Annotated in this window: 52 protein-coding genes, 2 tRNA genes, 1 CRISPR repeat array and 1 other annotated feature (1 of these 56 running past the window's edge); of the genes, 14 read left to right on the top strand and 40 right to left on the bottom strand. The window is 40.5% G+C overall.

Annotated elements, in window-relative coordinates; genetic code table 11:
* A protein-coding gene (metF, locus tag BAU16_RS02925; protein WP_137605723.1) for a methylenetetrahydrofolate reductase [NAD(P)H] crosses the window boundary here: on the top strand, positions 1-626 show its 3' portion. The gene continues 247 nt to the left of window position 1, outside the view; 626 of the gene's 873 nt are visible here — the last part of the coding sequence; the start codon falls outside the window, past its left edge; it ends in the stop codon at positions 624-626.
* 59 nt (positions 627-685) lie between these two features.
* Positions 686-2,306: direct repeats of the CRISPR family, unit length 36 nt; unit sequence GTTTTGGAAGCATTCAAAACAGCATAGCTCTAAAAC.
* 126 nt (positions 2,307-2,432) lie between these two features.
* Here metF and csn2 read toward each other — a convergent pair.
* From csn2 to BAU16_RS02845, 16 genes are all read right to left on the bottom strand, one after another.
* Positions 2,433-3,095, bottom strand: a complete 663-nt coding sequence (gene csn2 / locus BAU16_RS02920) for a type II-A CRISPR-associated protein Csn2 (RefSeq protein WP_137605724.1) — start codon at positions 3,093-3,095, stop codon at positions 2,433-2,435.
* Positions 3,085-3,426 carry a CRISPR-associated endonuclease Cas2 gene (gene cas2 / locus BAU16_RS02915; RefSeq protein WP_048604710.1) on the bottom strand — a complete coding sequence of 114 codons (342 nt, stop codon included), beginning with the start codon at positions 3,424-3,426 and terminating at the stop codon, positions 3,085-3,087. Before cas2 ends, csn2 begins: the two co-directional genes overlap by 11 nt.
* On the bottom strand, positions 3,423-4,289 hold the full coding sequence (gene cas1, locus BAU16_RS02910; RefSeq protein WP_137605725.1) for a type II CRISPR-associated endonuclease Cas1: 867 nt from the start codon (positions 4,287-4,289) through the stop codon (positions 3,423-3,425). The genes cas2 and cas1 overlap by 4 nt, the downstream gene beginning before the upstream one ends.
* Complete coding sequence (gene cas9, locus BAU16_RS02905; RefSeq protein WP_161526398.1) at positions 4,290-8,297, bottom strand: type II CRISPR RNA-guided endonuclease Cas9; 4,008 nt, start codon at positions 8,295-8,297, stop codon at positions 4,290-4,292.
* 436 nt (positions 8,298-8,733) lie between these two features.
* The gene (locus tag BAU16_RS02900) at positions 8,734-8,997 is read right to left on the bottom strand and encodes a type B 50S ribosomal protein L31 (RefSeq protein WP_048604705.1); all 264 of its coding nucleotides are present in this window, start codon (positions 8,995-8,997) and stop codon (positions 8,734-8,736) included.
* A 98-nt stretch (positions 8,998-9,095) separates the two neighbouring features.
* Complete coding sequence (gene rho, locus BAU16_RS02895; protein WP_048604704.1) at positions 9,096-10,391, bottom strand: transcription termination factor Rho; 1,296 nt, start codon at positions 10,389-10,391, stop codon at positions 9,096-9,098.
* On the bottom strand, positions 10,388-11,644 hold the full coding sequence (locus BAU16_RS02890) for a UDP-N-acetylglucosamine 1-carboxyvinyltransferase (RefSeq protein ID WP_161526397.1): 1,257 nt from the start codon (positions 11,642-11,644) through the stop codon (positions 10,388-10,390). Before BAU16_RS02890 ends, rho begins: the two co-directional genes overlap by 4 nt.
* Before the next feature lie 168 nt (positions 11,645-11,812).
* Positions 11,813-12,682, bottom strand: coding sequence for a class II fructose-bisphosphate aldolase (locus BAU16_RS02885; protein WP_048604702.1), 870 nt, complete (start codon positions 12,680-12,682; stop codon positions 11,813-11,815).
* A gap of 321 nt (positions 12,683-13,003) precedes the next feature.
* A complete protein-coding gene (locus tag BAU16_RS02880; protein WP_137605732.1) occupies positions 13,004-14,611 on the bottom strand; it encodes a CTP synthase in 1,608 nt (535 codons plus the stop codon).
* A 246-nt stretch (positions 14,612-14,857) separates the two neighbouring features.
* The gene (glnA, locus tag BAU16_RS02875; protein ID WP_048604700.1) at positions 14,858-16,198 is read right to left on the bottom strand and encodes a type I glutamate--ammonia ligase; all 1,341 of its coding nucleotides are present in this window, start codon (positions 16,196-16,198) and stop codon (positions 14,858-14,860) included.
* A gap of 37 nt (positions 16,199-16,235) precedes the next feature.
* A complete protein-coding gene (locus BAU16_RS02870) occupies positions 16,236-16,610 on the bottom strand; it encodes a MerR family transcriptional regulator (RefSeq protein WP_048604699.1) in 375 nt (124 codons plus the stop codon).
* A 167-nt stretch (positions 16,611-16,777) separates the two neighbouring features.
* Entirely contained in the window at positions 16,778-18,037 is a 1,260-nt protein-coding gene (locus BAU16_RS02865; protein ID WP_161526396.1) for a methionine gamma-lyase family protein, read from the bottom strand.
* A complete protein-coding gene (gene hflX, locus BAU16_RS02860; protein ID WP_161526395.1) occupies positions 18,021-19,265 on the bottom strand; it encodes a GTPase HflX in 1,245 nt (414 codons plus the stop codon). The genes BAU16_RS02865 and hflX overlap by 17 nt, the downstream gene beginning before the upstream one ends.
* Positions 19,262-20,179, bottom strand: a complete 918-nt coding sequence (gene miaA, locus BAU16_RS02855) for a tRNA (adenosine(37)-N6)-dimethylallyltransferase MiaA (protein WP_161526394.1) — start codon at positions 20,177-20,179, stop codon at positions 19,262-19,264. Before miaA ends, hflX begins: the two co-directional genes overlap by 4 nt.
* Entirely contained in the window at positions 20,176-20,922 is a 747-nt protein-coding gene (locus BAU16_RS02850; RefSeq protein ID WP_137605789.1) for a glycerophosphodiester phosphodiesterase, read from the bottom strand. Before BAU16_RS02850 ends, miaA begins: the two co-directional genes overlap by 4 nt.
* Before the next feature lie 146 nt (positions 20,923-21,068).
* The gene (locus tag BAU16_RS02845; protein ID WP_171000831.1) at positions 21,069-21,578 is read right to left on the bottom strand and encodes a hypothetical protein; all 510 of its coding nucleotides are present in this window, start codon (positions 21,576-21,578) and stop codon (positions 21,069-21,071) included.
* A 649-nt stretch (positions 21,579-22,227) separates the two neighbouring features.
* On the opposite strand from BAU16_RS02845, the gene clpP reads away from it, so the two are divergent.
* Entirely contained in the window at positions 22,228-22,821 is a 594-nt protein-coding gene (gene clpP / locus BAU16_RS02840) for an ATP-dependent Clp endopeptidase proteolytic subunit ClpP (RefSeq protein WP_048604694.1), read from the top strand.
* A gap of 117 nt (positions 22,822-22,938) precedes the next feature.
* Here clpP and BAU16_RS02835 read toward each other — a convergent pair whose 3' ends face one another.
* The 3 genes from BAU16_RS02835 to BAU16_RS02825 all read right to left on the bottom strand — a co-directional run bounded on the left by BAU16_RS02835 (position 22,939) and on the right by BAU16_RS02825 (position 27,553).
* Entirely contained in the window at positions 22,939-23,889 is a 951-nt protein-coding gene (locus BAU16_RS02835; RefSeq protein ID WP_137605788.1) for an NADP-dependent oxidoreductase, read from the bottom strand.
* A 167-nt stretch (positions 23,890-24,056) separates the two neighbouring features.
* Positions 24,057-25,823: an ABC transporter ATP-binding protein gene (locus BAU16_RS02830; RefSeq protein ID WP_161526393.1), complete on the bottom strand. Its 1,767-nt coding sequence runs from the start codon at positions 25,821-25,823 to the stop codon at positions 24,057-24,059.
* Entirely contained in the window at positions 25,820-27,553 is a 1,734-nt protein-coding gene (locus BAU16_RS02825) for an ABC transporter ATP-binding protein (protein WP_048604691.1), read from the bottom strand. The genes BAU16_RS02830 and BAU16_RS02825 overlap by 4 nt, the downstream gene beginning before the upstream one ends.
* A 355-nt stretch (positions 27,554-27,908) precedes the next feature.
* Between BAU16_RS02825 and BAU16_RS02820 the strand changes: the two genes are divergently transcribed.
* From BAU16_RS02820 to BAU16_RS02805, 4 genes are all read left to right on the top strand, one after another.
* Positions 27,909-28,121, top strand: a complete 213-nt coding sequence (locus BAU16_RS02820) for a DNA-directed RNA polymerase subunit epsilon (protein ID WP_048604690.1) — start codon at positions 27,909-27,911, stop codon at positions 28,119-28,121.
* 1 nt (position 28,122) lies between these two features.
* Positions 28,123-29,802 (top strand): ribonuclease J1, encoded by a 1,680-nt coding sequence (gene rnjA / locus BAU16_RS02815; RefSeq protein WP_048604689.1) that lies wholly within the window; start codon positions 28,123-28,125, stop codon positions 29,800-29,802.
* Positions 29,803-29,868: 66 nt separating this feature from the next.
* Positions 29,869-30,093, top strand: a complete 225-nt coding sequence (locus BAU16_RS02810; protein WP_161526392.1) for a hypothetical protein — start codon at positions 29,869-29,871, stop codon at positions 30,091-30,093.
* 163 nt (positions 30,094-30,256) lie between these two features.
* Positions 30,257-30,715 (top strand): TetR/AcrR family transcriptional regulator, encoded by a 459-nt coding sequence (locus BAU16_RS02805; RefSeq protein WP_161526391.1) that lies wholly within the window; start codon positions 30,257-30,259, stop codon positions 30,713-30,715.
* 61 nt (positions 30,716-30,776) lie between these two features.
* Here BAU16_RS02805 and BAU16_RS02800 read toward each other — a convergent pair whose 3' ends face one another.
* The 12 genes from BAU16_RS02800 to ezrA form a co-directional block, all read right to left on the bottom strand.
* The gene (locus BAU16_RS02800; RefSeq protein WP_137605784.1) at positions 30,777-30,977 is read right to left on the bottom strand and encodes a cold-shock protein; all 201 of its coding nucleotides are present in this window, start codon (positions 30,975-30,977) and stop codon (positions 30,777-30,779) included.
* Positions 30,978-31,120: 143 nt separating this feature from the next.
* Entirely contained in the window at positions 31,121-31,807 is a 687-nt protein-coding gene (gene radC / locus BAU16_RS02795) for a RadC family protein (protein ID WP_048604685.1), read from the bottom strand.
* Between the two features lie 61 nt (positions 31,808-31,868).
* Positions 31,869-32,540 carry an HAD family hydrolase gene (locus tag BAU16_RS02790; protein WP_161526390.1) on the bottom strand — a complete coding sequence of 224 codons (672 nt, stop codon included), beginning with the start codon at positions 32,538-32,540 and terminating at the stop codon, positions 31,869-31,871.
* Positions 32,533-33,852, bottom strand: coding sequence for a bifunctional folylpolyglutamate synthase/dihydrofolate synthase (locus BAU16_RS02785; protein WP_137605783.1), 1,320 nt, complete (start codon positions 33,850-33,852; stop codon positions 32,533-32,535). Before BAU16_RS02785 ends, BAU16_RS02790 begins: the two co-directional genes overlap by 8 nt.
* Before the next feature lie 108 nt (positions 33,853-33,960).
* Positions 33,961-34,110: a hypothetical protein gene (locus BAU16_RS02780; protein ID WP_156171213.1), complete on the bottom strand. Its 150-nt coding sequence runs from the start codon at positions 34,108-34,110 to the stop codon at positions 33,961-33,963.
* Positions 34,100-34,681 carry a DUF1700 domain-containing protein gene (locus BAU16_RS02775; protein WP_161526389.1) on the bottom strand — a complete coding sequence of 194 codons (582 nt, stop codon included), beginning with the start codon at positions 34,679-34,681 and terminating at the stop codon, positions 34,100-34,102. Before BAU16_RS02775 ends, BAU16_RS02780 begins: the two co-directional genes overlap by 11 nt.
* Before the next feature lie 105 nt (positions 34,682-34,786).
* Positions 34,787-37,432, bottom strand: coding sequence for a valine--tRNA ligase (locus tag BAU16_RS02770; RefSeq protein WP_161526388.1), 2,646 nt, complete (start codon positions 37,430-37,432; stop codon positions 34,787-34,789).
* Between the two features lie 87 nt (positions 37,433-37,519).
* Positions 37,520-37,732, bottom strand: a binding site (T-box leader).
* Positions 37,733-37,763: 31 nt separating this feature from the next.
* Positions 37,764-38,261, bottom strand: coding sequence for a thiol peroxidase (gene tpx, locus BAU16_RS02765; RefSeq protein ID WP_261795779.1), 498 nt, complete (start codon positions 38,259-38,261; stop codon positions 37,764-37,766).
* 104 nt (positions 38,262-38,365) lie between these two features.
* Positions 38,366-39,022 carry a redox-sensing transcriptional repressor Rex gene (locus BAU16_RS02760; protein ID WP_048604680.1) on the bottom strand — a complete coding sequence of 219 codons (657 nt, stop codon included), beginning with the start codon at positions 39,020-39,022 and terminating at the stop codon, positions 38,366-38,368.
* A 150-nt stretch (positions 39,023-39,172) separates the two neighbouring features.
* On the bottom strand, positions 39,173-40,372 hold the full coding sequence (gene thiI / locus BAU16_RS02755; protein WP_161526387.1) for a tRNA uracil 4-sulfurtransferase ThiI: 1,200 nt from the start codon (positions 40,370-40,372) through the stop codon (positions 39,173-39,175).
* 102 nt (positions 40,373-40,474) lie between these two features.
* Complete coding sequence (locus BAU16_RS02750) at positions 40,475-41,617, bottom strand: cysteine desulfurase family protein (protein WP_161526386.1); 1,143 nt, start codon at positions 41,615-41,617, stop codon at positions 40,475-40,477.
* A 143-nt stretch (positions 41,618-41,760) separates the two neighbouring features.
* Positions 41,761-43,482 carry a septation ring formation regulator EzrA gene (gene ezrA, locus BAU16_RS02745; RefSeq protein WP_048604677.1) on the bottom strand — a complete coding sequence of 574 codons (1,722 nt, stop codon included), beginning with the start codon at positions 43,480-43,482 and terminating at the stop codon, positions 41,761-41,763.
* A gap of 334 nt (positions 43,483-43,816) precedes the next feature.
* On the opposite strand from ezrA, the gene BAU16_RS02740 reads away from it, so the two are divergent.
* Complete coding sequence (locus BAU16_RS02740) at positions 43,817-45,166, top strand: aspartate kinase (RefSeq protein WP_048604676.1); 1,350 nt, start codon at positions 43,817-43,819, stop codon at positions 45,164-45,166.
* Between the two features lie 22 nt (positions 45,167-45,188).
* On the opposite strand, the gene BAU16_RS02735 is transcribed toward BAU16_RS02740, so the two are convergent.
* The 3 genes from BAU16_RS02735 to BAU16_RS02725 are packed head-to-tail and all read right to left on the bottom strand — an operon-like array spanning position 45,189 to position 47,391.
* Positions 45,189-45,701 carry an HAD family hydrolase gene (locus BAU16_RS02735; protein ID WP_231586081.1) on the bottom strand — a complete coding sequence of 171 codons (513 nt, stop codon included), beginning with the start codon at positions 45,699-45,701 and terminating at the stop codon, positions 45,189-45,191.
* Between the two features lie 11 nt (positions 45,702-45,712).
* On the bottom strand, positions 45,713-46,552 hold the full coding sequence (locus tag BAU16_RS02730; RefSeq protein ID WP_137605776.1) for a Cof-type HAD-IIB family hydrolase: 840 nt from the start codon (positions 46,550-46,552) through the stop codon (positions 45,713-45,715).
* Positions 46,553-46,560: 8 nt separating this feature from the next.
* The gene (locus BAU16_RS02725; protein WP_161526385.1) at positions 46,561-47,391 is read right to left on the bottom strand and encodes a DUF72 domain-containing protein; all 831 of its coding nucleotides are present in this window, start codon (positions 47,389-47,391) and stop codon (positions 46,561-46,563) included.
* A gap of 90 nt (positions 47,392-47,481) precedes the next feature.
* Here BAU16_RS02725 and BAU16_RS02720 point away from each other — a divergent pair, with 90 nt between their 5' ends.
* Positions 47,482-48,450: an asparaginase gene (locus BAU16_RS02720; protein WP_161526384.1), complete on the top strand. Its 969-nt coding sequence runs from the start codon at positions 47,482-47,484 to the stop codon at positions 48,448-48,450.
* A gap of 59 nt (positions 48,451-48,509) precedes the next feature.
* Here BAU16_RS02720 and BAU16_RS02715 read toward each other — a convergent pair whose 3' ends face one another.
* The 3 genes from BAU16_RS02715 to BAU16_RS02705 form a co-directional block, all read right to left on the bottom strand.
* Entirely contained in the window at positions 48,510-49,247 is a 738-nt protein-coding gene (locus tag BAU16_RS02715; RefSeq protein ID WP_048605320.1) for an acyl-ACP thioesterase domain-containing protein, read from the bottom strand.
* 121 nt (positions 49,248-49,368) lie between these two features.
* Entirely contained in the window at positions 49,369-50,697 is a 1,329-nt protein-coding gene (locus BAU16_RS02710) for an aminopeptidase C (protein WP_161526383.1), read from the bottom strand.
* Between the two features lie 108 nt (positions 50,698-50,805).
* A complete protein-coding gene (locus tag BAU16_RS02705; RefSeq protein WP_137605773.1) occupies positions 50,806-51,822 on the bottom strand; it encodes an acyltransferase family protein in 1,017 nt (338 codons plus the stop codon).
* Positions 51,823-51,992: 170 nt separating this feature from the next.
* On the opposite strand from BAU16_RS02705, the gene BAU16_RS02700 reads away from it, so the two are divergent.
* The gene (locus BAU16_RS02700) at positions 51,993-52,376 is read left to right on the top strand and encodes a GntR family transcriptional regulator (protein ID WP_161526382.1); all 384 of its coding nucleotides are present in this window, start codon (positions 51,993-51,995) and stop codon (positions 52,374-52,376) included.
* 1 nt (position 52,377) lies between these two features.
* A complete protein-coding gene (locus BAU16_RS02695) occupies positions 52,378-53,736 on the top strand; it encodes a PH domain-containing protein (protein WP_161526381.1) in 1,359 nt (452 codons plus the stop codon).
* Between the two features lie 110 nt (positions 53,737-53,846).
* Here BAU16_RS02695 and BAU16_RS02690 read toward each other — a convergent pair.
* Positions 53,847-53,920 (bottom strand) — tRNA-Asn (locus BAU16_RS02690).
* Between the two features lie 161 nt (positions 53,921-54,081).
* Here BAU16_RS02690 and BAU16_RS02685 point away from each other — a divergent pair.
* Together BAU16_RS02685 and BAU16_RS02680 are read left to right on the top strand one after the other, a co-directional pair.
* Positions 54,082-54,154, top strand: a tRNA-Thr gene (locus BAU16_RS02685).
* Between the two features lie 62 nt (positions 54,155-54,216).
* Complete coding sequence (locus BAU16_RS02680; protein WP_307723033.1) at positions 54,217-54,666, top strand: GNAT family N-acetyltransferase; 450 nt, start codon at positions 54,217-54,219, stop codon at positions 54,664-54,666.
* On the opposite strand, the gene BAU16_RS02675 is transcribed toward BAU16_RS02680, so the two are convergent.
* Positions 54,648-55,289: an HAD hydrolase-like protein gene (locus tag BAU16_RS02675; RefSeq protein ID WP_161526380.1), complete on the bottom strand. Its 642-nt coding sequence runs from the start codon at positions 55,287-55,289 to the stop codon at positions 54,648-54,650. The genes BAU16_RS02680 and BAU16_RS02675 overlap by 19 nt on opposite strands.
* A gap of 153 nt (positions 55,290-55,442) precedes the next feature.
* On the opposite strand from BAU16_RS02675, the gene BAU16_RS02670 reads away from it, so the two are divergent.
* Positions 55,443-56,417, top strand: coding sequence for a ring-cleaving dioxygenase (locus BAU16_RS02670; protein ID WP_161526379.1), 975 nt, complete (start codon positions 55,443-55,445; stop codon positions 56,415-56,417).
* An 86-nt stretch (positions 56,418-56,503) separates the two neighbouring features.
* Positions 56,504-57,121: a flavin reductase family protein gene (locus BAU16_RS02665; RefSeq protein WP_048604666.1), complete on the top strand. Its 618-nt coding sequence runs from the start codon at positions 56,504-56,506 to the stop codon at positions 57,119-57,121.
* A gap of 52 nt (positions 57,122-57,173) precedes the next feature.
* Here the strand turns inward: BAU16_RS02665 and BAU16_RS02660 are convergent, their stop codons facing one another.
* The gene (locus BAU16_RS02660; RefSeq protein WP_161526378.1) at positions 57,174-57,524 is read right to left on the bottom strand and encodes an iron-sulfur cluster biosynthesis family protein; all 351 of its coding nucleotides are present in this window, start codon (positions 57,522-57,524) and stop codon (positions 57,174-57,176) included.
* Between the last annotated feature and the right edge of the window lie 147 nt (positions 57,525-57,671).

Below are 57,671 nucleotides of genomic sequence, written 5' to 3'. Positions count from 1 at the left end.
CCAAGGAGCAGGTGGATGTGATTTTAGAAAAGTTGCAACTCTTAGGCGTTCGGCGACTGTTGGCTCTGCGAGGAGATATCTTTCCTGACATGCCACCAAAAACTGATTTTCATTTTGCCAGCGATTTAATCGCATATATAAAAAAACAAGCCCCGCAATTTGAAATCAGCGGTGCTTGTTATCCGGAAATCCATCCAGATTCTGCTAGTCGAGTGGCAGATGTTAAAAATCTAAAAAAGAAAACGGAAGCCGGATGCAACCAACTGATTACTCAGCTTTTTTTTGACAACGAACTTTTTTATCGCTTCCAAGAACATTGTGATTTAGCAGATATCGATGTGCCGATTATCGCCGGAGTCATGCCTATTATCAACCGCAACCAAGCCTTGCGTCTGATCAAAACCAGCGAAGCCAAATTGCCTCGAAAATTTTTGGCCATATTAGAAAAATATGAACACAATCCCCTTGCATTACGAGATGCTGGCATCGCATATGCCATCGATCAAATTATTGATTTAGTCACTCAAAATGCCGCAGGAATCCACCTGTATACGATGAACAATGCGGATACCGCCCGCTCAATTTATCAAGCAACTCGGTCGTTGTTTCAGGGAGTTGGGGTGTAAAATGCAAACCGACCATCTGCTCTTACCTGAAAAAGGATAAGGGGAAATGGTCGGTTTTTGGGTTGGGAGCATTCAAAACAGCATAGCTCTAAAACGATTATTCTCTTTATCTTGAAGATTTTAAAGTTTTGGAAGCATTCAAAACAGCATAGCTCTAAAACTTATAAATTTTCTTTCACCACCAATCCAAAGTTTTGGAAGCATTCAAAACAGCATAGCTCTAAAACAACTGTTAAGCAATCCTTAACGGTTGATAAGTTTTGGAAGCATTCAAAACAGCATAGCTCTAAAACTCTGTAATCGGAGATGCAGTGCAACCGTTTGTTTTGGAAGCATTCAAAACAGCATAGCTCTAAAACACTAAGCCGACATACAGCCAACCAATCCAAGTTTTGGAAGCATTCAAAACAGCATAGCTCTAAAACAATAAATCGACTATTCGAATCCCCACAATTGTTTTGGAAGCATTCAAAACAGCATAGCTCTAAAACTCAAGCATATATCCAACGCTTGACTTGTTAGTTTTGGAAGCATTCAAAACAGCATAGCTCTAAAACTTTGGCGTCTGGTCAGTTATCATAGTGTTCGTTTTGGAAGCATTCAAAACAGCATAGCTCTAAAACTCGAAAACGCTCCTTTCTGAAGTTGCTATTGTTTTGGAAGCATTCAAAACAGCATAGCTCTAAAACACAACGCAAATATTTAAAGCCACTTCATTTGTTTTGGAAGCATTCAAAACAGCATAGCTCTAAAACAGGCTAAAGCAGAGTTTGAATCATTTGCTAGTTTTGGAAGCATTCAAAACAGCATAGCTCTAAAACTATCCAGCAAATTTTATTGATTCCCCACTTTGTTTTGGAAGCATTCAAAACAGCATAGCTCTAAAACCTGAAATGGCACTGGGTACTCACAACATCGGTTTTGGAAGCATTCAAAACAGCATAGCTCTAAAACTTAGATGTGCCTGTTTTTGCAAAGAGGTCAGTTTTGGAAGCATTCAAAACAGCATAGCTCTAAAACACGTTAAAGAGCATGAACGTAGCAAACGATGTTTTGGAAGCATTCAAAACAGCATAGCTCTAAAACAAGATAGCCATCTTTAAATTTTCAGCAGTCGTTTTGGAAGCATTCAAAACAGCATAGCTCTAAAACACCTTTAACGTAGCACATCTTGAAACAGCGGTTTTGGAAGCATTCAAAACAGCATAGCTCTAAAACTCCTTGTATTAGGTACTAACTTGGCGGACAGTTTTGGAAGCATTCAAAACAGCATAGCTCTAAAACATAAAAAGGGCTATAATTACAATATTTCTTGTTTTGGAAGCATTCAAAACAGCATAGCTCTAAAACAAGTTAAGTTGATAAATACAAAAAGTAAAAGTTTTGGAAGCATTCAAAACAGCATAGCTCTAAAACAGATGAGTTAGTACAAGCGAAATTTATACCGTTTTGGAAGCATTCAAAACAGCATAGCTCTAAAACAGAAACCGGGGAAGTAGTCTCCATTGATGAGTTTTGGAAGCATTCAAAACAGCATAGCTCTAAAACAAAACGGATGCATTATCAATGCAAAAATACGTTTTGGAAGCATTCAAAACAGCATAGCTCTAAAACTTGTACAGGAGTGACAGTCGCAATTGCCGTGTTTTGGAAGCATTCAAAACAGCATAGCTCTAAAACCTCGCAGAAGTTTTTTGCTTCTGAAAAATTTCGTAATCGCACTACTCGTCCATAGCAAGACTTCAGTTCTGAATGCTTCTATATCAATGTTTAATCAGTATTTTATTTTCAAAGAACACACTTTCATTATACCATGTTTTCGATATGCAAAAAATAATCCTCATCTAAAATATATTGAGGTAGTCCCCTTATTTCCCTTGGCTCTAAAAATAAAACTTCTGCATTATACAACGAGATATAATTATTTAATTCTGCTCTCTCTTTTTCAGTAAGATACGAACAGACATTAATCAAGACCAATAATTTTTTCTTAGAAAGATACTTGAAAATCTGAATAATCTCAATGAGTTTTTCAAATATCGTATCGCTGATTGTTTCAATACGAATACCTAGTGCTTTGAATAGTTCCAGCACTGTAATCTCGTCCTCTTCTAAATCAAGATCATGCTCCAGCAACTCATAACCAATTAATTCACTGATAGTGGCGGTCAATTTATTGATCATCGATTTTACTTCTGGTTTTTCATTTAGCTGATCCTCTAAATCTGAATAAATTAATTTCAACGTGGCGGCTGAATTAATATCATAGCCCAATATATCCGTGATAATCATCAACTCACTTGGTTTAACTGTACGCTGCTTTTCATCAAATAATTTCAAATCACTTTCACCATCATACTGATAGAAAAGTTTGATCAAATGAGAAAAAACTTGTACATCCTCTACGACAAAATAAGTAGATCCTGTCAGTTCTATGGGATTATCTAATAGTGTAAAATTAACTTTCATCATAACTTTCTCCTAAAAAAACAATTCTAGTATCTGAATTCCCTACGGATTTCTCTTGTTCTCCACTTAGATAAAGCATTCTAGAAAACTGTTTTTCTGTTACTGTTAGTACCGTAATCAACCCTTTTTTAGGATTATTTTGTTTCAGACGGGCAACCATCGCTTTATTTGCTGTACCATTCAGAAGAATTTTACTGTAAACAGAAAACTGATGCATAATGAACCCTTCGCTCAGTAAGAATTTCCGAAAACGGCGATAGGCTTTTCTTTCATCCGCTGTTTCTGTTGGCATATCAAACATTAAGATTAGTCTCATATATCGATAACTCATATCCTGAATTCTGGAATCCTTTCCGTTTCTTCATTCAAAACTTTCACCACTTTTTTCGTATAATCACTGGCAATATTTGTTAGGTACATTTCTTTGTTATTGTAAGTATATGTTGCCGTAAATAAGTCAAAAAGAGCACGCTTGATCGTTACAAACGGATTGTTGCGATTAACATAAACAATCTGATCCACAAGCAGACGAAAAGGCTCCATCAAATCACTTGCCAAATTGAAATCATTGAATTGATTAGCATGTTTCAAGCCGAACTGTGTCATACAACCTGATTTAACGATTTCGCGAGCAAATATACTCATTAAAAGCGTATATCCATAATTTAGTCCTGCATTGATTGCATTGTCCGTTTCTCGAGTGAACTCATTTCCAAATAGTGTATTAAAATAAATTCGAGCAGCATGTCCTTCTCGATTACTTGGATCAAAGATCTCTAAAGTTTCGTGTAATTTTAGTAATGCTTTCGATTTTTCATCATATCCTTGATACTTCAAAAACTGACTTTGATTCAAAATTTTTTGTGAGATAATTTCTGTCCAAACGACAGATTTCCGATCCATAGACCAGGAAATCTGCCGAGGTAATTGCAGACTACTATCGTGACGACCATAAAAAGGAAACAATTTTCCAATGGGCAAGCGCTTATCATCGCAAAAAAGGACAAGAATGTTTTCATCCACCAATCGTTTGATAAGCATCGTTGTTAGTGTAATATCCGTTGTTTCTAGTAAAAGCACATCTATTTCTGACAAATGAATCATCTCGTGTTGATCAGAAGATTTAAAAATCAGATGGTTATTTTTGTAAGATAGTTTTGAATGTGTATTAATAACAACCGTCCGCCATCCCATTTAGTCACCTAGTCTCCTCCGAGCTTCGTATAAACCGGTAATAGATTGATTGATAATCGTTGCTTCTAATAGTTCATTTACACTTGTATAGCGTTTACGGGGAATTGTCTCCCCGAAAAACTTAAAGTCTGCTGGGGCTCCAAAAGCATTCAATTGCATCAGATCAACAAATGATTGAGCGATCTCTTTGACTTCCGAATCCATATTTTTAGCATACAAACTGAGGATCTTTTCCAAATTTTTATCAACAAGAGTATATTTCTCAGCAAAATCTTTTACATGCACCATTATCTCTGAGAATCCGCTTTGATGTTCTGTAACATACTTCAAACTATCCGGTTTCTCATTGCAATGCTTGGCATGATATAAAAGAGTAACTAGATGGGCAGGTAAAACCATTTGATTTCCTTTTTGTGCCTCTTTTGCACTAGCAAGTAGTCGACGGCGGCCATCATCAAATTCATACAAAGAATATTTAGGTAATTTCATGCAAATTTGAGGATTTTGATATCCTTTATTTTTCAAAAATTCACGTTCATTCTTTTCAAAAGCTGCTCGTTCCATAATAGTAATTCCGACAATTGTTTTTACAAGTTTCCGAGTCTTGCCTTTTTCATAACGAATGACCACCGAATAAGCAACATTAGGGCTATCAAAACCACCATACTTTGTAGTATCCCATTCTTTTTTTCGTGAAATAAGTTTGTCAGAATCTCCTTTTGGTAAAATAGATTCTTTTGAAAAACCACCTTTTTGTATCTCCACTTTCTTCACAATATTCATCTGCCGATAATTCATTACTTTCTTAACTTTACCAATATATTTTTGTTCCCAATTAGTCTTAACTTCATCTTTAAGTGGTTTTGAGAAGTTCATCAGATTTGAGTAAAGATGCTTCTTAGCAGTCGCTCTATTCTCCTTAAAGGCATTGAATCGGTGGAATTCCCCATAAACGAATTCAGGTTCGAGTTGTGGATAGATTTTAAGCAATGCAGTTGCCACTACCCCATTCAAATAGGCATCGTGTGCATGATGGTAATCGTTGATATCTCGAACTTTATATATACCAAAACTTTCTCGAAATTGGCTTGTTAGAGCAGATTTCAGGGTGATAATTCTTACTTTACGAATCAGATTACCTTCATCATCTTTTTCAGAATTAAAGCGCTGATGCAAAATCCGTGCAACATTTTTGGTAATTTGGCGTGTCTCCACCAACTGACGATGAATGAATCCTGCTTTATCATCCTCCGAAAGCCCACCACTTTCTGCTTTTACCAAATTATCGAATTTTTTCTTACTAATTAAGCCAGAACGATAGAGGCTTTCCCAGAGAGCTCTCATTTTCTTAACAACTTCCTTACTAGGAACATTATCTAATTTCCCTCTGTTCTTAGAGAGACTAACTAGCACACGATTATCCAAAGAATTATCTACAATAAAACTTTGCGGAATAATATGATCGATATCATAGGTAGAAAGCTTGTGAATGTCCAACTCTTCATTTGTATACATATCTTTTCCATTTTGTAAATAATACAGATACAGCCGATCTTTTTGCAGTGCTTTATTGTCGACTGGATGTTCTTTTAAAGTTTTACCGCCTAGATCGTCCATTGCTTTTTCTAAATTTTTTAATCGTGGGCGAGAATTTCTTCTACCGTTAGCAGTCGTTTGATTTTCACGTGCCATCTCCACTACGATATTCGTTGGGGCATAGCCCATGATTTCTACCAGTTCATCCACGATTTTCAGACTTTGAAAAATTCCCTTTTTGATTGCTGGACTCCCGGCAAGATTCTGAACAATTTCAATTAAGCTCTCCTCTGAATTAGCTTTTAATTGTTCTTTTTCTATTTCTTCTTTGAAAGTCAAGCGATTATCATTAATCAACTGCATGAAGTTCCGATTAATATTTTTTTTCGGTGCATCATCATTGATTAAATAATCTAGAATAGTCTTATTTGATTGTTTATCATGGATACCGTTAATAAGTTTTGCTGATAGACGTCCCCAGCCAGTATAGTGCCTCCGTTCCAAATCTTTTATCGTTTTTTCACTTAAACGATCCGAAAATTTACTCAACTGTTCTCGAAGCATTTTTCGATCCTCAAAAATCGTCAATATCTTTACAATTTCTTCAAACATCGGTTCGTTTGCTGGATCATCAAGTACTTTAGGATCAATCTTTAGCTTGAGAAAATCATGATATGTGTTAAAACTTGCATTAAATTTATTTTCTATCCCATCAATTATTACGTCATCAAGATTATATTCATTGCGCAAAAAATTGCTTAAATCTTTTTTGGTTACTTTCCGGTGCTGCTTGAATAAATCGATGAAAATTCTTTCTTTTTCCTCACTTGAAAAATTCTGTACCTCCCCTTGTTCATCCTTATACGTTACTTTCGTCAATTCATTATAAACAGTATATTTTTCGTAGAGCATGCTGTGCTTTGGCAAGACCTTCTCTGATGGTAAATACAAATCAAAGTTAGTCATACGTTCAATAAATAATTCTGCCGATTTACTTAAATCAACAACTTCTGCCAAGTTCCAAGGTCTGATTGGTTCGTCTGATTTTCTTGATAACCAGGAAAATCTACTGTTGCCGTTGGCTAATGGTCCCACATAGTAAGGAATTCTAAATGTCAGTAAATCTACAAAATTTGAGAATTTTTCTTGTAAAAAAGGATAATACATTGCTTGATGATGCAAAATGGCTTTTAGTTCTTCCAAATGAATCTGGTGCGGGATAATCCCATTATCAAAAGTCCGTTGCTTTCTCAAAAAATCCTCATTTTCAATTTTTTTAAGAAAATATTCTGCTCCATCTATTTTTTCAATCAAATTCGTGGTATATTTGTAAAACTTTTCTTGTGACGTTTTCTTGCTATTGTCAATATACCCTGCATAACCATCCGTATTCTTATCGTTAAAAATTTCATGGTATTTTTCTGGCAAATTTTTTCGAATAAATTCTTTGAATAATTTCAAATCAGTTTTATGATCCTCGTATCGTTTTATCATGCTGGCAGATAATTTTGCCTTGGTAGAATTATCCGTTACCGTCAATATCCCTGATAACTCTACTGCATTATAGACATTTTTTGCAGCTTCAAAAACATCAGCGTATTCATCGCCAATTTCGCCTAAAAGAGCTTCTAAGGATTCATCATATTCTTCTTTAGAAAATTGTAATTTAGCATCCTCTTCAAGCTCAAACGTTTTTTTGAAATTCCCTTGATTTCCGACAATCATTTTTAAAAACTGATCGAAGGTTCCATTCCTTTTTTCATCTGGAAATAAGGATAACACGCCTTCTGCCTTTTTAGCCCGAGAGACTTTATCCGCAAAAATAGAACCAATACTGATTGTTTCATCTACCGGATTAATCAAACTTTTATCCTCTTGTAGATTAAAGGTTTGATTGTATTTCTGAAGGAATGTTTTAAATGTTTCTTCAGTAGAGGTATTTTCTGTGCTTAATCGTCCCTCAATCAAAAAATGTCCCCGATATTTAATGATATGAGCCAATGCTAAATAAACAAGCCGTAAATCAGCTTTTTCCTCAGCGTCTGCTAATTCTTTCCGTAAATGATAAATCGTCGCATAATTTTTATGATAGGCAACTTCTTCTTCAATTGTGCCAAAAATAGGATGACGTTCGCTTAGTTTATCCTCCTCTATCAAAAAACTTTCATCTAATCGATTAAAAAAATTAGGATCTATTCGATTCATTTCCTCTTGGAAAAATGTTTGCAGGTAACTAATCCGCTGGCGCCGTCTGAAATAACGCCGACGCGTCGTTCTTTTTAGTCGCGTATCCTTTGCAGTCATCCCTTCATCAAAAAGGTCAACGCCCCAGAAATTTTTCTTTAAATAGTTTTTCTCCGTATTTCCATATACCTTCATTTTTCGTCTAACTAAATCAAGATCCTCTTGAAGAACCGCCCAGCCAACGCTATTCGTTCCGATATCTAATCCAATCGTATACTCTTTACCCACTTCTCTTCCTCCTATATATGTTACCGCTTTCTTTTTGTGATAACTTAATTAATACGATTCATTCCTAATTACCATGTTTATGCATCTTTTGTTAAAAAGACGATGATTTTTATTGCATATTTTTTTTAATTTGCTATAATCAGTTTGTTGGAAGTTTTCAAAACAACATAGCAAGTTAAAATAAGGCTTTGTCCGTTATCAACTTTTCAAGTGGCGCTGTTCTCGGCGCTTTTTTTTGTACCTAAATTCGTTGATAATCGTTGTGGAGATAACAAGCAAACCAAAATAACGTTTTTTATTTAACGTTAGTATTATACCATATTCTATTCAGCAGTTGTCGAAAATTATTCAATATTTCCCGTTAATATGAATATTGATTCCACAAAAAAAGACCTTCCTCCGAAAAGGAAAGTCTTTTTTAATTTCAAAAATGAAATTATTCCGCAGCGTTTGCGTCTTTGAGACCGTATTTTTTGTTGAAACGGTCGACACGGCCATCTGCTTGGGTAAATTTTTGACGTCCAGTATAGAATGGATGTGAGTCAGAAGTTACTTCGACACGTACCAATGGATAAGTGTTTCCGTCTTCCCATTCAACAGTTTCTTGAGAGTTCTTAGTAGAACCTGACAAGAATTTGAAGCCTGTTGTTGAATCCATAAATACGACTGGATGATAATTTGGATGGATTTCTTGTTTCATGATTTTTTTCGCTCCTTTGCCCTGGTTCATTTGCTGCGCCAGAGTTATTTGTCAATTTACAACAGTAACATAGTATCATGTTTGCTGAGAAGTTGCAATTATCTTTTCGGATTTCTTTTTGGTGCTTTTTTTCCAAAAGAAACTTCTTGAAAAGCAGAAAACAACTGTTCGTTACTTTTGGTTTTCTTTAAAAATTGAACAAACTGCTCAGTGTATTCCAATGAATCACCACTCATATTATTCCGCAATTTCCAGGTTTCTTCCAATTGTTCGGCCGTCATCAATAGTTCTTCTTTTCGAGTTCCGGACTTTTTGATATCAATCGCCGGGAAGATTCGTCGTTCCGAGAGATCACGAGAAAGATGCAATTCCATATTCCCCGTTCCCTTGAATTCTTCATAAATCACGTCATCCATTCGACTGCCGGTATCCACTAAAGCTGTCGCCAAAATCGTCAGACTGCCACCTTCTTCGATATTCCGAGCAGCACCGAAAAATTTCTTGGGTTTATACAAAGCAGCCGGATCGATCCCACCGCTCAGTGTTCGACCGCTTGGCGGTACAACTAAATTGTAGGCACGGGCCAAACGAGTGATACTGTCCATGAGAATAACGACGTCCCGCTTATCTTCAACTAAACGCATCGCTCGTTCTAAAACCAATTCCGACACTCGAGTATGGTTGCTTGGCTGCAAGTCAAAGGTAGAAGATACCACATCCCCTTTGACACTACGTTCCAAATCAGTCACTTCTTCTGGTCGTTCATCAATCAACAAGACAATCAGTTCAACCTCCGGAAAATTATCCGTGATACCGTTGGCGATTTCCTTTAAGACACTGGTTTTTCCGGCTTTTGGTGGTGCTACAATCAGGCCCCGCTGACCAAATCCTACTGGTGCAAAAATATCGATCATTCGGGTAGCCAAACGCCCCGGCGTTGTTTCCAAAGTCAAATGACGGTTTGGATATAAAGGTGTAAGGGCTGGAAAATGGGGCCGTTCTTTGGCTTCTTCAGGATCTTTGCCATTCACACTTTCAACATGCATCAAACCATAATAACGTTCGGATTCTTTTGGTGGTCGAGCTTTTCCGGCGACTTTATCACCATTACGCAAACTGAATCGACGAATCTGGGAGGAAGAAATATAAATATCTTCCGCACTCGGTCCATAATTGATTGGCCGCAAAAAGCCGTACCCATCTTGCCCAACAATGTCTAAAATCCCTTCCATGTAAAAGAAGCCCTGCTTCTCCGCTTGCGCCCGAATAACCGCCAACGCCAATTCTTTTTTATTCATTTGACTGTAATAAGGAATTTTAAATTCTTTGGCATAGGTGTAGATTTCTTTTAGCGTACTGTTTTCCAGTTCCGCCATTGTTAAGTAGTCACTCATAGTTGCTCCTTCATTTCAATATCTGCACCTAATGCAGTCAGTTTCTCGATGATATGATCGTATCCTCGCAAAATATATTCAACATTTGTGATGGTCGTTGTTCCTTCTGCCATCAAACCGGCGATAACTAAACACGCCCCTGCCCGTAAATCCGAAGCCACGACTTCTGCACCGTTCAGCTTGCTGGGACCGTTGATAATCACCATGTTGCCTTCTACCTGGGCATTAGCACCCATTCGCACAAGTTCTGGGATATGATTGGTTCGTTTGGCATAAATCGTATCGGTCACTTCGGAAGTTCCGGCAGCTTTCAATAGAAGTGGAGTGATTGGTTGTTGCAGATCTGTCGCAAAGCCGGGATAAGGATAGGTTTTAAGGTTGGTAGGTTTCAATTCTTGAACGGGAAAAACTTCAATGGTGTCTTCGCTGATTTCCATCGGTACACCGATTTCTTCTAATTTGGCGATATAGCTTTCTAAATGTTCATAAATAACATTGTTGACCTTGATGCCTGCGCCCATCGCTGCTGCTAAAGACAGATAGGTTCCGGCTTCGATTCGATCAGGAATAATCGAGTGACGGCAGCCGTGGAGTTCACTGACGCCTTCGATACGAATCTCATTTGTACCAGCACCGCGAATTTTAGCACCCATATTGTTCAAAAGTGTTGCAACATCAATAATTTCTGGTTCACGAGCGGCATTTTCGATGACTGTTTTTCCTTCTGCCTTGACCGCCGCCAACATCACATTAATTGTTGCGCCGATTGAGACCATATCTAAGAAAATCCGATCCCCTTTTAATTTGTCAGAACGCAGATAAATCGCACCATGTTCGTTTGCCACAGAAGCACCTAATGCTTCAAAACCTTTAAAATGCAAATCAATAGGCCGTGGTCCTAAATAACATCCGCCAGGCAATCCAACGACAGCTTCGCCGAATTTTCCTAACAACGCACCCATAAAATAATAAGAAGCCCGTAAGCTGTTGATTTTTCCACTAGGCATAGGAATTGAAACGATTCCTCGTGGGTCGATTTCTAATTGATTATCTGCAAAATGTGTTTTTACACCCATGATTTCTAAAATTTCAATCAAAGAGTGAACGTCTTGAATATCGGGAACACCTTCTAAGATCACCGGTGAATCAGCAAGAATCGCTGCCGGAATCAAGGCAACTGCACTATTTTTGGCACCGCTAATCGTTACCTCACCTTTTAGAGGCCGACCGCCGCGAATAATAATTTTTTTCATATATTCTCCTTTTGAAAACTTATGTACCACGACAATTTTAACATACCCCAATTAAAGAAAAAAGAGACAACCCTTTCCTGCAAATTTCTTTAGCAAAAATGGCTGTCTTTCCTTCAATTGATGAAAAAAAACGGCACGGATTTCTCCGCACCGTTGATTGATACTTAATTAAGCTTTGTTTGCTGAACCGAACCAGTCGATATGTTCTTCAGCATCTTTAACGATTGCAGCAACACCTGGTGCCAACAATTTACGAGGGTCAAAGCCTTTTCCTTCTTTATCTTTGCCAGCTTCGATGTATTCACGAGTTGCTTTAGCAAATGATAATTGGAATTCTGTATTTACGTTAACTTTTGAGATACCCATTGAGATAGCTTTTTGGATTTGTTCTTTAGGAATTCCTGATCCGCCGTGTAATACTAGAGGAACATCAGAACCTACAGCGTCAGCAATTGCTTGTAAATGGTCAAATGCTAGACCTTTCCAGTTTTCTGGGTAAACGCCGTGGATGTTACCAATACCACATGCTAGGTAATCGATACCTGTAGCAACCATTTGTACACATTCGTCAACGTCAGCTAATTCGCCAGCACCGATGATGCCGTCTTCTTCTCCGCCGATTGAACCAACTTCACATTCAACAGAAATACCTTTAGCGTGAGCTTTTTCAACAACGTCTTTAGCCAATTTCAAGTTTTCTTCAAATGGAAGATGAGAACCATCAAACATGATTGAAGTATAGCCAACTTCGATACATTCTAAAGCAGCTTCATAGTCACCATGGTCTAAGTGGATTGCAACTGGTACAGTGATACCCATTGAATCAACTAAGTTTGTGATGATATCTTTAGCAACTTTGTATCCGCCCATGTATTTTGCAGCGCCCATTGAAGTTTGAATAAGAACTGGTGCTTTTTTAGCTTCTGCGGCTTTTAGAATTGCTTGGGTCCATTCTAAGTTGTTTGTGTTAAATCCACCAACTGCATATCCGCCTTTACGTGCAGCTTTTAAGAATTCTGCTCCTGATACTACTGGCATAAAAAATTCCTCCTAAGTTTTTGATAAACTTTATTTGTTAAGCAAGCTTAACCAACGCTTCCATTTTAGCAAACATTTGCCTACTTTGCTACTAAAAAGATGAAATTTGACTTTCAATAATTGACTGAACGAATTAAAACATCAGACCTTTTCATTTTATTTTCTGAAAAGATTTCAGTCTTCTCTAGTTATTTATCTGTTTTTCTACGGGTTAAGATAACATCCATTTGAAACTGTTTCAGTCATTTTTCACGAATTTTTTCATGTGAGAATGCTGCTCCTCCTTAAAAATGGAAAGAGCAAGCCTCCTTTTTGAAAAATCTACGCTTCATGTTCAGCCAAAGCTGCGCCAACAAACGCCTTGATCAATTTTTGGGGACGATTTGGACGAGAAATCAATTCTGGATGGAATTGGCAGCCGACAAAGAATTTTTTCTCTGGTAATTCAATGATTTCCACTAAGCGATTGTCTGGTGAAACACCGGAGAATACCAATCCGTGGGCTTCAAACATTTGACGGTAGTTGTTGTTGAATTCATACCGGTGACGGTGACGTTCCTGTACGACTTCTTCTTCATCATAAGCAGTTGCCGTCACTGTGCCTTTTTTCACTTTACATGGGTACAGACCCAAGCGTAAAGTTCCACCAAGATTTTCGACATTTTCTTGATCCGCCATTAAATCAATGATATTGTTTGGTGTATTTTGATCTGTTTCAGCAGAGTTGGCATCTTCTAAACCAACCACATTTCGCGCAAATTCCACACAGGCCATTTGCATGCCTAGGCAGATACCTAAGAATGGTACATCATTTTCCCGAGCATATTTGATAGCTTCGATTTTCCCTTCGATTCCGCGATCGCCAAAACCGCCGGGAACTAAAATTCCATCCGCATCCTTCAGTAAGGCATGTACATTATCTGCCGTCACTTCTTGGGCTTTCACCCAGTCGATTTCGATATCCGAATCATAGGCAAATCCTGAATGCTTCAAGGCTTCAACAACAGAGATATAAGCATCAGGTAGTTCAACATATTTTCCTACCAATGCAATTTTTGTTTTCTTCTTCAAATGTAAAACCCGTTCTTCTAATGCTCGCCATTCTGTCATGTCTGCTTGTGGAACATCTAATTTCAAATGGTCACAAACGATTTGATCCATTCCTTGCGCTTGCAGTGCCAATGGAATCGAATAAAGGGTTTCTACGTCACGGGATTCAATTACAGCTTCCGGTGCAACGTCACAAAATTGTGCCAATTTATTTTTGATACTTTGAGAAACTGGTAATTCTGTCCGTACTACCAAGATATTTGGTTGAATACCTAAACTGCGTAATTCCTTCACACTGTGTTGGGTAGGTTTTGTTTTCATTTCACCGGCTGCTCGCAAATAAGGAATCAAGGTGGTGTGAATATACATCACATTGTCCGCACCGACATCTGCCTTCATTTGACGCAACGCTTCTAAAAATGGCAACGATTCGATATCACCAACGGTTCCACCGACTTCGGTGATAATGATATCTGAATCCGTCATTTTAGCTGCCCGCATGATTTTTTCTTTGATTTCATTTGTGATATGCGGAATAACTTGGACAGTTGCCCCTAAGTATTCGCCTTTTCGTTCCTTGCGTAAAACTTCCGAATAAATTTTTCCGGTGGTGACATTTGAATATTTGTTCAAATTGATATCAATGAATCGTTCATAATGTCCTAGATCCAAATCGGTTTCCGCACCATCGTCTGTCACAAAAACTTCTCCGTGTTGGTATGGACTCATGGTTCCAGGATCGACATTGATGTATGGGTCAAACTTTTGGATTGTCACTTTCAATCCGCGGTTTTTTAGCAAACGTCCTAGTGAAGCTGCCACGATCCCTTTACCGATCGATGAAACGACGCCACCTGTTACAAAAATATATTTTGTCATAAATTGAAAAACTCCTTCTACATTTTTTCGCAGGAAAAGGTGCTGTAAAAAAGAAAGAAGCTCCCTATCCATAAATGAATAGGGAGCATAATATCCAGACCTTTTGCCCCTTTTTTCAAGGGTGCCCAAGCAGAATAATACAATCCCCGTATGAAAATGTCAAGAAAATAATGTCAATCCTTTCAGCATTTTCATAAAAAACCGCTGAGCAAATCGACTCAGCGGTACACTTTTTTTCAAGGAGGATCAATATAATTCTAAATATTGTTCTCTTTCCCATTCAGAAACAGTTTGGCGGAAGGATGCCCATTCCAGCCGTTTTGCTTCTACAAAATTAGCAAAAATATGTTTGCCTAATGCATCCACCATTACAGGATCTTTGCGTAATTCTTTGATTGCGTTATGGATTGTGGAAGGAAGGTCTTTGATTTGAGCCGCTTCACGTTCTGCTTCATTCATCACATAAATGTTGCGGTCCACTGCTGGTGGCGGCGTGATTTCATTGCGGATACCATCTAAGCCGGCTTGCAGCAAGACAGCCATTGCCAAATAAGGGTTAGCAGAAGGATCGACTGAACGTAATTCCAAACGAGTAGACAAACCGCGAGATTCTGGCACGCGGATTAATGGGGAGCGGTTGCGTCCTGACCATGCCACATAAACAGGCGCTTCATATCCCGGAACCAAACGTTTGTAAGAATTGACAATTGGGTTGCAGACAGCTGTGTATGCCCGTGCATGTTCAATCAAGCCGCCCAAGAAATAGTAGGCTGTTTGGCTTAACTGCATGTCCCCTTTTTCATCATAAAAAACATTTTCGTCTCCTTTAAACAGAGACATGTTGCAATGCATTCCTGAGCCATTGATACCAAATAATGGTTTTGGCATGAAGGTCGCATGCAGACCATGTTTGCGGGCAATCGTTTTAACGACTAATTTGAAGGTTTGGATATTGTCGCAGGCTTCAATCACATCGGCATATTTAAAGTCGATTTCATGTTGTCCTGGTGCAACTTCATGGTGGGAAGCTTCTACTTCAAAGCCAAGCTTTTCTAATTCCAGCACGATATCCCGACGACAGTTTTCGCCAAGGTCTGTCGGAGCAAAATCGAAATAGCCGCCTTTGTCGTTTAGATCCATGGTGATTTCGCCATCTTCATCTAATTTAAATAAGAAAAATTCAGGTTCTGGCCCAAGGTTAAAGGAAGTAAAACCAAGTGCTTTCATGTCTGACAACGCACGTTTCAAATTGCCGCGAGGATCACCAGCAAATGGTTTTCCTTCTGGATTATAAATGTCACAGATCAAGCGGGCAACCTTGCCATGTTCGCTTTCCCATGGAAAAATCATCCATGTGGTCAAATCAGGATAAAGATACATATCACTTTCTTCGATTCGAACAAATCCTTCAATGGATGAACCGTCAAACATCATTTTATCATCTAAAACTTTGTCTAATTGACTCACTGGTACTTCTACGTTTTTGATTGTTCCCATGATATCCGTAAACATGAGTCGTAAAAAGCGAACATTCTCCTCTTCTACGATTCGTCTGATATCTTCCTTTGTATTTTGCGTTTTTGGCATGGTATCCCTTCCCCTTCATTTTTCAGCTTTCGCTTTTTTACATCCGCGGTCCTTTTTGTTGAAACGGACTTTGCGGTGTCAGTCCGCCTTGTGAAAGCAGCTCATCATAGAATATCCGGCGTACATCTTCGTCAGTCAACGATTTTGCTTCCTCAGAAACTTCTTGTAGCTTCATTTGGTACACATGTTTGATCCCCGCCATATTCAATCCTTCAGAGAGATAGTCTTTGATTTCCAACAAGATATCGATATCATTTAATGAATACATTCGGCGATTGCCTTCGCTTCTCTCCGGATGAATCAAATCCTGTTCTTCATAATATCGAATTTGACGCGCCGTCAAATCAGTTAATTTCATCACCGTACCAATTGGAAACACAGACATTGAGCGGCGTAACTCTTTTTCCCGCATAATTTCTCTCCTCTCATGATAGACTTGCTTTTGAACTTGTGATAACTATACCAATTCAAAAAAAAGCTGTCAATAGTTTTATGTAAGAAAAACTGACATGAGCGATTTTTTTATTAAAAATAATTCCGACAACAAAAAAAAGAGCCCTCCGCAGAAGACTCTTCTAGCTATTTCGTTTGATGATACACAGCATTCACTGCATTCGCCACAGCAATCTTGACATGTTCATAGGTCAAACCTCCCTGAACGTACAGAGAATAAGGTTCCCGTAAAGGTCCATCGGCACTCAATTCAATGCTGGCTCCTTGAACAAAGGTTCCGGCAGCCATGATGATATCGTCTTCATAGCCGGGCATATAGGAAGGAATTGGGGCAACGAAGGCATCAATTGGTGAAAACTTTTGAATCGCCTGAGCAAAAGTGACCATCGCCTCTTTTTTCTCTAATTCCACCAATTGAATCAAATCCGTGCGGGCTTCATCCCATTTCGGAGAGGATTTAACCCCATATTCTGCTAAGAGAGCGGCAGTAAAAACAGCGCCTTGGATGGCTTGGCTGACGACATGAGGGGCTAAAAAGAAACCCTGCAGCATTTCATGGACATTTCCTAACATCGCTCCACCTTCTGCCCCAACACCGGGTGTGGTCATGCGATACGCACATCGTTCAATCAATTCTTTTCGTCCAACCAAATAGCCGCCAGTTTTTGCGATGCCTCCGCCGGGATTTTTGATTAAAGAGCCTGCCATAATATCTGCCCCCACCTGCGTAGGTTCCTGCAACTCTGCAAACTCTCCATAACAATTATCGACAAAAATAACGACTTCCGGTGCAATTTGATGAACGAAGTCACACATTTCTTTGATTTTTTCAATTGTAAAAGAAGGCCGCGCGGCATAGCCTCGAGACCGTTGGATAGCCACGACTTTGGTTTTTTGGGTAATTTTCTTTTCGATACCATCAAAATCCACTGCCCCGTTTTCCAGCAAATCTACTTGCTCGTAGCCGATTTGATATTCTTTCATTGATCCGATTCCGTTTCCAGTCAGACCAATTACTTCTAGCAGTGTGTCATAGGGTGTACCGGTGATATAGAGCAGCTCATCTCCCGGACGCAAGATGCCAAACAAAGCTGTGGCAATGGCGTGGGTTCCAGAAACGATTTGAGGACGAACCAGCGCAGCTTCTCCACCGAAAGTTTCTGCGTAGACCGCTTCTAACGCATCCCGTCCGAGATCATCATTTCCATAGCCCGTGGAAGGCAAAAAGTGTGTTTCAGACACGTGGTGGTTTCGAAACGCCGCCAATACTTTCCCTTGATTTTCTAAAGCAACTCCACGAATTTCTTTTAAACGATCGTCGATCTTTTGATCGACTGCCGCTATTTTTCTCACCAATTCTGCATCCAACTCATCTGTCCAGCTCATTCGTCATTCTCCTTATAATAAAAGAATCTGGTAAAGCAAATCCTTTTACTACATATTTTTGCATTTTTTCGTCAAAATCTTCTTTCAAAACTAAGGTTTCTCGTTTGGTGCGACTCAAAAGATTCCCTTCCTCTTGTCCTAAAGCAACGGTGTAGGGGGTTAAAATTTCCATTAACTGAAGTTTTACCGCATCCGTCAAATCGGTTTTGCCTCGACTGCTTTTTGCTGAAATCAGCACATTCGGAAAAAGTGTAGGAACAAAATCTTCCGAAAGCTGATCGGCCTTGTTGTAAACTGTCAACAAAGGCAATTGTTCTAAGTTTAATTCTTTCAATAATTTTATAACGGTCTGTTCCTGTTGAAGGCGATCTTCTGCGCTGGCATCTACCACATGCAGCAACAGATCCATGGATTGACTTTCCTCCAATGTAGAATGAAAGGCATCAATCAGCTGAGTAGGCAGATCTTGAATAAAGCCAACTGTATCCGTCAGGGTAACCTCTAATCCTTCTGGTAGTCGCCATTTTTTAGTCAACGGATCAAGGGTGGCAAAGAGCTGGTCCTGCTCGTAGGTTTCTGCTTGAGTCAAAACATTTAAGATTGTTGATTTTCCGGCATTCGTGTACCCTAATAAACCAATTTGAATCGTTTGTCCCGCTTTACGTTTTTGCCGCGTTCGTTCACGGTGGGCTTCTACCTGTTTCAATTCACGTTTGATGACAGTGATTTTGTTTCTGATGTGCCGACGATCCGTCTCCAACTTCGTTTCACCAGGACCACGAGTTCCGATACCGCCACCTAATCGAGACAAACTTTTTCCTTGTCCAACTAACCGAGGCAATAAGTAATCCAACTGTGCCAGTTCCACTTGCAACTTGCCTTCTTTGGATCGCGCCCGCAAAGCAAAAATATCCAATATCAACTGCACCCGATCAATGACCGGCAACCCGATTTCTTCACCGATCAGCTGACTTTGTCGGGGTGTCAATTCGTGATTAAAAATAATCAAATCTGCTTCATGAGCATCTACCAAATTTTTTAATTCCTGTAATTTGCCTTTGCCGATTACTGTTTGTCGATCGACTTGAGGGCGTTTTTGAATCAGAGAGAAAACCACTTCTCCATGAGCCGTCTTGGTCAAGCTTTTCAGCTCAGTCATTGATTCATCGAAATTTTTCCAGGTTTCTTCTGTTTCAACACCGACTAAGATCACACGTTCTTCTGTCATTTCTTTTCCTCCAGCCATTCTGCGACTTCTTTTTCTAAGGAACTTTTTAATGCAGGTTCTTCGATTAAATCCACCCAAACCGGCGTCATTCGATTACGAAACCAGGTCAATTGGCGCTTGGCATAGCGGCGGGAATGCAGTTTAATTTCCTCAGCAACTTCCTCCAATGTTCCCCTACCAGAAAAATATGGAAAGAATTCCTGATAGCCAATGCCTTTTGCTGCTTGAACCTCGGGAAAATCTCGTAATCTTTCCGCTTCTTGAATCAACCCGGTCGTCATCATCAGGTCTACCCGCTGATTGATTCGTTGATACAATCGTTCCCGTTTAGTGGTCAGTCCAATCAAAAAATAATCATAAAGTTTAGGAGGGGGCGTTTCCTGCGTGATACTTTTCCCAGTCAGCTCCAATACCTCAAGTGCTCGGATTACTTTCCGCTGATTGTTGGCGTGAATTTTTTCTGCAGCAACTGGATCTTTTTCCTGTAAAAGCATCCATAATTGCTGATTGCCGTTTTTTTCGGCATAACGGATATATTTTTCCCGTACAGCAGTATCGGCTTCTTTTTCAGTTCCAAGTTGATAATCATGCAACAATGCTTGAATGTACAGCCCAGTTCCGCCAACGACGATTGGCAAATGTCCTCGTGCAGTGATTTCCTCGATTTTTTTTCGACCTTCTTGTTGAAATTCAGCGACAGAAAAAGTCTCCTGTATTTGCCGAATATCAATCAAATGATGTGGTACTCCTGACATTTCTTCCTGACTAACTTTGGCGGTACCGATATCTAATCCCTGATAAATCTGCATCGAATCCCCGCTGATGATTTCTCCATCGAATTTTTTTGCCAATTCAATACTTAAAGCAGTCTTACCGACAGCCGTTGGTCCTACAATTACTAACACTTTTTTCATTTGGTCTTTCCTCGTCGATAGGCCTGCTGAATTGCTTGTGCTTTTTCAGGGAAATTGGTAATGATTCCTCTTACTCCTAATTTCAAGCAATTTAAAATCGCCTCTTCTTTGTCCAATGTCCACGGGCGAATCGCCAACGGATAGTCTGCAATTTCGTTTTGATGGGTTAAAAGCCAGTCATATTTAGGATGAATTCCTTCAATGTATTCCCGACGCACAGCCAATTCTGGTTTCTTTTCAGATTCTCCCATAATCAAATCAAGCTGTGTCTCCGGCTCCAAACGATGAATAATATCCAAGGAGTTGACATTGAAACTGCAATACCAATGCTCAAAGGGCCACTCTTGGCTTTGAATCAATTGAGAGGTTTTTTCTTCAATATCTGGATAATGGTAATTATCTGTTTTTAATTCAATCGTTAAAACGCCACGATAATTGCGCATCAATAAAAGATCCAATACTTCTCTTAATGTAGGGACCTTCGTTGCTTGGTATTTCGCATTGAACCAACTTCCTGCATTCAATCGTTTGATTTCTTCCAATGTTTTTTCACGAATGAATCCTTTGCCGTTTGTGGTGCGGTCGACTTCTTCATCATGCATGACGATTAACTGACCGTCTTTTGATAAATGAACGTCCAATTCAATCACATCGGCACCTACACGGACCGCCTCAGCAAATGCCGGCAATGTGTTTTCAGGTCGATTTCCGCTACTACCGCGGTGGGCAACGATTTGTGCCATGGTCCTCACTCCAATCCTTCTTATTGTATCATGGAACGAAAAGGAAGAAAGAGAAAAAAGCTCCTCTTTGTCTTCATTATTCGACAAAAAAAGTACAACGTCTTCTGTCACCTCAATAGGATTCAGATTATCGTTGTACAATTGGTTTACGAAAAATAGGTCAATGTTTCGCCAGAAATCGTCTTTAATTGATTTTTCCGTTCATTAATCAGTTCAGTCAAATCGTCCGTAAAATGCTCCAAAATGACCCGTCCACCTTTATAGGCGTACCCACCGATTTTCATGGTCTCATCCGGTGATAAAATCACCTTTCGTTGGGCGATTTTTTTGAAGAATTCTTCTAAAATATAATTTGGCAAATAAAAATTGTTTTGTGCAGCAAATGATTGCAAATAGGCAAAGTCATCAATCGTGATATAGCAATCATCAAAGCCGTCAAAACTGACGTATTCATCCATTAAAACAGCTCTTTTTTGAAGAATCTCGTTGATTTTTTTATTTAATTGGATTAGGGTCTCGATTTCTTTTACTTTGTGTTCCAACTGGCGGCGGCGTTGCTCTTTACGCTCATCATAGCGAATGCGCAAATTAAAGGCAATGGCGACGACTAACGCCCCCGTCAACACACCGATAAAACCAGAAACTGCAACTGCGATCATGAAGTCACTCCTCGTTCGTTTTAAAGTATTAAATTTTCTTGACAGAAAATTTAGTTTTATTCTCTCTACGTATACCATCCCACTAGTTTTCTTGGAGATAGTGGGACTGGCATCCTCGTTTGTTTTAATGTATTAACTTTTCTTGACAGAAAATTTAGTTTTATTCTCTCTACGTATACCATCCTACTAGTTTTCTTGGAGATAGTGAGACTGGCATCCTCGTTTGTTTTAATGTATTAACTTTTCTTGGTAGGAAATTTTGTTTTATTTTCACGCCATATACTATCCCACTAGTTTTCTTGGAAATAGTGGGACTGGCATCCTCGTTCGTTTTAATGTATTAACTTTTCTTGGTAGGGAATTTTGTTTTATTCTCTCCCGCTATTTTCATACCACTTGGACTTTTAATAAAAGTGAAACTGATATCTTCTTTTGAGAGGAGATATACGCTATTTATTTTAGCATAAGATGCTTTCCCTTTGATACCTAAAAGGCAAAGTTTTCTATTTGACCTTTATTGACCTTACGTGTATACTTTCTTTTAGATGTTGGAAATATTTTGTGGTACACTTAATTCGCAAAACATCTTATACATCCACTAACTAATTACAATTTTACCATGTATTTTAAAGGAGGAACCTGAATTATGAACTTAATTCCTACAGTTATCGAACAATCATCTCGCGGCGAAAGAGCCTACGATATTTACTCCCGCCTATTGAAAGACCGCATCATTATGTTGAGCGGACAAGTTACAGACGATTTAGCAAATTCAATCATTGCGCAACTTTTATTCTTGGATGCGCAGGATTCTGAAAAAGATATCTATTTGTATATCAACTCTCCCGGCGGTAGCGTGACTGCTGGTTTGGCGATTTTTGATACCATGAATTTTATCAAAGCCGATGTTCAAACCATCGTTTTAGGAATGGCAGCTTCCATGGGTTCATTCTTGTTGACGGCTGGCGCTAAAGGCAAACGTTTTGCCTTGCCAAATGCTGAAATCATGATCCACCAACCTCTTGGCGGTGCGCAAGGACAAGCAACTGAAATTGAAATTGCTGCTCGTCATATTTTACAAACCCGTGACCGCTTAAACCGTATCTTGGCTGAACGTACCGGTCAACCCTTGGACGTTATCGAACGAGATACCGATCGCGACAACTTCATGACAGCGGAACAAGCAAAAGAGTATGGTTTGATCGACGAAATTATGGAATCAAGCAATAACTTAGCTTAAATCTCAGAAGACGACCCATTTGTGGTCGTTTTTTTCTATTTCTCGCAAAAAAAAAAATCCTTCCAAACAAAAAAGACGGTTTCCTTTGAAAGAGACCATCTTTTTTTGTTTGGAAAACTACTTGAAACTTTCTTTGGCGAGAATAATTTTGCCAGCGGGCGGATGACCTTCCATTTTTTCATGGGCAAGAATCACACTCGCTAATTCAAAAGGCAGCACTTCTGCGATTTCGATTTCTAACTGTCCTTTTTCATAGGCAGCTAGCAAAGCGGTGAAGGCTTCTTGATCCGAATACTCTTTTGACGGACCAAAATGAAGATATTTGCCTTTTTTTACCCGCTGTTCCTCAGTAGGCAACGTGTTCAGTGCGACATATGTGCCGTTTTCCTTCATGATTCTTACTCCTGCCTCGATGCCACGACTGCCTTTTGTCGCATCAATAACGACATCTGCTTGGTTTTCAAAAATTTTCCCTGGATCTTCTTGATCGTAGGCAGCAAAGCCATCAACCTGCCACTGACGCACGTGTCCCTCATTATGTTTTGATGCACTAGTCAACACCCGATGCCCTTTTTGTTTTAATAATTGGACCAACAGCGATCCGACACCGCCAGATGCCCCTTCTACCATAACGACATCCTCCGAATGCAGAGACAGCAAATGAAATAAGATGTTGTAAGCGGTGATTCCAGTTGTCACCATGCCGGCAGCTTCCTGCCAAGACATTTTGTCCGGCAGTTTGGCAGCCTTATGAGCGGGTAAACTGATTTCTTCCCCGTAAGCACCACCGATTGGATGAAGAACGACGCGATCACCAACCCGCAAATTAGTTACATCTTCGGCTACCTCGGTCACGATTCCCCCGCCATCGTTTCCCAACACGTAAGGAAATTTCAATGATCGAAAGTCTTGCATTTTCCCTTGACGAAGAGAGACATCGTAAGGATTAATGGCAAATGCTTTGATAGCTACGCGAATATGGTTGCCAGTCAATTCTTTAGGGGTTGCCTCAATTTCTTCAAATACCTCCCTAGCTGGTCCGTAATCCTTGATTGCAAATCGTTTCAATTGAATCACTCCTATTCTTATATCACTTCTTGTAAAAAGTCCCGTTTTGCTAAAAACGGTTACAGTTCCTCTTCTATAGTATAATCAAACCACGAGTAATCGCCTATTTTATTGTTTCAAAAAAAGAAAACGGCTCCTAAGAACCGTTTTCTAACACGTACCTATTTTTATTCTTCCAAGGATGCTTCTTCGGCAAACTGGCTTTGGTACAAGCGACTATAAAATCCGCCCTGTGCCAGCAAGCTTTCATGGGTTCCTTGTTCTAAAATCGCTCCTTGATTCATTACCAAAATCAGATCAGCGTCACGAATCGTCGACAAGCGATGGGCAATCACAAAGCTGGTACGCCCTTTCATCACTCGATCCATCGCTTTTTGAATCAAAGCTTCCAAACGTGTGTCCACGGAGCTTGTTGCCTCATCCAAAATCAAGATTTTCGGATCAGAGATCACTGCTCGAGCAATCGTCAGTAGTTGTTTTTGCCCCAAGGAAACATTATCCCCTTCTGAGTTGATGGCCATTTCATACCCATCAGGCATCGTTCGAATAAAATGATCGACATTGGCGGTTTTTGCCGCATCAACGACTTCATAATCCGTCGCATCTAGTTTTCCAAAACGAATATTGTCCCCAATCGTTCCCTCATAAAGCCATGCGTCTTGTAGAACCATCCCAAAAATTGAGCGAACAGCACTGCGGCTCATTTTTTTCGTATCGACACCATCGATTTTAATAGCTCCCTCATTTACATCATAAAAACGCATCAATAAATTGATCAATGTGGTTTTCCCAGCACCGGTTGGTCCAACAATTGCCACTGTTTGCCCCGCTTTAACAGTAAAATTCAAATCCTTAATCAATGGTTTCCGTGGATCGTAACTAAAACCAACATGATCAAAAACAACTTCTCCCTGAATTTCTGCCGGCAGAGTTTGATCGACTTCGTTCATCGGTTCTTCCGGTTCATCAAGAATCTCAAACACTCGTTTTGCAGAAGCAGAAGCACTTTGTAGAATCGAAGATAATTGAGTGATATTACCCATTGGCTGACTCACTTGCCAAATGTATTGGATAAAAGCTTGCAGTTGTCCAACAACGATCACGCCGCCGATCACATAATAGCTTCCTAAAATCGCCATAGCGATATAGGTTGCATAAGCAGTTAATTGTACTAAAGGCATCATCAATCCCGAAATAAACGCTGCCCGAAAGCCGTAATGTTTCAAGGTATGGTTCACTTTTTTAAAGCCCGTCAGCGTCTGTTTCTCACGACCATAAACCTTCAGCACACTGAACCCAGTCATGTTTTCTTGAACGTAACCGTTCAAATCGCCTAATGAATTTTGCATTCCTTGGAAATATTTTTGAGAAATTTTCACGATTCCTCGGGAAATCAACAAGGAAGCTGGAATCATAATGATTGCGATTAACGCCATAATGGAATTGATATAAAACATCATACCAATCGACATGATGATTGCCAAAAAGGCATTGACGATCCCAATCAGTGCTTGTTGCATCGCACCGCTGACAGCGTCCACATCATTGGTTACCCGTGAAAGAATATTTCCTTGTTGGTTGCGGTCAAAATAAGATACCGGCAAACGATTGATTTTTTCATCAATATCCCGTCGCAAATCCCGCATCGCTTGTTGAACGACATTGGAGATTAAGACCCCCGCCAACAATTGGGTCACACAGTAACCGATACCGACTGCAGCAATCCAAATCAAACAGCGGATAATATAAGGAAAATTCAATTCTTCCCCCGCCGCAACATTTTTTGTAATCTCTGTTGTCGGCAAACCGGTAACGTAAGGGAGTGCCGTATTGAAAACTACAGTCAAAACCGTAAAAATCATTACTAAAATAAAGGTTGTTCGATAGGGCTTAATATAGTGGGCCAGTCGTTTCAAAGAAGAAAATGATTTCATCGTGCCAACTCCTCCTCTGACAATTGTGATGCGGCAATATCGTAATACACCGGACAAGTCGCCAATAATTCTTGATGGGTGCCCATACCGACAACATCCCCTTCATTTAAGACAATGATCTTATCTGCATGCATGATTGTTCCCACCCGTTGAGCAACGATTAAAACGGTCGATTCTGTTGTTTCCTGTTTCAATCGTGCCCGTAATTTGGCATCAGTTTGATAATCCAATGCCGAAAAACTGTCATCAAATATATAAATCTCCGGCTGCCGGATAATTGCCCGAGCAATCGCCAATCGTTGTTTTTGTCCACCAGAAAAATTGGTGCCTCCTTCTGAAAGGTGTGCATCGAAACCATCAGGTGTTTGGGCAATAAACTCTGCGGCTTGAGCGATTTCTGCCGCACGTTCCATTTCTGCTTGAGTAGCATCTTCTTTTCCGTAACGCATATTTTCAGCAATCGTTCCGGTAAAGAGCAGTGCTTTTTGTGGAATATAGCCGATTTTTTGCCGTAATGCCGACAATCGAAACTGACGAACGTCCACACCGTCGACCAGTACTTCCCCCTCGCTCACATCATAAAAGCGGGGAATCAATTGGATTAAGGTCGATTTTCCACTACCGGTACTACCAATAAAGGCCACTGTTTCTCCCGGTTTTGCAGTAAAACTGACATTTCGAATCACAGGACTTTCTGCATGTCCCGGATAAGCAAAAGTTACGTTTTTAAATTCAAGGTAGCCTTTTTCTTTTGTTTCTGTCACTGCGTCTTCTTTTTCTACGATATCTGGTATTGCATCCAATGCTTCTTGAATCCGTCCCGCCGATACCGCCGCTCTAGGGTACATCATAAAGACAGAAGCAAACAGCATAAAGGAAAAGAGTGCATGAAAAATATACTCGATAAACGCAATTAAATCACCGACAAATAGCTCGCCATTATTGATTTGGATACTTCCTTGCCAAATAATCAGAACCATGACTAAATTGAACAAAAAGAAAAACCCGGGCTGTGCTACTGCCATTAGTTTAAACAAACTTTTCGAACTGGAGGTATAGGCATCATTCACTTTGCCAAAACGTTTTTCTTCAAAGCGTTCGTTGACAAACGCACGAATGACCCGCAAGCCGGAAAGATTTTCTCGTAAAATACCGTTGATCTTATCCAAATTTTTCTGTTGCTTAGTGGAAAGCGGTTCGGAAATTCGAGCAATCGCAACGACTGCAATCAGCAGCAAAGGCAAAGCCAGCAAGACATACATTCCCAATCTGGTACTGGTACGCATCACCATGTACAGGCTGACCACAAACATCATTGGTGTCATAAATCCTGTTCGCAAAATATTTTGCATAAAAAGCATGATTTGATAGGCATCATTGGTCACCCGGGTAATCAATGAGGATACACCGATTGCTTCATATTCATGGTGTGAATAATTTTGGATTCGTTCAAACAAATCATCCCGAATATCTGCAACGATATTGGTAGTGATTCGAGAGGTAAAATACCCTAACAAAATATTCATAATAATGCCGACGATTGTGATACCAATCATCAACAGACCCATTTTTTTAATATACTCCATGTCGTTGTTGCGGATCCCAACATCGATCATGCGCGCTAAAATCGTGGGTAATCCCAATTCGATCAAAATAAAGCCAAACACACAAATAAAATCAAAAAATAACAGCTTTTTATAGCGCATTGTGTAATGCCACATTAATTTCAAGCAAAGCCCTCCTTTTTTCGCATTACTTTTAATATAGCACAGGAGTTTTCGCAAGAGAACCACATCCCGCGATAAAAACCAAATTCCGATAGATTTTCCTTTTCAATTGATCCACTTTCTATACTTCTTACTTCTTTTATGCTAAAATAATGATAATTCGGTATCTTTGTATACCAAACGAACGGTTGAATTTTTGTAAAAACATTCGGAAAGCAATGACGAGGCTTTCTCTTTTTGCTCACGACCTAGTCTGTAAAAAGTATTGAAAGAAAAACGAGGGGTCCCCCTTGCATTTTGTTGTGCCGCCGTTTAACTAAAAACAGTTCTGCAAAAAGCAGAAGAAGGAGAATTTTTTATGATCTATAAAGTATTTTACCAAGAAACAAAAACCCGTAACCCAAAACGGGAACAAACACAATCCCTTTATATCGATGCAGTCGATGAAGTTGCTGCTCGTCAACAAGTGGAAGAAAATACCCCATATAACATCGAGTACATTCAAGCTTTAGAAGGAAGTCATCTAGAGTACGAAAAAGAAAACACTGATTTCAAATTAACGGAGTTTTAAGATGAAAGTTTCTCTTAAAAACAATGAAACCGGCGTTTTTGGCGTCGGCGGTTTAGGTGAGATTGGGAAAAACTGTTATGGGGTTCAATTCCAAGACGAAATTATCATCATTGATGCCGGAATCAAATTTCCGGAAGATGAACTGCTTGGGATTGACTATGTCATTCCTGATTACAGCTATATCGTACAAAATTTGGCAAAAGTAAAAGCTTTGGTCATCACCCATGGTCATGAAGACCATATCGGTGGTATTCCTTATCTTTTACGTCAAGCCAACATTCCGATTTATGCCGGTCCTTTAGCGCTGGCATTGATTACAAATAAATTAGAAGAACACGGCTTGTTACGAGACGCAACCTTGCATGAGATCCACGAAGACACAGTGATCCGTTTCCGTAAAACATCCGTCAGCTTTTTCCGTACCACCCACAGTATCCCGGATGCCTTAGGAGTGGTCGTAAAAACACCTTCTGGCAATATCGTTGCGACCGGAGATTTCAAATATGATTTCACTCCAGTGGGAGAACCGGCCAATCTGCATAAAATGGCACGAATCGGTGAAGAAGGTGTGCTTTGTCTGCTTTCTGACAGTACTAATGCCGAAATTCCAACGTTTACCAAATCTGAAAAAACGATTGGTGCTTCTATTTTAAAGATTTTTGAAAAAATTGAAGGTCGGATCATTTTTGCCAGTTTTGCTTCGAATATTTTCCGATTGCAACAAGCAGCGGATGCCGCAGTGGCAACCGGTCGAAAAATTGCTGTTTTTGGTCGGAGCATGGAAAATGCCATTGTAAACGGACAAAAATTAGGCTATATCAAAGTTCCAGATGGGACGTTCATTGATGCCCATGAAATCAATCGCTTACCAGCAAATGAAACAATGATTTTATGTACCGGTTCTCAAGGGGAACCAATGGCTGCTTTGAGTCGAATTGCCAACGGAACCCATCGCCAAATCCAGATTCAACCTGATGATACCGTCATTTTTTCCAGCTCTCCAATTCCCGGCAATACTACCAGTGTCAATCATTTGATTAACTTGCTGTTAGAAGCCGGTGCGGATGTGATTCATGGAAAATTAAACAACGTCCATACTTCTGGTCACGGTGGACAAGAAGAACAAAAATTGATGCTTCGGCTCATGAAACCCAAATTCTTTATGCCGGTCCATGGAGAATTTCGGATGTTGAAGATTCATACCCAGCTTGCCCAAGACACCGGTGTACCAAAAGAAAATTGTTTCTTGATGGACAATGGCGATATTCTTGCGCTGACTGCTGACAGTGCTCGCTTAGCCGGTCATTTCAATGCCAATGATGTCTACATCGACGGCAGCGGAATCGGTGATATCGGGAATGTTGTTTTGCGGGATCGTCGGATACTTTCTGAAGAAGGTTTGGTCCTTGCTGTGGCAACCATCGACATGGCGAAAAAAGAAGTCTTGGCTGGTCCGGATATTTTATCTCGCGGGTTTGTTTACATGCGTGAATCCGGTGATATGATTAACGAAGGCCAAACAATTTTGTTTAAAGCATTGCGAGAAGCTTTGAACCAACCAAACTGCAATGAACACAAACTAAGAGAAGCAATGTCTTCGGCGTTGCAACCCTTCTTATTTGAAAAAACGGAACGTCATCCAATGATCCTATCCATGATCATGTCTCCGGATGAACAATAAACAGCTGAGGTCCCCGGATGATTTTTGACGGAGGCCTCGCTTTTTTTATTAGAAAGGACGGTTTCCATGACGCAAACCCGAGAAGAATTTATCAATGAACTGGTAGACGAACTGATTAAACGTAAAGGCAAAAAAGTAAAACGCAAAACCAGTCACTTAAAAGAAAAGCGAAAATTTGCTACTCGCCAAGCTGCCGTCGCTTACGAAAAAAAGTGGCGTCTCCAGTACGAAACAGCCCTCAACGATGAACTGGATCGTTTATTTAAAAGTTATCCCTCACCTTTTAAATAACACTGTTTCTTTAAGTCGTTAATTATACAAAAAGGGACGTTTTCGATCATAATCCTTTGTTTATTTGAATATTTTTGATATAAATAATGGTTTTTAAAAATTATCTTCGTGTTTTTTGTGGTATTATGATAACATAATCTTATTTTTTCAGGAGGATATTGTCATGGTACGCACGAAGAAAATCTACCGCCAGCATTTATTACAGGGTGCCTTTCAGCTGATTGTAGAGCAAGGTTTTGAACAATTTCACGCCCGTAACATCGCCAAAAAAATGGCCTGTTCCACGCAACCGATCTATCGTGAATTCCAGACGCTGCAGGAATACAAGCAAGCGGCAAGTACCTATATCCTTGAAAAAGTAGAACAAGCGATTCAGCTTTCTGAAACCACGACGCTTTCGGAACTAACAGAAAATATCTGCAGTTACGCACAGCAAGTCCCAAAAGAATTTCAGCGTTTTTTCCTGATGGATGATTGCTGCCGCAACGAAATCAAACAGGTTCTACGCCAACACTTTCAACAGCTTGCCCCGGCAGAAGACTTTGAAACTTTCTGGTATTATACCCTAGGCAAAGCTGCGGTCAAAAGCTTTGAAAAAATCCCTAAAGTGCTCGCTAAATAATTAAAAAAAAAGCATGACAATTCAGCAAATTGCTGATGTCATGCTTTTTATATACAGTCAACTACGCTTTAACAACGTTTGTTGCTTGTGGTCCGCGGTCAGATTCTTCCACGTCGAAAGTCACTGCTTGACCTTCTTCTAACGTTTTGAAGCCATCTCCTTGGATTGCAGAGAAATGTACGAATACATCGCTGCCGTCTTCACGAGAAATAAAGCCAAAACCTTTTTCTGCGTTAAACCATTTTACTGTTCCATTTTCCATGATAAAAAACCTCCTCGTGCAAAAGCACTTGATTGATTGTAACATTGCTCGCGTACGATAGAGGTGTAACTGCTGTTTCAACTTCTATTCCCAAACAAAATTACATAAATAGTTTACACTCTTATGGGGATTTTTGCAAGCTGTTACATTTTATCAAAAAAACCTTCTTCCCGTAAACTAATGTATTTATCATGTCCGGTGATAATATGGTCCAATAAATCAATCCCCATCATATCCCCACATTCCTTCAACCGACGAGTAAAAGCCAAATCATTTTCAGAAGGTTTGGGATTTCCGCTGGGATGATTGTGGACAACAATCAAACGGGCGGCACTAAAACGCACTGCCACTCGAAAAATTTCTCTCGGGTGGGCAATGCTTTGATTCAGCGATCCCTTGAACAGCGTTTGCTTTTGAATGATTTCATTTTTAGTATTCAAATACAAACAGATAAAATGTTCCTGCTGATAATCTTTTAATTCCTCGATTAGACGAAAAGCCAAATCAAAACTTGAGCGAACTTTGCCTAATTTTGGTTGCAGTGAACGCTGAATCCGCTGCCCCAGTTCCATTGTTGCCTGCAATTCAATGGCCTTAATCTGACCAATGCCGCGAATCGCCATCAATTCCTCCAAGCTGGCTGCCTTTAAATCATAAAGACTTGGAAATTCTCCCAAAATATTTCCCGCTACCTCCATCACATTATCGGATTTACTACCGGTACGCAGTAAAATTGCCAACAACTCTTGATTGGAAAGAGCCTCCGGACCATAATCCAATAACCGTTCTCGGGGCAGTGAACTTTGCGGAATCATCCGTTTTGCTTCCATAAAAAAACTCCTTTACGCTTTCTGATAATAAATACGCAAAGGAGGTCAAAAATTGATGAAATTAATTATAGAAGCGTTGCAAAAATGACGGCACTTCTACTAATGAATCTAAAACTGCTACAGTCTTTTGTTTTAATTCTTCATCCGGCAATAGCAGATCCGGTACCATAATCACCGGAATTCCCGCAGCATAGGCGGCTAAAATACCATTTTGAGAATCCTCCAAAATAACCAAGCGTTCTTTCGGCAGTTGCAGACGCTGTTGCGCGACTTCAAAAATTTCCGGATCAGGTTTTGCTCGCACAACATCTTCAAAGGATATGATTTCCATAAATTCATGGCTTAGATTTGAAACTGCCAATAATCGATCGATTACTTCCCGTTGATTGCTAGAGGCAACCACACGGGGAAGACCGGCATCATCCAATGCACGCAGCAATTCCCGTACCCCCGGTTTTAAACTGGCTTGTCCCGCCTCAAACATTTCAAGCGTTTTACGGTACGATTGTTCAATAAATTGTTGGACATATTCCGTACCAAAGGTTTCATCAAACAACCGATGATACCCTTCCCATACCTCCTCGTCTGACACCCCAAGAAATCGTAGATACAACGCTTTGTCGTAAGGAATCTTCAACTCATCTGCAACGATTTGTGTTGCTTCGTAATAAATCATTTCCGTGTCAAAAATCAATCCGTCCATGTCAAAAATGACACCTGCTAATCTATTCATTGATCTCTCCCATTTCCAGTAATAATTTTCGCACATCTGAAACAAAATACAATGATCCAGTAATCAACAATAAATCTTCACTGGTCATTTTTTCTAATATTTCTGCTAAACCAAATTGCCACAAGGAAACGATTGATACCCGCTCATTATTTGGCACAACAAAATTATCATTGAGGGAGATTGCTTTGGGATGGTCAAAGGTTGTCAGATAAATCTTCGCCTTTGGAATTTCCAAAAGAAGATCCAGCATCTCCTGTACATTTTTTGTCGTAATGGCAGAAAACAGAATACTGATTTGATAGTCTTTAAACTCTTTTTTCATGGTCTCCACGAGTCTCTTGACTGCGTGAACATTATGGGCACCGTCAATCATAATCAGCGGTTCTTGACTCAAACGCTCCATTCGCGCCGGCCATTTTGCGCGTTTCAGCCCATTCACAATGTCTTTGTTTTTCAGCGGCAATTGTTTCATTTCACAAAAAAGTTCAAACAACTGAATCGCCAATGCCGCATTTTCTGGCTGATGAGAACCAACAAGAGGAATACTTAAATTGGTCCGTTTTCCCAGCTTGCTTGAATACGTGAATACTTCTCCCCATTCTTCATCCGGATGTAAGTAGTTAACGTGATAGGCTTCACCTAACGAATAAATTGGCGCATTTTCTCGCTGTGCTTTTTGAGTGATGACTTCAAGAGCCGCTTCCGGAATATTCCCAGTGACTACGGGGACATTCTTTTTGATGATTCCTGCCTTTTGTGCAGCAATTTCTTCAATCGTATCTCCCAGCATGTCCATATGATCCATTCCGATTGTTGTAATCCCGGTTAAAAAAGGGGCCACAACATTGGTAGAATCCAACAAACCGCCGATGCCCACTTCGACGACTGCTACATCTACTTTTTTCTCCAGAAAATAATCGAAGGCCATTGCTGTAATCAATTCAAATTCTGTAATATCACCCAATCCGGCATTTTGATTGATATCTTCCACAAAAGGTTGATATTTATTGACATAACGGACCAAATCTTCATTTGAAATATCTGAGCTATTAAGTTCAATCCGATCATTAAAGCGAATAATAAAAGGCGATGTAAAGGTTCCCACGGTCAGCCCGGTTTCTTCTAACATACTGCGCAAATAGCTAACCGTTGATCCTTTGCCGTTCGTTCCCGCAATATGAATCACCGTTAATTTTTTTTCTGGATGTCCTACTCGATCCAATAACGCATTAACCCGCTCCAAACCCGGACGGGGACCATTCATTAGCCGATTGTGAATCCAGGTCACCGCTTCCTCTCCAGTTTTGACCATTTACTCACCCCATTTTCTTTTTGTAGTTTTATTATAACAAACTTCCGATTAAAAGCAGTAAAAACCAGATTCAAAAAAACCAAGAGCACTCGTCTCTTGGTTTCCTGATTAATCAAAATGAATCGTACGATACCATGCTTCCTGATGGTGTTGGTAGGCTTGAGGATTGCCACCTGTCAGAGCAAAGCCACTGACTGCGATCACTCCACCAATGGCTACCAATGCAAACCCGATTTTCCATAACCGCTTAAAATTCATAACTTGGCACCTCGTCTTTCCCACGTCTTAATAAAAATTGAAAAGATTTTCGTGTGAGTTTAAGAATACCGACTCCTACTTGATAGGTAAAGAGAAAAGAAAGTAGGCCGACACCTATAAATGCCACACCGATTCCAAATTGTGTTAAAAAGAGAAACAAGCCATCTTGTAACGCAAAGAAACTCATTAAAACGGAAAAACCGCCTCCTAAAATCCCCGCTATGAAAAATGAACCGGAGATCATCACCGGCAGCCACAACAAAATGTAGCCGGTAAAGACTAAACTCAAGACTACTAAAAGCAGACTTCCCCAAAGTGGAAAGCCTAAAACTAACAGCGTTCCTGTCAACCAATTCATTTTTCGTTTTGGACGACTGTTTTTAAACCCGGACTGTCGCAAAATTTCTTCCGGATCCTCCAGCATCAAAACTGCTTCATACTCACTGTAGCCTTTTGCAACCAGTCCTTCGATGATTTCCTCATACCGATTTAAAATAATTGCTTTTTCCTGCGGGTCAACATCGTCCGGCAATAATCGCAACAATTCCGCCAAAAATAATTTCTTGTCCATCCCTGAATCCTCCTTTACTTCTCCACTATACGAGAAAAAGAGCGCAGACACATCCGACCAAAGGCTGAAAAAAAGGAGCGAGACCCTCGTCTCACTCCTAGTAAACTAGCCTTCAATTGTTCGTAATTGTTGGATTCGTTCTTGAACTGCTTGTTGTTTTTCAAGGTAATCTTTTTCTTTTTCACGTTCCTGATCGACAACCTCTGCCGGTGCACTAGCAACAAAGCGTTCATTTGCTAATTTTCCTTGTACTCGTTTAACTTCTTTGTTCCACTTATCCAATTCTTTTTCCAGCCGAGTAATTTCTTCTTCGATGTTGATTAATCCGGCTAACGGCAAATAAATTTTTGCGCCGGTCAAAACAGCAGACATTGCTAATTCTGGTGCTTCCACCTTTTCTGAAATTACCAACTCTTCTGGATTGCAGAAACGTTCGATATAGTTTTTATTTTCAACCAAGAATTGATCAATTTCTTTATCTGTCGTATGGATTAGCAGAGTGATCGGTTTTGATAATGGTGTATTGACTTCTGAACGGATATTGCGGACCGAACGAATCAATTCCTTCAATACTTCCATCCCTTTTGCCGCTTTTTCATCAGTAAATTCTGCATGAACCACTGGATATTCCGCAACCACCAATGAGGTTCCTTGATGAGGCAGTTTGCTCCAGATTTCTTCCGTCACAAAAGGCATAATCGGATGAAGCAGCCGTAAAATTTGATCTAGCGTGTAAACCAAGATGCTTTTATTGGTTTGTTTTGCTGCATCCTCTTCTCCATACAATATTTCTTTACTCATTTCAATGTACCAGTCACAAAAATCATCCCAGATGAAGTTGTACAATTGACGACCCGCTTCACCAAATTCAAAACGGTCAAACAATTCAGTGACTTTTTCTATGGTTTCATTCAAACGAGTCAAAATCCAGCGATCGGCCACGGTTTTTTCACCAGATAAATCAATTTCGTCGTAGGTCATATCTTCCACATTCATCAAAACAAAACGAGAAGCATTCCAGATTTTATTGATAAAGTTCCAAGCGGCGTCCATTTTTTCATAACTAAAGCGTACGTCTTGTCCCGGTGCAGAACCATTTGACAAGAACCAGCGCAACGCATCAGCACCATATTTTTCGATGACTTCCATCGGATCAATCCCATTACCTAAGGATTTACTCATCTTCCGACCTTGTTCATCCCGAATCAAGCCGTGAATCAAAACATTTTGGAAAGGACGTTCCCCGGTAAATTCCAAACTTTGGAACATCATTCGGCTAACCCAGAAGAAAATAATATCGTATCCTGTCACTAATGTGCTGGTTGGGAAGTAGCGTTGGTAGTCTTCGCTAGTCGTATCCGGCCAGCCCATCGTTGAGAAAGGCCACAAAGCAGAGCTGAACCATGTATCCAACACATCAGGGTCTTGCACCCAATTTTCTTTGTCCGCAGGAGCTTCCATGCCAACGTACATTTCGCCGGTTTCTTTATGATACCAAGCAGGGATTTGATGTCCCCACCATAATTGACGAGAAATAACCCAATCGTGGACATTTTCCATCCACCGCAAAAAGGTTTGGTTAAACCGTGGTGGAAAGAATTCTACTGCGTTATCCGTTTCTTGATTTACCATCGCTTGTTCTGCCAAAGGAGCCATCTTAACAAACCATTGGGTAGAAAGTCTTGGTTCAACGACTACCCCGGTTCGTTCCGAATGACCAACGCTGTGGATCATGGTTTCAATTTTGACTAATCGTCCCAGTTCCTTCAAGTCAGCAACGATAGCTTTACGAGCGGCGAAGCGATCCATACCGGCATACTTACCAGCTAGTTCGTTCATCTTGCCGTCTTCTTCCATTACATTGACCCGTGGCAAATCATGGCGATTACCGACCTCAAAGTCATTCGGATCATGAGCAGGCGTGATTTTTACAACACCTGTACCAAAATCCATATCTACATATGCATCCGCAATGATTGGAATTTCTTTGTCTACCAATGGCAAAATGACTGTTTTTCCAATCAGCTCTTGGTACCGGACATCATCAGGGTGAACCGCCACTGCCGTATCTCCCAACATCGTTTCTGGACGTGTCGTCGCAATTTCAACTTCGCCACTGCCGTCTGACAAGGGGTAGGTCATATGGTAAAAGGCACCCTCAATATCTTTATGGATAACCTCAATATCAGAAAGGGCCGTCCGTGCTTGCGGATCCCAGTTGATAATATATTCCCCACGATAGATCAGTCCTTTTTCAAAAAGGGTTACAAACACTTTGCGAACTGCTTCGGACAATCCATCATCCAAAGTGAAACGTTCTCGGCTATAATCCAGGGAAAGTCCCATCTTTGCCCATTGTTCCCGAATATGTCCTGCGTATTCCTCTTTCCATTCCCACACTTGGTCAACAAATTTTTCCCGACCAAGATCGTAACGGGAGATGCCTTGTTCCCGTAATTTTTCTTCTACTTTTGCTTGTGTGGCGATTCCCGCATGGTCCATTCCCGGTAACCATAAGGTGTCAAAGCCTTGCATCCGTTTTTGACGGATCAGCATATCTTGTAACGTCGTATCCCATGCGTGTCCTAAATGCAATTTCCCGGTAACATTTGGTGGGGGGATCACGATTGAATAAGGTTTTGCTTTTTTGTCGCCGCTTGGTTTAAACAGATCTTGGTCCAGCCATTGTTGATAACGACCGGTTTCTACCTCTTGAGGATTGTACTTGGTCGATAAATTTTTTTCTGTCATCTCAATTCCTCCTGTGTTCTCATTGTAAAAAAAATATCCTTGCGGCAAGCCGCTAAAAAAATAAAAAAGTCCTAAAATGCTTTCGCATCTTAGGACGTAAATTACGCGGTACCACCTAAATTGCAGCAAATTTTGCTGCCTCTTATCTGGTGTGTTAACGATCACCACTCGTTTGATCCTACTGCCTTCAGATCAAAGACTCCCAAGCTACCTTCACTAAGTCTAACGTAAAAGTCTTTCAGCAAGCGACTTTCTCTCTTGAACGAGTTCTTAGCTACTCCTCTTGTTCTTCATCATGGTTTATTCTACAATGAAGTTTTTTGAAAGTCAATCAGATTAGGGCATTGGCTGCGGCAAGCGCCTGCTCATAGTTTGGTTCTTGCGAGATTTCTTGGCTGATTTCTTGGTACTGAACCACACCCTTCGAATCCAATACAAAAATTGCTCGCGCCAAATGACCAAATTCAGGAATCCATAATCCATAGGCATCGCCAAATGAATGGTCCGTGTCGTGCAACATCAACATATCAACACCTTCTTGCCCACACCACGCTGCTTGCTGCTCTTTTGTATTATTGGAAATCGTCACAAAATGAATTGCCGAAATTTTGCTGGCTTCTTGATTGAAGCGTTTTGTCTGCAAGGCACAAACCCGAGTATCAATGTCAGGGATGACACTCAAAATCGTTGGTTTTCCTTTAAAATCAGGTAATGAATGACTTTTTTCCTGCAAGTCCGGCAACTGAAAAAAAGGTGCCTGTTCTCCAACTTGCGGCTGTTTGCCGGGAACCTTGTACATCGTTCCTTTTCGCGATACTTCTAAAGACACTGTAATTCCTCCTATGATTGCTTACTTCACACTGGATAGTCAGCCTATTACTTTGGGTATCTTTACAGTATAGTAGACAAAAATCAAAACAACAAAAAAATTGCCTAGCGGGTTGCTTCGCCTTGATAATTCTGATCGAAAAAAATCAACGTCTGTAATTCTGTCGTCAAATCAATGTATTGTACATGAACATTGGCTGGTACTTCCACACGATCAGGTGCAAAATTTAAAATAGCCGTGATGCCGGCTGCTACAATCTGATCAATCGCCCACTGGGAATAGTGGCTCGGCACGGTGGAGATTGCAACTGTCAATTCTTTTTCTTTCACAACCGCCGCCAAATTACGAACATCCTGTACTACATGTCCATCGATTTCTTTCCCAATGATTTCAGGATTACTATCAAAGACGCTGACGATCGTTAAATTTTCATTGCGGCGAAAATTATTATTAGCTAAGGCTTTTCCCAAATTACCAAAACCGATCAATGCGATCCGTTTTTCATCATTTGTATCTAAAATACTATTAAAAACTTCGATCAAATAGCTGACTTCATAGCCGTATCCGCTGCGGCCCAACTCTCCTAAATGAGAAAAATCCCGGCGAATCGTCGCAGAAGGAATCTGGGTGAGCTCACTGAATTCTTTCGATTTGATACGGGTTACCTCTGCATTTTTTAACATTTTTAAATACCGGAGATACAAAGGCAGCCGTTTTGCTGTCGCTTTGGGGATCGTTCTTAATTTTGTTTCTTCAACCATAACGGAACTCCTTTGTTAATTATTTCACATAATAAGTTTAGCATGAGATATCCTAGTCTGCAAGCGTTTTTAGTTCAAAATGAAAAACAATCGCCAAATAATTTTTGACGATTGCTCATTCATTCTATTTATTTTCAAAAGGCAGATAAATCAAAGTAATTCTTCAAATTCTGCAGTTTGACTGCCTTCGATGCGGTCAATTTTCAAGTTTTCCAACGCACGAACCATCATCCCTTCGATATCCAAGCGTTCTTCGTATTCCTGCACTTTATCCAAGCGAGGGCGTGTTTTTGGTTGAGGGGGAGCAAAAATCGTACAGCAGTCTTCAAAGGGTTGGATCGCCAATTCAAAAGTATCGATGCGTTCCGCAATTTCGATGATTTCCAATTTATCCATCGTGACTACCGGCCGAATAATTGGTGTCGTAGTTACCTCATTGATTGCTACCATACTTTGTAGAGTTTGTGAGGCTACTTGCCCCAAGGACTCGCCATTGATGATGACCAGGCCCTTACGCATCTCACGAATCGCATCCGTTAAGCGGAGCATCATTCGTCGAGTCAGTGTCATCCAATACCCTTGTGGCACGTGGCGTTTGATTTCTTCTTGCACTTCAGTGAAAGGTACTTCGATAAATTGAATACTGCCCACATATGGAACCAATTTTTCAGTCAAATCCTTGGCTTTTTTTAACGCCTGCTCACTAGTATACGGAGGGCTGGCAAAATGGACGGCTTCGATTTCTACGCCCCGTTTCATCGCCAAGTAACCCGCCACCGGTGAATCGATGCCACCTGAGAGCATCAGCATGCCACGACCGCTGGTTCCAACCGGTAAACCGCCAGCACCTTTGATCGTTTCATAAGAAAGATAGGCACCATCCAAACGAATCTCTACTCGTAAATTGATTGTTGGTTTTTTCATTTGAACTTGAATCTCAGGAAAAAGATCAAATACTGCATTCCCTAAAACTTGATTCAACTCATTGCTGTCTAGCTCAAAATCATGGTCGCTACGTTTTGCCGTGATTTTAAACGTTTCCTTTCCAGTATAGATTTCCTGCATCACTTCTTGCACAGCTTCTTTCAAAGCCGGAACCGTTTTAGCGACTTGGATACTAGGAGAAAAATTTTGGATACCGAAAACTTTTTGCAATTTAGGAATGATTTCATCACTATCAGCGCCATTCAAAAGCAGGTGCATGCGATCTCGTTCAGCATGGATTTTTACTGCTGGAAAATCCGACAATGTCCGGCGAACATTTTCTGCCAACTGCATAATAAAACTGCGGCGATTTTTTCCTTTGGTGGATAGTTCACCATAACGAACCATAATTTCTGTATATTTCACGTGATAGACTCCCTTAGGTATTAAATTTTCACTACATATATCCTCCCACTTGCTTTTTTAGTCAAAGTGGAACGACCATCCTTTTTTTTTGGACTATTCTTCTTAGTTGATTTTAGAAAATTTTTGGTAGAGTTGATTGAAAATAATCAGGAATTGCTCAACCTCTGCCATCGTATTGCTTTCATCTAAGCTGATGCGGACGGCTGAGGTGGCAAGGGCATTGGGTACATGCATGGCATGCAGGGTACTGCTTGCCATCTTCTTTCGGCTGGAGCAAGCGCTCGTTGTAGAAAGGTAAATCTGTTTTTCTTCGAACGCATGCACCATTACTTCCCCACGAATACCTTTAAGGGCGAAACATAAAATATGGGGGGCAAAATTTTCTTCCTCAGAAAAAATCGTTACTTTATCATATGCTGCCAAAGCAGTATGCAAATAAGTTTTCAAAAGCTGCACATGTTGAGGCCGTTCTGCTTTTTTTTCTAAAGAAAGGCGCAATGCTTTTGCCATTGCGACGATGCCCGGCACACTTTCCGTTCCACTGCGATGATTTTGTTCCTGACCGCCACCCGTCAACAACGGAGCGATTTTCCGACCTTTTCGCCAGTAAATAAAACCGACTCCTCGCGGTCCGTGAAATTTGTGAGCAGAAAACGTTGCAAAATCCACTCGATCGGTCAGCCATTTTTCTTGGGGAACTTTGGTGATTGCCTGTACGGCATCCACATGAAAATGAATCTTAGGATGATTCTTCAATACTTCACTGATTTCCCTGATTGGTTGAATCGAACCGATCTCATTATTGACTGCCATAATTGAAACTAAAATTGTTTCTGAACGAATCAGTTTTTCTAATGCGGCAACATCTACGAATCCAGCGGCATCTACCGGTGCAATACTGATATCAAAGCCAAGCTCTTGCAATTGTGCCGCAGTTTCTGAGACAGCCGGATGCTCAATACTAGAAATAATCATGTGGCGTCCGTAGGTTTGCTTTTCAATTGCGGTTCCTTTTACTACCCAGTTGTCCCCTTCTGTCCCACCGGAAGTAAACCAAATCTCCCCAGGTGCAACAGAAAGCAATTCTGCAATTTGCTTGCGGGCCTGCTGAAGCAGACGATCTGCCTGACTGCCTAAATCATGTAAGCTCGATGGATTACCAATGATCCGTTGACTGGTTTTTACATATGTATCAAGTGCCTGTGGAAAAATGGGCGTTGTTGCACTATTATCAAAATAAATCATGAAAAAATCCCTCTCTTTTGGAAATTCTTACCCATTATATACGCTGTGTCGCTTCCTTTCAAGGTACAGCTTTTTGTAAGCGATTTTCTTTTTATTCCATAAAAAAACTTGAAACACTCAAAGGAATGTTTCAAGTTCTGCATTTATACTAAATCACGGTTATTGAAGTAGAAACTTTCGATACGTTTGAAAGCACCGGGTTCTACCCGTTCCAAGGAAGCGCCGATTTCATCCAATGCTTCTTGGTAACGATAGTCTTTCGTAAACAGTTGAAGACTCTTGTCAATGGACGCCTTGATTTCTGGATGGGAATGGCGGTAACGATTGGCGTATTGCATCATTTGTTCCGTCAACGCTGCGGCATCCACAAGGTCATGGGTTTTTTCATCCAACAATTCTAAGTCTTCGTTACAAATATCAACCAGTTTGTTGACTTCTTCCATGTTGATTCGGATTTTATTCAAGGCTTTGCTTAATTCTTCTACACGATCCGTCGCTACAAAGAAGAATTCCAAATAATCTCCTGGCAAGCCAGGCAAGCGTTGTTTTTCCACGAAACGTTTTAAGTTGCGTAATTTGAATTCATATTGTTCCACTTTTTCCTGCGCAGCTTTTTCTCCCTTACGCAAGTCATGAAGAGAATCATCGATCTCTACCTGTTGGTTTTCAATGTCATCCAAAATCTTGTAAGCATCTTTGTAGAAAGATTGAACCTCTGAAAAAGGGATTTCGTGATGGGCCATCATCGGCTCGATCTCGCCATTGCGTTTTGCCAACTCATCAATTTCAGATTGGAAACCACGTACCCGGCCTAGCTCATTATGATTCAACGTATAGCTTTGTGCGGTGTGATCCAACTCGATCAATAGCTGACGATTATTTTTCGTTGCATGTTGGATATAATCTGTAATGACTTGTCGATTTTTAAGTACATATTTTTTCGAATCGATTTCCCGTTCCATTACCGTATAAAGAGAATCAATGGCACTTGAAGTATCCCGGTTAGCGACTTCTACTGCGTCGATCTCGGTCTTTTCCAAATCCTTCATGGAATTTTCCACTCGTTTTTTCACGCGATTGATTTCATCTTGGAAATTTTCTTCTGGGAACACGTAATGATCTGCCAACAAGCGTTTGTAGCCATCTTGAATTTCTTTTAACTGATCTGGGAAAGTTTTGTTCAGTTCTTCGTAAGCGGTTGGGATACGTTTGATTACATCATCCAACTCGTAAGTATGTTTTTCTGCTTTTTCCAGGACTTCTCTTGCTTCTACCGGGTCACCGGAGGTATTCAGTGTGACAAACTGTGTAAATTCGATTTCGATGTTTTTGATTTGTTTTTGTAATTCTGAATAGGCTGGACCGTATTCGTCACCATTTTCCCGTAACCCTTTTTTCAGGTCTTCGTAGATATCCAACGCTTTTTGGACTTCAAGGGAGTTGCGTTCTTCGCTTTCCCGTAGTTCCTTCAGACCGGCACGAATTTCTTCGACTTCTTTTTCCATGTGATCCATCGTTGCCTCTGCATCACCGATTGCCGTTTTCGCTTTAAGGAAGCGGAAGGTTTCATTTAAACTCTCAACTTCAAAAATTTGGCTTTCTAATTCAGCGAAATCACTGGTGGAGATATCCGTCCACTTTTGGTTCCATTCTCGAAAGGTATTCTGACTTTGTCCAACCAGATGCATTTTCTTTACATCATCGACTTCTTCGATCACTGGCAGATCAAACAGTTCTTCCTTTCGTTTCTCCAAAACTTTGAGGCGCTCCTCATTTTTCTTGCGCATGAAAAAACTAATCGAGTAGAGCACTGCCGCCACAACTATGACAGCAATTACGATTCCGATGATAACATTACTTCCCATTTAAAGTTCCTCCGCTTTCGAATATACAATGTTTGAAGCCTTAAAATAACTTTGGCTATGCTTATCTAATTGAAATTCTGCTTTTCTTCGCCTGTTTTCAACAAAAGGCATCTACGCTAGATTATATCACAAACCTATGTGGCAATCACTACGTAACGGAAAAAAACTTTTGACTTTTTTCATTGGGGGATTTTCATAAAACGACCTGATTACCAAGGTCTCTTTCTCCTTACTTTCCGTCATTTTTCAATTTATTTTTCATTTATTCTCTGAAAACTTGCTTTTTTTCTCATTTTTTTGTAATCTATATGAAATATAAAATCGAGGCGATAAGATGAAAGTAGCAAAATTTGGAGGCAGTTCACTGGCTTCTAGTGAACAGGTAAAAAAAGTAGTAGCAATCATCAAAGACGATCCCGAACGCAAATTCATCGTGGTTTCTGCGCCGGGAAAACGATCAGGCAAGGATACGAAAGTGACGGATCTGCTGATTCAATTATATAATGAAAAAATAGCGGGAAAAAATCTGGATGTACTATTGCAACTGATTTTTGATCGCTACAAAGAAATCGGTCAGGCATTTAATCTGTCCGAAGAAACGTTGAAAAAAATCTGGCAGGACCTGATGGCGTTAAAAACACTGGAAACCACAGATAATCCCCATCTCTATGATACGATTTTAGCAAGTGGTGAAGACAACAACGCTAAGCTGATTGCCGGAATTTTACAAGCGCAAGGCATTGCGGCACGCTATGTCAATCCGCAGGCTTTAGGCATTTTAGTTACTGATGAACCGGGGAACGCCCGTATCCTGCTGAAGGCTTACGAAAAAATCAATCAGTGGGCAACCTCTGAAGAAGTATTAGTCATTCCAGGATTTTTTGGCTATACCGAAGCAGGCAAAGTGTGTACTTTTTCCCGTGGCGGCTCTGACATCACAGGCTCAATCGTCGCTTCCGGGGTCAAAGCAGACCTCTACGAAAACTTTACTGATGTCGATGGTATCTACTCTGCCCATCCAGGATTTGTCTACCATCCTGAACTGATTAAAGAATTGACCTATCGGGAAATGCGGGAATTGGCTTATGCCGGCTTCACAGTTTTTCATGATGAAGCGCTCATGCCATCTTACCGGGCTAAAATTCCGGTAGTTATCAAAAATACCAATAATCCGATGGCTCCCGGAACAAAAATCACCAACCAACGGGATCGCCATGAAAAACCGGTGGTAGGAATCGCCAGCGATGAAGGATTTACGATGATTTATATCAACAAATACTTGATGAATAGAGAAATCGGTTTTACCCGCCGTATTTTGACGATCTTTGAAGATTTTGGTTTGGGTTACGAGCATATGCCTTCTGGAATTGATGATATTTCCATCGTTTTACGGGCGAATCAATTAACACCAGCAATTGAAGAAGAATTGCTGCGTACCATTGCCTATGAAATTGATCCTGATGAACTGCGAATCACCCATGACTTATCTATGATTATGGTCGTTGGTGAAGGAATGCGGCAACGGGTGGGGATCACTGCCGAAAGCACCGCTGCTCTTGCCCGCAAAAAAATCAACTTAGAAATGATCAACCAAGGTTCTTCTGAAGTTAGCATCATGTTTGGTATTCATAAGGATCAGGAAAAACTAGCTATTCGAACGTTGTATTATACCTTTTTCGATTAAAAAAATGGTCAGAAAAAACGAATTACTCGTTTTCTGACCATTTTTTTTGTTGCTCGATGGCTTTTCTAATCCGTGCTTCGGGGGCATGCTTTTCTCCCCAGTCCGCAGGTTTCAGCACTTTATTTGTTTCTGGATCATAGTGGGGCTTCCCGTCAGGAAAAAGTTTTGCCATGTTGGCTTCATGAACGATCGCCATGATCGGTTCCGGGTCCACGCCCAACAAGGAAAAGGAGCCATAAGTCAGATACAGCAAATCCGTTAACGCATCGACTTGCTCCACTAACGAATCTTCACTAGGCTTTCCTTTGGCAACAATTTTTGCCTGTCCATGATCAATCGCCTGATGGAGTGCTGCAACACCATCATTAAATACCTGCGAATCATTTCTACTGGCGGCATACAAAAATTCCACAAGCTCTTCGATTTTAAAGGCTGCTCGATGTCCTGCTTCTTCAGCTGAAAAAGCAGTTGGGTGTTGCGGCTTTCTAGGATCAAAAATATGGTGGAATTCTTCTGTCATTTCAAAGGGTTTCAATGGATCGTCTCCTATTCAATTACTTGGTAGTGACGCAACGCTTTCGCAATGCCATCTTGGTTGTTCGTATCTGTTACGTACACCGCTGTTTCTTTAACGATGGGCTGGGCATTTCCCATCGCAATTCCCACGCCCACGCCTTGCAGCATTTCAATATCATTCATGTGGTCGCCAAAGGCCATGGACTCAGAAACAGCAATACCGTGATGCTCCAAAAAGGCATGGATACCACGAATTTTAGAGCCGCCCTTTGGTACAATATCCACCGAATAGGGATTAGAACGCTGGAAGTCACACATTGGAAATTGCTGGATCAATTTTTCCGTTTCTCCCTGCACGCTTAGCATCATACATTGATAAATCGGTTGTTTCAAAATCGCCATTTTTTTATAATGGTTTTTGCTTTTGTAGAAGCTCAATTTTTGCAATGTCTGTTTTAAAATGGCTACCGGAAAATGCCGCGGCAAAAAGCGAATCATTTTTTTCCCTGCCATCGATTGACTCAACATCATCGTCCGACTGCCATCGATTTGATCCCGTGCTCCAAACATAATTTGGCGGCTATGGATATCTGCATAGTGAACGATTTGCCGCAAAGTCTCTTGTTGAAAGGCTTGTGCATGGATCGTTTCCTCTTTTGTATAAACCAATTGTCCGTTATAAGTCACGTACATATCTAATGGCAAGTCATTGAGCAACTCTGTGATTTTTACCGGACCCCGACCCGTAGCGACTCCGACAAAAATTCCCTTTGCCCGCGCTTGTTGAATGGCTTTTTTAGTACTTTCCAAAACTTCTCCCCGGCTGGAAAGCAAGGTACCGTCAATATCAAAAAAAATAGCTTTTATCATTGTTCTCCTCAAAATAAATCCAATTGACCTGGATTCAATCCTTGATAGGTCAAATTCATCCGTTCATTTAATTCCATCGCATTTTCTGCCGCATCGCCGCCTGCATTGTTGTTAAAAATCACTACCACATTTTGGGAATCCTCCGCCACTTTTTCAATCGTTGCCTGCAATTCTGCCAATTCAGTCTGTGAGTAATGATACAACGTTCGTTTGCTCTGAGCATCCGGACCTTTCGCCTGCCAGCCAACATCATTTCTTCCATGAAAACGGCAGAGTGTAAATGCGGAATTGGTGACAAAGGCATCCAACGGAACCGTAGTAGACAATTTTTTTGGTTCATCGATCACCGCCAGTGAAAACTGCTGGCTTGACATAAACTGTCGTGTTTTTTCAAGATAGCGGGGCTCATACCAAGAGTAATCCCGAAACTCAACAGCAAGGGACAGGTTTGGAAAGAGTTGCCGTAGCATTCGCAGATGCGCTACACTTTCTTTGGTACATTTAAATGTTGCCGGAAATTGGGCAAGAGCACAAAAAAGACGGTCACTGTCAATCATCGGTGCTAGATTTGTCAAAAATTCCTCTGCCATATCCTGCATCGTTTTTCCTTCCGGCAATTCGTCTTGGCAAGTCAAGCTGCTGGGAAGTTTCATAATAAATTGAAAGTTTTCGGGAATTTGAGTCAACCAATTCTCCACTACTGATTTTTTAGGAACAAAATAATAACTGGTATCTAATTCTACCACTGGTAAATGGCTGGCGTACTCAAACAACGTACTTTTCTTTTTTCCGGTCAAAAATTCGTGTTCATCAAATCGGGTCAAACCAACTCTGATCATCGTTCATTCATCACACCTATTTTTTTTCTTATTAAGATAGTATACAATAATTTTAGGAAAACAGTAAAGATTTGATTGGAGGAACATCACATGACCCGCATACTCATTTTACATACCGGCGGCACCATTGCCATGAAAGAAAATACCTTAACTGGAAAAGTCAGCCCTGATGTTGTCAACCCGTTGATGGATGCCAAAATTGACCTGCCTGACACAGCAGAAGTTATCGTGGAGGATATTTTTAATCTTCCTAGTCCTCACATTCAGCCTAGTCATATGCTGCAACTAAAGGAACGAATCCAGCTTGCTAAACTCGCCGGAATCGATGCTGTGGTGATCACTCATGGAACAGATACTTTAGAAGAAACGGCTTTTTTCTTGGATACTACAATCGGCAATCTGCTGCCGATTATCGTGACCGGTGCCATGCGCTCCAGCAATGAGTTAGGCAGTGATGGGTTGTACAATTTTGAAAGTGCTGTTCGGGTGGCTCTTGCACCGGAAGCAATCGGCAAAGGGGTTCTAGTCGTGATGAATGATGAAATCCACTCTGCCCGCTACGTGACAAAAACTCATACGACAAATGTGGCAACCTTTCGTACGCCAACGTTGGGACCTATCGGTTTGGTGACCAAAAATCGAATTATTTTTTTACAGGAATTATTACCCACGGTTCATTGGGATGTTGATACCGTGGAGGGCATTATTCCCATCGTCAAAGCGTATGCCGGAATGGACGGGGAATTATTTGAGGCGCTGGCTCAAAATCAAATTGATGGGTTAGTCATCGAGGCCTTGGGTGCTGGCAATCTGCCGCCGCAAACCTTGCCGCCCCTGCAAAAATTGCTGGAACAAAACATTCCCATTGTATTAGTTTCCCGCTGTTTCAATGGCATTGCAGAACCTGTTTACGATTATGAAGGCGGAGGGAAAGATCTTCAAGAACGAGGAATTATTTTTTGCAGTGGGATCAATTCACAAAAAGCCCGGCTCAAATTATTGATTGCCAAAAATCGTCAATTGACATCAGAGGCCCTCATTACTTTCATGGCTGATTAATCATCCGCCTTTTTCATAAAACAAAGCACGCTCCCTTGGCAAGGAAAGCGTGCTTTGTTTTATTTTTTCCATGTGATGACAGCTTCACAATAGGTTTGTTCTCCCATTCGAATATTGTGTCGGGTTTCTACTTGTCCATCCGCTAATGAAATAACTTCAAAATGGCTTTCAATCTCATGGCCATACTCAACTTCTTTATCAAAACGGACATTGACTTCTTGTGGCACATGAGCGCTGAGAAATTCATAGCCTAATACATCGATCATCCAATTAAAATACATCGCATTGTTGACGTGCTGATTGCTGTCGATATCGTAGAAACGAACCCGATAGGTCAAACTTTTTCCCGTTTCAATTGCCGGAATTTTCGGATACCGTTTGATTCGTTTAATTTTTTCACTTTCATAAGGCGCAATGATTTCTTCAGGAACACTGCTCATTTTGCGATTTTCAATATCCATCAAAACGAAAACTGATTCCATTTTCACCAGTTCATTGCCTTCTTGATCCTGCAGCCAAAAATTTCGGTAACAAAAGTACTTGTTGTAGGCAGTGGCTTCTGTCGTGACAAGAATCGTTTCCCCTACGCGAGGCAATCGAGTAATCGTCATCAGGTAATTCGTGATGACCCAAGTCAGCCCGAAAGAACGGACGAACGCCGAATCCCGCTCCAAAAATGCACTTTGCTCTTCGGAAGTCTTGATTGCCACACCGATCATTGCCGGAAAGGTCATGGTTTGGTTCACGTCACATTCATAATAAGCGACTTCATGCTGGTTCGTGTATTTTGCCAAAATTTGCCTCCTAAAATTCAATAGATTTTGCTCTAATACCTTTAAGTATAGCAGAAACTGCAGGAATCGTCCCTGCAAAAAAAGAAGAATCAGTTTCCCGATTCTTCTTTTTGCACTTCTTTTGTTATGCTAATGCGCCCATAGGATCCCAAGGTGCTAAAACTTGTGGATCTGCGTCAAAAGCGGCTTGTTGTTCTGGAGTCAGAAAGTCTTTGCGAACAACGATTTGGTAGGTAAACTCATCCATCCACGCATCGCTCATGACGAAGAAGCCGTTGTCACCAACTTTTTCTCCCCAGCTGTTTTCAACTTTCCATTTGGTTGATTGACCTTCTACCAAATCAACACCCGTCAATACCATCGCATGGGTCATCAAACTTTCGCCAAAATCTAGGCGTTGCGCTTTGGTCATGGTAAAGTCGACATCAAACAACTCATTCATGGAATAAGCATCTAGGGACATGATTCCTGAATCCCGCGTCGAAGATTGACCGACATCACAGCCAAACCAGACAGATTCCCCTTGTTCCAACTGCGCAATCGCTAATTTTTTGAAGGTTGTCATATCCACATTCAAATAACGAACGTCTTTCCCACCCACAACATTTCCTAACATTTCGACCGTGTAAGAACGGTTAAATGGTTTGTCTGCAGTCGGTGCATTGATGATGCTGACATAGTTGTCTAAATCCACATCCACATATTTTTTGTAAAAGGTTTGTGGTGTCAGAGCTTGATCCAGATGGTAATTTTTTTCTTCGTCACGGTATTCAAAATCAAAGCTTTCTGGTGGTGTGCCTAAAGAAATGGCTAGAAAATCATACACATCTTGAAGCATTTTCCCTTTTTCTGCTTGGATTTCTCCCGCTGTTTTTCCATCTGCTACAAGTTGGCGCAATGCGACAGCATCTTTCCGCAATTTTTTATTTAAAAAGGTGTTCAAATCCCGTGAATTTGACGAATTGCTACTTTCTGGCATTGCTGTTTTAGGAACGACCCCGTATTTTTCAAAAATCGAGACCATCATGTCCCATTGTCCACCGTCTTGTTGAGGGGTTTGCAGCAAGAAGGCAACCTTCCGGCTTGTTACGTCTTCCTTTGCAGTTGCTAAAATATTTTCATAAAAGTAATTGGCTTTTTCGTATTTATCCCAGAAGAAGGTATAATTTTGAGAAAGTTCAAAATCCTTCAATTGGAAAGTGTTCAACATTTTATGACGGAAGGTGTTTAACGCTGCAAACATCCAGCAACGACCGGATTGTTTTTGGTTGGCAACTTTCCCAGTCGCTACATCCACAGAAAAAACCGGAACATTATTGACCTGTGCGCTGACATTTTCCGCAGAAGCCTTGATTCCATTTTTTACCACTGTGCGTTGTAGTGCCAAGTGTTTCTTATTTGCTGCAAAATCTGCAGCAAAGTTTGTAGTCATTTCTTTTGAAATTTCAGACATTTTTTTCATCCTTTCACGTACTAATCTTCCTCATTTTACTCCTCAAAGCCATGGAAAACAAGATTTGCGGGAATATTCAGAAAATTATTTTCTATTCATGAAAGAAGATCAGCTATCGGGTGCTGTCATAGTCAGCCAATCCACCAACGCATCCAGTTTTGTTTGAAGCCGTTGATACGCCTCCGCCATTTTCCCTGAGGACAAAACAATCGTCAAAAGAACACTTCCAAGAAAAAGTCCGCATAATCCCAGCATTGTCAACTTGGTTTCTTCGATGGCCACCGCGCGCAATCCTTTGATGAAAAAGCCCTGCAAAAGATACACCAGCAACGTATTGGCGCCCCACCTTGTCAAAATGAGCTGTTTGCGGGGAACCAGCGCCAGCACCCCATAGGTTCCGATCAATCCCAACGCCAGCATCAGCATCCGTACCGCACTTCCCAACAAAGGCGAAGCCAAAAATTCTTCGTAAGGTTTCGAACCAAAAACCATGTATTTATTCAAATATTCAATGTTACGGATAAAAAGAAAAATGAAAAACAATCCGGCGATTCCTAAAAGACGATGACTTCCCCGTCTAATGTTATCCACCTGTTCTTTTGTCACATAATGTCCAATCACAAAGAAAGGCAAAAACGCAAAAGTTCGCTGCAACGTCAAATCTCGAGACATGAAAGGCAGATACCCACTTAACAAACTCAAAATAAAGCTGAGGGTGATACCAACTTCCGGTCGGAGATATTGAAAAAGATACAAGGACAACTGCCAGAAAAATAAACTAAGCAGAAACCACAGCGACCATTGGGGAACCAGCAGCTCCCACGAAAATTCCCGCTGTAAACCGATCAGAGAATAATAAGCGGAATAAATCAACTGGAACAAAATATAAGGCAATACCAATTTTTTGAATAATTTTTTGATATTTCCCGGACGATTAAAATTTTTAGTAAAGAAGCCGGCAATCAAAATAAAGGCAGGCATATGAAATGTAAAAATGAAATAATAAAGATCTGTATAAAAAGGATGGTCTTCAATAAATGGCTGCAACAGATGGGTAAAGACCACCAGAATCATCAAAAAAAATTTTGCATTATCAAAATAAGGTTCTCTATTTTGTTTCTTCATGAGGGAAACTCCTTTCGAGCCTTGATGTTTCACTTATTTTCCTTAAAAAAGCTTACTCTCTATTTTAAAATAACATTATTTCCATCCCATTACAGCTACTTAACAAATAGTCATCGATTGCTTTTATGTATCGGTTGTATTAATATATATAATACAAAGAGGTGAAGAATATGTTGTTAGAAATCGATAGTCGCTCCGAGGAACCGATTTATCGGCAAATCAGCGATCAAATCATTTTGGGAATCGCCCGTGGTGATTTACAGGTGAATGAACAGCTCCCCTCCGTTCGTCAATTAGCCGACGAATTAGGTGTCAACATGATGACCATCGCCAAAGCCTACACCTTTTTAAAAGAAGCCGGTTACCTGATTACGGATCGTCGTAAAGGGACCACCGTTCGACTCCCAGAAAACTATCGGGAAGAGACCCAGCAGGACTATCAAAACCAGTTGGCGGTCCTTTTAGCTCAAGCCGTTTTACATCATCGCTCCGAGAAACAAATTTTAGCAGACGTTCACCATTATCTAAAAGAATTCACCGAAGGAAGGGACTAGCATGCGTATATTTTTAGTCGGCATTTTTATCATTATTCATGTTGTAATGGCACTTTCACTGCGTTTAGCAGGCACACCGCATAATCACGTCTTGTTGGAAAATACCTTAGCACCCCATCACTTAAATGCACCGGAAGTCGTAGCAATCGCGAAGGAGTATAAACTCCGGCTGCTGCAAATTGCCATTGGTCTGAGTATTTTCAGTTTTTTGATGTTACTGCCAAAATACGAAGCCTTCGTAATGACCCTGCTTTGGGTAAATTTGCTGCTACTTTCAGTGTATTATATTTGCGAAATTCTGTACATTCGCAAGCTGCATCGGCTGATCGTTGAAAAAAATTGGCAACTACCTATTGAACCGATTCTTATTGACACCCAGCTCATTCAAACAAAAAATAAAAAACTCGTCTCTTGGCTTTGGTTCCTGCCCTCCCTTGCCCTGTTGATAATTGGCAGTGTACTGACCCTGCAAAAAGATTCTCTCACCACATGGCCTTTATTGTTCAGTACTGCGCTCATTTGGCTGCTATTTATTATTTTCTGGTACTCTCTTTCTCGTTTATCCGTTCGTCCGATGACGAATGACCAAAAAATCAACCGGCAATACAACGATCTGACAAAACATTACTGGTCTCTTTTGACAGTGACCGGTGCTTACATGATTCTTCCGATCCTCTATTTGCCTTTATTCCGTCTGGATATTTCTGGGTGGGCAGGAAAACTGTGGGTCGGTGCTGGGCTTTTTATCTTGATTGCAAGTGCTTTTGCCAGTATCGGCTTTTTACTGCGATTACGTCAAAAACAAGATCAACTGCTAAGTCAGATTCCAGATTACCGTTATATGGGGGAAGATCAGTACTGGCGGTATGGCGTCTACATCAATCCTAATGACACTCGTTTGTTTTTGCCGGACCGGATTGGAATGAATATGTCTGTCAATCTTGGCCGTCCTGTTGGTAAACTGATTATGGGAGCGGTTGGCCTTTTGCTAGTGGGTGTGATGGTAGCAATCTTATCCACATCTTATCTCTACGACTTTACTGCCGATCCTTTTAAGTTTTCACTAGAAGAAAACCAGGTGGAATTAACTGCTCCTTTAGCCACTTCTTCTACTATTCCAGTAGAGAAAATTGAATCCGTCACATTGATTGACCATATAAACGGAGCGGTCGTTCGTACCAATGGCTATGGCACAGAAAATTATTCAGTGGGACATTTTCAAGTGGATGGCAAATCGGCGAATTTCTATCTCTCCATGCAATCTAAGCCCATTCTACTAATCAAAACCAAAAAAACCGATTATTATTACACCAACAAGAATCCCGAATTGACCAAAGAAGCTTACGAAAAACTACGATAAAAGCACTCCTCTCAAAAAAAGAAAGAGCCTTCTGGTGAGCAGAAACTTGCTACAGCGACAATAAATAAATAGGAGCCGCCAAAAAATGGCGTCTCCTATTTATTATTTAACTCCGGCAGTAGGACTCGAACCTACGACATCATGATTAACAGTCATGCGCTACTACCAACTGAGCTATGCCGGAAGAATGTACCCATATAATACCAACTCTTTAATTTTTTGGCAATCGTTTTCCATTTCGTTTGGTGATTTTTTTGTTTCCTTCAAAAAATTGATCCTTCTCACCAATTTTCCATTGACAAACGGACCAGTATCAAGTATTCTATATCTTGTGTTAAATAACAGGCCGCTTTAGCTCAGCTGGTAGAGCGCATCCATGGTAAGGATGAGGTCGTCGGTTCAAGCCCGACAAGTGGCTTAAAAATTTCTTTGAAAAAACGCTGAACCTGTCCACGGTTTCAGCGTTTTTTCGTACATAAAATTCAAACGAAAGAAGGATTTCTTATATTTATTCGTCCTAGTATCCCAACAGATAAGCCACTGCTACAAAAAATTTTTTACGACAGTCGAAAAGCGGCCTTTTTTTGGGAAGACTCCGCCAAGTACCAATTAACGGATTTCGACCAAAGCACACAAGAAGAACTAGTACTTGTCGCCCAAGACCAGGAAAAAATCTGCGGCTTTATTTCCCTCTACCTTCCAGAAAATTTTATCCACAATCTTTTTGTCGCACCTGAAGCAACCGGTCAGCATATTGGCAAACAATTATTGACAGCCGGACTTGCTCGGCTTGAGCGACCGGCTCGATTAAAATGTGTTTCCAAAAATCAATTGGCTTTAGCTTTCTATTTGAAAAATGGTTGGGAAAAAGAATGGGAGACCATCGCCCCAGAGAATTATTGGAATTTAATTTACACCAAAGAAAAATAATCTGCCACTGCTTGTGGCGTAGCAAATAATTTTTCTGCTCCTGCTGCCGCTAATTCCTCTTGACTGCCAAAACCATACAAAACGCCAGCGGTCGCCAATCCGTTTGCCTTTCCTCCCAGAATATCATGTTTACGGTCACCAATCATCACGGCGGCTTCTTTGTCGATTGCCGCCGCCTCCAGCGCATACGCCAGCACATCTGCCTTAGCCGCTCGTTTCCCTTCCATATCTGCACCATAAATGCCTGTAAAATACTTTTCAAATCCCAGCACTGCTAAAATTTCTTCCGCAAAGTGCTCCGGTTTGGAGGTAGCAAGATACAGTGTTTTTGTTTCCGACAACTTAGCCAAAGCTTCTGGAATCCCCTCGTAAACCACGATTTGCTTGATACCCTCTTTTGCATAGTTTTCCCGATAATACCTGACTGCTAGTTCCAAGTGTTTATCCGATAATCCAATCTTTTTAAAAGAATCCGCTAAGGGCGGTCCGATAAATGACCGCAGCTGTTCCTCCTCTAAAGTTGGTCCGTTGATTTTAGCCAATGAATAGCGAATGGAGGAAAAAATTCCCTGACTCGAATCAATCAAGGTGCCATCCAAATCAAAAAATAAACATTCTTTCACGTATTTCTCTCCTTTTTATTTCTTCCAAATTTATTTTCAATTCCTACTATACACTAAAATCTATAAAACAAAATAATTGCGGAAAAAAATGAAATCCGATATACTTACTTTTAGTAAGAAATATAAAAGTGAAATTTATTGGAGGCCAAATTTATGGATACACAAATTAGAGGATTACACCATGTTACCGCAATGACATCAAGCGCAGAAAAAATCTATCGTTTCTTCACGGATCTTTTAGGCTTACGTTTAATCAAAAAAACCGTCAACCAAGACGATATTGAAACTTACCATTTATACTTTACCGATGATTTAGGTTCAGCCGGTACCGATATGACCTTTTTCGACTTTCCTGGCATTCCTAAAGGGACAAAGGGAGCAAATTCGATTTCCCGTACCTCTTTCCGCGTAAAAAACGATGCTGCACTAGATTATTGGGTGGATCGTTTTAATCAAAATAATGTCGATCACGGTGAAATTCAAGAACGTTTCGGCAAAAAATATTTGGAATTTGAAGATTTTGACAACCAACGCTACCAATTGATTTCTGACGAAAAAAATCAAGGTGTTGCTGCCGGTACTCCTTGGAAAAATTCCAATGTTCCTGCCGAATCAGCAATCATTGGCTTAGGCCCAGCTTTTGTTACCGTTCAAAACTTTGAACACATGCAACTTGTTTTGGTCAATGTACTAGGCTTCAAATTAGTTGACGCAGAAGGCAGCTTCCATCTTTTTGAAATCGGTGAAGGCGGAAACGGCGCAAGCATCATCGTTGAACATCGGACAGATTTGCCGCTTGCCGGTGAAGGCTTTGGAAATGTCCACCACTTGGCTTTACGGGTAGCTGATAAAGAAGCCCTTGAATGGTGGATTGATCGCATCAACCAGCTTGAATTCCCTAATTCCGGCTACACAGAGCGTTTCTACTTTGCTTCTGAATACTTTATGGCAGCACCGCAAGTTTTATTTGAATTAGCAACAGATGGTCCCGGTTTCCTAGAAGACGAAACCTATGAAGCTGCCGGAGAAATTTTATCCTTGCCACCATTCTTAGAACCAAAACGCAAAGAAATCGAGGATTACGTTCGCCCATTTGATACTTCAGATGCAAATAAAAAACGTCAATAATCATTTTTCTAAGCACCTACAAAAATAAAAAAACTGGGCATCCATTTGTGATTCCCAGTTTTTCTCTTACTAAAACGGAGGATTTCATGCTACATTACCAAGCAAACCAACTTACCCAAAAACAAAATTATAAATTCTTGACCGGAACAGTAGCCCCACGCCCAATCGCCTGGATTACTACAAAAAACAACCAGACAGATGTAATCAATGCTGCACCCTTCAGCTACTTTACAGTTGTTGCCAGCAAACACCCCCTTGTCTCCCTCTCCATCAATCGTAAAGAGGGGAAAACCAAAGATACTGCCAATAATCTTTTGGAAAATGGTGAAGGGGTCATTCATTTAGTTACCCCTTCCGTTCTTCATGATATGAACCAAACCGCCGCAACGCTTGCTCCGGCAGAAAGCGAACTGGCTCTGATTGACCAAACACTCGTGGATAGCCAGCAGGTAGCTGTTCCCGGATTTGAAGAACCATTGATTCGAATGGAAGTAAAACTGCATCAATACGTTCCTATTATTGTTGACGAAACTACCATCAGTGACCTTTTTATTCTTGAAGTGACAGACTACTACTTCAATGAAACAATTTTCGATGAGGAAAAAGAATATATTTTAACAGAAAAATTACAGCCAATTTCTCGGCTCGCCGGCAATTTCTATGGCCATCTTGGAAAAACAGAAGAAATTTCTCGTCCACAATAAAAAGAACAGGGGAGCGAAACTTGCCTCTCTGTTCTTTCTTTTTATTTTCCACTTATTTCCGCAAATCAACGATTGGTACAAAGTTATCCAGGACACCACCAGGGCTTCCCAATTTCAAGACTTGTAATCGCTGATCCACAGTAAAAATCATTTCTTCTGCCATGTATAGCTTTGAATATTCCTTGATGTAGATCTTCCCGATTTCACTAGCTATTGCTGCCTCGTAATCACTCAAATCTTGTTCTTCTGATAGGACCAATAAGCGAAAACTGGTATCTAATGAGCAAACACCCATCTTAGAATACTTTCCAACGCCGTCATCCAGATCCAATACAATGACTGCTTTTTCTGAAAGAAATGGCGCCAACTTTACTTTTGCCTCTTTGCTGAATTGAATATTCATCAAATTACCTCCCTACAACAATCTTGTTGGACTGATCGTAACACAGACCAGCTTTTTCCTACCAACAATCTGTTTGAAGATTCTTCAGAGCACAAAAAAAGAGATAGCCTGTGCTATCTCGAAATTACTCCGGCAGTAGGACTCGAA

Source organism: Enterococcus sp. JM9B, assembly GCF_009933265.1.
GTDB lineage: Bacteria > Bacillota > Bacilli > Lactobacillales > Enterococcaceae > Enterococcus_C > Enterococcus_C songbeiensis.
The sequence above is the reverse complement of the archived record's forward strand: the minus strand, read 5'-3'. Positions and strand labels throughout refer to the sequence as shown.

Excerpts from the sequence above, each read along its gene's own strand:
- csn2 (WP_137605724.1), bottom strand. The coding sequence starts at position 3,095 with ATGAAAGTTAATTTTACACTATTAGATAATCCCATAGAACTGACAGGA.
- cas2 (WP_048604710.1), bottom strand. The coding sequence starts at position 3,426 with ATGAGTTATCGATATATGAGACTAATCTTAATGTTTGATATGCCAACA.
- cas1 (WP_137605725.1), bottom strand. The coding sequence starts at position 4,289 with ATGGGATGGCGGACGGTTGTTATTAATACACATTCAAAACTATCTTAC.
- BAU16_RS02900 (WP_048604705.1), bottom strand. The coding sequence starts at position 8,997 with ATGAAACAAGAAATCCATCCAAATTATCATCCAGTCGTATTTATGGAT.
- rho (WP_048604704.1), bottom strand. The coding sequence starts at position 10,391 with ATGAGTGACTACTTAACAATGGCGGAACTGGAAAACAGTACGCTAAAA.
- BAU16_RS02890 (WP_161526397.1), bottom strand. The coding sequence starts at position 11,644 with ATGAAAAAAATTATTATTCGCGGCGGTCGGCCTCTAAAAGGTGAGGTA.
- BAU16_RS02885 (WP_048604702.1), bottom strand. The coding sequence starts at position 12,682 with ATGCCAGTAGTATCAGGAGCAGAATTCTTAAAAGCTGCACGTAAAGGC.
- BAU16_RS02880 (WP_137605732.1), bottom strand. The coding sequence starts at position 14,611 with ATGACAAAATATATTTTTGTAACAGGTGGCGTCGTTTCATCGATCGGT.
- glnA (WP_048604700.1), bottom strand. The coding sequence starts at position 16,198 with ATGCCAAAAACGCAAAATACAAAGGAAGATATCAGACGAATCGTAGAA.
- BAU16_RS02870 (WP_048604699.1), bottom strand. The coding sequence starts at position 16,610 with ATGCGGGAAAAAGAGTTACGCCGCTCAATGTCTGTGTTTCCAATTGGT.
- BAU16_RS02865 (WP_161526396.1), bottom strand. The coding sequence starts at position 18,037 with ATGAGCTGGACAGATGAGTTGGATGCAGAATTGGTGAGAAAAATAGCG.
- hflX (WP_161526395.1), bottom strand. The coding sequence starts at position 19,265 with ATGACAGAAGAACGTGTGATCTTAGTCGGTGTTGAAACAGAAGAAACC.
- miaA (WP_161526394.1), bottom strand. The coding sequence starts at position 20,179 with ATGAAAAAAGTGTTAGTAATTGTAGGACCAACGGCTGTCGGTAAGACT.
- BAU16_RS02850 (WP_137605789.1), bottom strand. The coding sequence starts at position 20,922 with ATGGCACAAATCGTTGCCCACCGCGGTAGTAGCGGAAATCGACCTGAA.
- clpP (WP_048604694.1), top strand. The coding sequence starts at position 22,228 with ATGAACTTAATTCCTACAGTTATCGAACAATCATCTCGCGGCGAAAGA.
- BAU16_RS02830 (WP_161526393.1), bottom strand. The coding sequence starts at position 25,823 with ATGAAATCATTTTCTTCTTTGAAACGACTGGCCCACTATATTAAGCCC.
- BAU16_RS02820 (WP_048604690.1), top strand. The coding sequence starts at position 27,909 with ATGATCTATAAAGTATTTTACCAAGAAACAAAAACCCGTAACCCAAAA.
- rnjA (WP_048604689.1), top strand. The coding sequence starts at position 28,123 with ATGAAAGTTTCTCTTAAAAACAATGAAACCGGCGTTTTTGGCGTCGGC.
- BAU16_RS02810 (WP_161526392.1), top strand. The coding sequence starts at position 29,869 with ATGACGCAAACCCGAGAAGAATTTATCAATGAACTGGTAGACGAACTG.
- BAU16_RS02805 (WP_161526391.1), top strand. The coding sequence starts at position 30,257 with ATGGTACGCACGAAGAAAATCTACCGCCAGCATTTATTACAGGGTGCC.
- BAU16_RS02800 (WP_137605784.1), bottom strand. The coding sequence starts at position 30,977 with ATGGAAAATGGAACAGTAAAATGGTTTAACGCAGAAAAAGGTTTTGGC.
- radC (WP_048604685.1), bottom strand. The coding sequence starts at position 31,807 with ATGGAAGCAAAACGGATGATTCCGCAAAGTTCACTGCCCCGAGAACGG.
- BAU16_RS02790 (WP_161526390.1), bottom strand. The coding sequence starts at position 32,540 with ATGAATAGATTAGCAGGTGTCATTTTTGACATGGACGGATTGATTTTT.
- BAU16_RS02785 (WP_137605783.1), bottom strand. The coding sequence starts at position 33,852 with ATGGTCAAAACTGGAGAGGAAGCGGTGACCTGGATTCACAATCGGCTA.
- BAU16_RS02780 (WP_156171213.1), bottom strand. The coding sequence starts at position 34,110 with ATGAATTTTAAGCGGTTATGGAAAATCGGGTTTGCATTGGTAGCCATT.
- BAU16_RS02775 (WP_161526389.1), bottom strand. The coding sequence starts at position 34,681 with ATGGACAAGAAATTATTTTTGGCGGAATTGTTGCGATTATTGCCGGAC.
- BAU16_RS02770 (WP_161526388.1), bottom strand. The coding sequence starts at position 37,432 with ATGACAGAAAAAAATTTATCGACCAAGTACAATCCTCAAGAGGTAGAA.
- BAU16_RS02760 (WP_048604680.1), bottom strand. The coding sequence starts at position 39,022 with ATGGTTGAAGAAACAAAATTAAGAACGATCCCCAAAGCGACAGCAAAA.
- BAU16_RS02750 (WP_161526386.1), bottom strand. The coding sequence starts at position 41,617 with ATGATTTATTTTGATAATAGTGCAACAACGCCCATTTTTCCACAGGCA.
- ezrA (WP_048604677.1), bottom strand. The coding sequence starts at position 43,482 with ATGGGAAGTAATGTTATCATCGGAATCGTAATTGCTGTCATAGTTGTG.
- BAU16_RS02740 (WP_048604676.1), top strand. The coding sequence starts at position 43,817 with ATGAAAGTAGCAAAATTTGGAGGCAGTTCACTGGCTTCTAGTGAACAG.
- BAU16_RS02730 (WP_137605776.1), bottom strand. The coding sequence starts at position 46,552 with ATGATAAAAGCTATTTTTTTTGATATTGACGGTACCTTGCTTTCCAGC.
- BAU16_RS02725 (WP_161526385.1), bottom strand. The coding sequence starts at position 47,391 with ATGATCAGAGTTGGTTTGACCCGATTTGATGAACACGAATTTTTGACC.
- BAU16_RS02720 (WP_161526384.1), top strand. The coding sequence starts at position 47,482 with ATGACCCGCATACTCATTTTACATACCGGCGGCACCATTGCCATGAAA.
- BAU16_RS02710 (WP_161526383.1), bottom strand. The coding sequence starts at position 50,697 with ATGTCTGAAATTTCAAAAGAAATGACTACAAACTTTGCTGCAGATTTT.
- BAU16_RS02705 (WP_137605773.1), bottom strand. The coding sequence starts at position 51,822 with ATGAAGAAACAAAATAGAGAACCTTATTTTGATAATGCAAAATTTTTT.
- BAU16_RS02700 (WP_161526382.1), top strand. The coding sequence starts at position 51,993 with ATGTTGTTAGAAATCGATAGTCGCTCCGAGGAACCGATTTATCGGCAA.
- BAU16_RS02695 (WP_161526381.1), top strand. The coding sequence starts at position 52,378 with ATGCGTATATTTTTAGTCGGCATTTTTATCATTATTCATGTTGTAATG.
- BAU16_RS02670 (WP_161526379.1), top strand. The coding sequence starts at position 55,443 with ATGGATACACAAATTAGAGGATTACACCATGTTACCGCAATGACATCA.
- BAU16_RS02665 (WP_048604666.1), top strand. The coding sequence starts at position 56,504 with ATGCTACATTACCAAGCAAACCAACTTACCCAAAAACAAAATTATAAA.
- BAU16_RS02660 (WP_161526378.1), bottom strand. The coding sequence starts at position 57,524 with ATGAATATTCAATTCAGCAAAGAGGCAAAAGTAAAGTTGGCGCCATTT.